At 60.4% G+C, this 57,671-nt stretch carries 42 protein-coding genes and 1 pseudogene (1 of these 43 running past the window's edge); 32 read left to right on the top strand and 11 right to left on the bottom strand.

Annotated features, from left to right (window positions below):
* Positions 1-733: the 3' portion of a hypothetical protein gene (locus PLJ71_10365; GenBank protein ID HQM49084.1), read on the top strand. The gene continues 1,202 nt to the left of window position 1, outside the view; only the last 733 of its 1,935 coding nucleotides appear in the window; its start codon lies beyond the left edge, outside the window; the stop codon is at positions 731-733.
* 142 nt (positions 734-875) lie between these two features.
* Positions 876-1,760, top strand: coding sequence for a twin-arginine translocation signal domain-containing protein (locus tag PLJ71_10360; protein ID HQM49083.1), 885 nt, complete (start codon positions 876-878; stop codon positions 1,758-1,760).
* 42 nt (positions 1,761-1,802) lie between these two features.
* On the opposite strand, the gene PLJ71_10355 is transcribed toward PLJ71_10360, so the two are convergent.
* A complete protein-coding gene (locus tag PLJ71_10355) occupies positions 1,803-2,936 on the bottom strand; it encodes a hypothetical protein (protein HQM49082.1) in 1,134 nt (377 codons plus the stop codon).
* A 57-nt stretch (positions 2,937-2,993) separates the two neighbouring features.
* A complete protein-coding gene (locus PLJ71_10350) occupies positions 2,994-3,617 on the bottom strand; it encodes a helix-turn-helix domain-containing protein (protein ID HQM49081.1) in 624 nt (207 codons plus the stop codon).
* A 189-nt stretch (positions 3,618-3,806) separates the two neighbouring features.
* Here PLJ71_10350 and PLJ71_10345 point away from each other — a divergent pair, with 189 nt between their 5' ends.
* The 5 genes from PLJ71_10345 (at position 3,807) to PLJ71_10325 (ending at position 12,135) form a co-directional block, all read left to right on the top strand.
* Positions 3,807-7,457 (top strand): NPCBM/NEW2 domain-containing protein, encoded by a 3,651-nt coding sequence (locus PLJ71_10345; protein ID HQM49080.1) that lies wholly within the window; start codon positions 3,807-3,809, stop codon positions 7,455-7,457.
* A 46-nt stretch (positions 7,458-7,503) separates the two neighbouring features.
* Complete coding sequence (locus tag PLJ71_10340) at positions 7,504-8,826, top strand: DegT/DnrJ/EryC1/StrS family aminotransferase (GenBank protein HQM49079.1); 1,323 nt, start codon at positions 7,504-7,506, stop codon at positions 8,824-8,826.
* A gap of 67 nt (positions 8,827-8,893) precedes the next feature.
* Positions 8,894-9,739: a TIM barrel protein gene (locus PLJ71_10335; GenBank protein HQM49078.1), complete on the top strand. Its 846-nt coding sequence runs from the start codon at positions 8,894-8,896 to the stop codon at positions 9,737-9,739.
* Positions 9,740-9,760: 21 nt separating this feature from the next.
* Entirely contained in the window at positions 9,761-11,365 is a 1,605-nt protein-coding gene (locus PLJ71_10330; protein ID HQM49077.1) for a sodium/solute symporter, read from the top strand.
* A gap of 50 nt (positions 11,366-11,415) precedes the next feature.
* The gene (locus PLJ71_10325) at positions 11,416-12,135 is read left to right on the top strand and encodes a PIG-L family deacetylase (GenBank protein ID HQM49076.1); all 720 of its coding nucleotides are present in this window, start codon (positions 11,416-11,418) and stop codon (positions 12,133-12,135) included.
* A gap of 94 nt (positions 12,136-12,229) precedes the next feature.
* Here the strand turns inward: PLJ71_10325 and PLJ71_10320 are convergent, their stop codons facing one another.
* Positions 12,230-15,091 (bottom strand): hypothetical protein, encoded by a 2,862-nt coding sequence (locus PLJ71_10320; GenBank protein HQM49075.1) that lies wholly within the window; start codon positions 15,089-15,091, stop codon positions 12,230-12,232.
* A 210-nt stretch (positions 15,092-15,301) separates the two neighbouring features.
* Between PLJ71_10320 and PLJ71_10315 the strand changes: the two genes are divergently transcribed.
* The 3 genes from PLJ71_10315 to PLJ71_10305 all read left to right on the top strand — a co-directional run bounded on the left by PLJ71_10315 (position 15,302) and on the right by PLJ71_10305 (position 19,887).
* Positions 15,302-17,728: a hypothetical protein gene (locus PLJ71_10315; GenBank protein HQM49074.1), complete on the top strand. Its 2,427-nt coding sequence runs from the start codon at positions 15,302-15,304 to the stop codon at positions 17,726-17,728.
* Positions 17,729-17,928: 200 nt separating this feature from the next.
* A complete protein-coding gene (locus tag PLJ71_10310) occupies positions 17,929-18,828 on the top strand; it encodes a sugar phosphate isomerase/epimerase family protein (GenBank protein HQM49073.1) in 900 nt (299 codons plus the stop codon).
* Positions 18,829-18,885: 57 nt separating this feature from the next.
* Positions 18,886-19,887, top strand: a complete 1,002-nt coding sequence (locus tag PLJ71_10305; GenBank protein HQM49072.1) for a carbon-nitrogen hydrolase family protein — start codon at positions 18,886-18,888, stop codon at positions 19,885-19,887.
* 73 nt (positions 19,888-19,960) lie between these two features.
* Here the strand turns inward: PLJ71_10305 and PLJ71_10300 are convergent, their stop codons facing one another.
* Positions 19,961-21,226 (bottom strand): hypothetical protein, encoded by a 1,266-nt coding sequence (locus PLJ71_10300; protein ID HQM49071.1) that lies wholly within the window; start codon positions 21,224-21,226, stop codon positions 19,961-19,963.
* Positions 21,227-21,752: 526 nt separating this feature from the next.
* Between PLJ71_10300 and PLJ71_10295 the strand changes: the two genes are divergently transcribed.
* The 3 genes from PLJ71_10295 (at position 21,753) to PLJ71_10285 (ending at position 27,471) form a co-directional block, all read left to right on the top strand.
* Positions 21,753-23,825: a DUF4838 domain-containing protein gene (locus PLJ71_10295; GenBank protein HQM49070.1), complete on the top strand. Its 2,073-nt coding sequence runs from the start codon at positions 21,753-21,755 to the stop codon at positions 23,823-23,825.
* A gap of 596 nt (positions 23,826-24,421) precedes the next feature.
* Positions 24,422-25,468, top strand: a complete 1,047-nt coding sequence (locus PLJ71_10290) for a hypothetical protein (GenBank protein ID HQM49069.1) — start codon at positions 24,422-24,424, stop codon at positions 25,466-25,468.
* Positions 25,469-25,671: 203 nt separating this feature from the next.
* Positions 25,672-27,471: a sodium:solute symporter family protein gene (locus tag PLJ71_10285; protein HQM49068.1), complete on the top strand. Its 1,800-nt coding sequence runs from the start codon at positions 25,672-25,674 to the stop codon at positions 27,469-27,471.
* Between the two features lie 111 nt (positions 27,472-27,582).
* Here the strand turns inward: PLJ71_10285 and PLJ71_10280 are convergent, their stop codons facing one another.
* From PLJ71_10280 to PLJ71_10265, 4 genes are all read right to left on the bottom strand, one after another.
* The gene (locus PLJ71_10280; GenBank protein HQM49067.1) at positions 27,583-30,084 is read right to left on the bottom strand and encodes a glycogen/starch/alpha-glucan phosphorylase; all 2,502 of its coding nucleotides are present in this window, start codon (positions 30,082-30,084) and stop codon (positions 27,583-27,585) included.
* 96 nt (positions 30,085-30,180) lie between these two features.
* Positions 30,181-30,414, bottom strand: coding sequence for an SUMF1/EgtB/PvdO family nonheme iron enzyme (locus PLJ71_10275; protein HQM49066.1), 234 nt, complete (start codon positions 30,412-30,414; stop codon positions 30,181-30,183).
* The gene (locus PLJ71_10270) at positions 30,407-30,589 is read right to left on the bottom strand and encodes a hypothetical protein (GenBank protein ID HQM49065.1); all 183 of its coding nucleotides are present in this window, start codon (positions 30,587-30,589) and stop codon (positions 30,407-30,409) included. Before PLJ71_10270 ends, PLJ71_10275 begins: the two co-directional genes overlap by 8 nt.
* Positions 30,590-30,734: 145 nt before the next feature.
* A complete protein-coding gene (locus PLJ71_10265) occupies positions 30,735-31,724 on the bottom strand; it encodes an aldo/keto reductase (GenBank protein ID HQM49064.1) in 990 nt (329 codons plus the stop codon).
* Between the two features lie 402 nt (positions 31,725-32,126).
* Between PLJ71_10265 and PLJ71_10260 the strand changes: the two genes are divergently transcribed.
* The 13 genes from PLJ71_10260 (at position 32,127) to PLJ71_10200 (ending at position 50,548) form a co-directional block, all read left to right on the top strand.
* Entirely contained in the window at positions 32,127-32,939 is an 813-nt protein-coding gene (locus PLJ71_10260) for a hypothetical protein (GenBank protein ID HQM49063.1), read from the top strand.
* Between the two features lie 2 nt (positions 32,940-32,941).
* Entirely contained in the window at positions 32,942-34,135 is a 1,194-nt protein-coding gene (locus tag PLJ71_10255; GenBank protein HQM49062.1) for a glutathionylspermidine synthase family protein, read from the top strand.
* Positions 34,107-34,991, top strand: a complete 885-nt coding sequence (locus PLJ71_10250; GenBank protein HQM49061.1) for a hypothetical protein — start codon at positions 34,107-34,109, stop codon at positions 34,989-34,991. Before PLJ71_10255 ends, PLJ71_10250 begins: the two co-directional genes overlap by 29 nt.
* 210 nt (positions 34,992-35,201) lie before the next feature.
* Positions 35,202-35,390 carry a hypothetical protein gene (locus PLJ71_10245; GenBank protein HQM49060.1) on the top strand — a complete coding sequence of 63 codons (189 nt, stop codon included), beginning with the start codon at positions 35,202-35,204 and terminating at the stop codon, positions 35,388-35,390.
* Positions 35,391-35,561: 171 nt separating this feature from the next.
* Positions 35,562-37,424 (top strand): phosphotransferase, encoded by a 1,863-nt coding sequence (locus PLJ71_10240; GenBank protein ID HQM49059.1) that lies wholly within the window; start codon positions 35,562-35,564, stop codon positions 37,422-37,424.
* A gap of 309 nt (positions 37,425-37,733) precedes the next feature.
* Positions 37,734-39,197: a hypothetical protein gene (locus PLJ71_10235; protein ID HQM49058.1), complete on the top strand. Its 1,464-nt coding sequence runs from the start codon at positions 37,734-37,736 to the stop codon at positions 39,195-39,197.
* Between the two features lie 55 nt (positions 39,198-39,252).
* Positions 39,253-40,908 (top strand): glycosyl hydrolase family 28 protein, encoded by a 1,656-nt coding sequence (locus PLJ71_10230; GenBank protein ID HQM49057.1) that lies wholly within the window; start codon positions 39,253-39,255, stop codon positions 40,906-40,908.
* A 135-nt stretch (positions 40,909-41,043) separates the two neighbouring features.
* Positions 41,044-41,673 (top strand): LysE family translocator, encoded by a 630-nt coding sequence (locus PLJ71_10225; GenBank protein ID HQM49056.1) that lies wholly within the window; start codon positions 41,044-41,046, stop codon positions 41,671-41,673.
* Between the two features lie 78 nt (positions 41,674-41,751).
* A complete protein-coding gene (locus PLJ71_10220) occupies positions 41,752-43,836 on the top strand; it encodes a hypothetical protein (GenBank protein ID HQM49055.1) in 2,085 nt (694 codons plus the stop codon).
* Between the two features lie 71 nt (positions 43,837-43,907).
* Complete coding sequence (locus PLJ71_10215) at positions 43,908-46,391, top strand: hypothetical protein (GenBank protein ID HQM49054.1); 2,484 nt, start codon at positions 43,908-43,910, stop codon at positions 46,389-46,391.
* Positions 46,392-46,588: 197 nt separating this feature from the next.
* On the top strand, positions 46,589-47,950 hold the full coding sequence (locus PLJ71_10210; protein ID HQM49053.1) for a DUF2961 domain-containing protein: 1,362 nt from the start codon (positions 46,589-46,591) through the stop codon (positions 47,948-47,950).
* A 29-nt stretch (positions 47,951-47,979) separates the two neighbouring features.
* Positions 47,980-49,752, top strand: coding sequence for a glycosyl hydrolase family 28-related protein (locus tag PLJ71_10205; GenBank protein HQM49052.1), 1,773 nt, complete (start codon positions 47,980-47,982; stop codon positions 49,750-49,752).
* Positions 49,753-49,777: 25 nt separating this feature from the next.
* Positions 49,778-50,548: an isochorismatase family protein gene (locus tag PLJ71_10200; protein HQM49051.1), complete on the top strand. Its 771-nt coding sequence runs from the start codon at positions 49,778-49,780 to the stop codon at positions 50,546-50,548.
* 66 nt (positions 50,549-50,614) lie between these two features.
* On the opposite strand, the pseudogene PLJ71_10195 reads toward PLJ71_10200, so the two are convergent.
* The 3 genes and pseudogenes from PLJ71_10195 to PLJ71_10185 all read right to left on the bottom strand — a co-directional run bounded on the left by PLJ71_10195 (position 50,615) and on the right by PLJ71_10185 (position 51,573).
* Positions 50,615-50,779 (bottom strand): annotated as a pseudogene (locus tag PLJ71_10195) (neutral zinc metallopeptidase).
* 127 nt (positions 50,780-50,906) lie between these two features.
* Positions 50,907-51,206: a hypothetical protein gene (locus PLJ71_10190; protein HQM49050.1), complete on the bottom strand. Its 300-nt coding sequence runs from the start codon at positions 51,204-51,206 to the stop codon at positions 50,907-50,909.
* Positions 51,207-51,210: 4 nt separating this feature from the next.
* Positions 51,211-51,573, bottom strand: a complete 363-nt coding sequence (locus PLJ71_10185; GenBank protein ID HQM49049.1) for a hypothetical protein — start codon at positions 51,571-51,573, stop codon at positions 51,211-51,213.
* 514 nt (positions 51,574-52,087) lie between these two features.
* Here PLJ71_10185 and PLJ71_10180 point away from each other — a divergent pair.
* From PLJ71_10180 to PLJ71_10155, 6 genes are all read left to right on the top strand, one after another.
* Positions 52,088-53,080 (top strand): sugar ABC transporter permease, encoded by a 993-nt coding sequence (locus PLJ71_10180; GenBank protein ID HQM49048.1) that lies wholly within the window; start codon positions 52,088-52,090, stop codon positions 53,078-53,080.
* The gene (locus tag PLJ71_10175; GenBank protein ID HQM49047.1) at positions 53,077-54,192 is read left to right on the top strand and encodes a carbohydrate ABC transporter permease; all 1,116 of its coding nucleotides are present in this window, start codon (positions 53,077-53,079) and stop codon (positions 54,190-54,192) included. Before PLJ71_10180 ends, PLJ71_10175 begins: the two co-directional genes overlap by 4 nt.
* Positions 54,189-55,547 carry a sugar ABC transporter substrate-binding protein gene (locus PLJ71_10170; protein HQM49046.1) on the top strand — a complete coding sequence of 453 codons (1,359 nt, stop codon included), beginning with the start codon at positions 54,189-54,191 and terminating at the stop codon, positions 55,545-55,547. Before PLJ71_10175 ends, PLJ71_10170 begins: the two co-directional genes overlap by 4 nt.
* A 2-nt stretch (positions 55,548-55,549) precedes the next feature.
* Positions 55,550-56,545 carry a phosphotransferase gene (locus tag PLJ71_10165; protein HQM49045.1) on the top strand — a complete coding sequence of 332 codons (996 nt, stop codon included), beginning with the start codon at positions 55,550-55,552 and terminating at the stop codon, positions 56,543-56,545.
* A 50-nt stretch (positions 56,546-56,595) separates the two neighbouring features.
* The gene (locus tag PLJ71_10160; protein ID HQM49044.1) at positions 56,596-57,441 is read left to right on the top strand and encodes a carbon-nitrogen hydrolase family protein; all 846 of its coding nucleotides are present in this window, start codon (positions 56,596-56,598) and stop codon (positions 57,439-57,441) included.
* A 2-nt stretch (positions 57,442-57,443) separates the two neighbouring features.
* Positions 57,444-57,671: hypothetical protein (locus tag PLJ71_10155; GenBank protein HQM49043.1), on the top strand; the 228-nt coding region annotated here is incomplete at its 3' end.

The following is a 57,671-nucleotide window of genomic DNA, read 5'->3' as shown; positions in this document are numbered from 1 at the left end:
CATCGTCAGGGATTGCGAGTTCAGCTACATCGGAGGAGGCGAGTTGGGATTGGGCGAACGCATTGTGCGATTCGGCAATGCCGTAGAGTTCTGGGGCCCCGCCCACGACAATCTGGTGGAAAGATGCCGGATTTGGCAAATCTACGATACCGGGCTGAGCAATCAGAGCGGCATTCCGAACACCGAGCAGTACAACATCGCTTACCGCAACAACGTCGTCTGGAACTGCGAGTGGCTCTATGAGTACTGGAGCCGTCCCGAGAACTCCTCGACCCACGACATCTACTTCGAGAACAATATCTGCGCGTTCGCCGGCTTTGGCTGGGGACACGCGCAGCGGTCGGACCCCCATGGCAGAAACGTTGGCATGCGCCGCACACAGGCCAAGTTGACCAACGTCTTCATCCGCAACAACATCTTCTACGAGTCCACCCAGTTCTTGCTGGATATGGCGGGATGGCGCCCCGAGGAAGTCTCGACCGTCATCCTCGACAACAACTGCTGGTATCAGAGCAAGGGCACGTCGTTCCTCTTCGGAGACAAGACGTATGACTGCACGCAATTTGCCGAATACCAGGCGGAAAGCGGAAAGGATGCGCACTCGATCTGGGCCGACCCCCTGTTTGAAGATCCCGCCAACGGCGATTTCCGGCTCACGAAAGACTCCCCCTGCCTCAATAAGGGAATGGGCATAGCGCCTTCGGAATACGCCTCGCCGGCGACAACCAAGTAAAGGCGCGCCTCAAATCCCATCCTCCTTGCAGTATGGAGAGGCACCTGCTTATCATCTTTCGGATTCGTAACATGCTATCTTGGATTGTCGGACCCCTGCGTTTTTCAGAGGCGATTTGGCGTTGAGCGCCGGGAGCTACAAGATGGGTTCATTTCCATCAAGCCGGAGGGAATTCCTCCAAATGAGCGCCGTTGCGGCAGCCACGACGGCAGCCGGCCCCGAGAATTCCCCGCCCACTGCCGCCGCGAACGATGGAACGGTGCGGGACAGACTCTGGATCTGGGCGCATGCACCGGGCGCCCATAACAAGGAGTGGAACCTCCCGAGTCCATCCCGCATGACGCCCGCGGAAGGCGCGTTCTATCTCGGCGTACCCAACCTCCTCATGATCCGATACCAAGGCGAGCCGTCCATGCCCTTCGAGCCCTACGCCATATCTTTCCGGCCATTGAAACGCGTGGTTTGGTCGCTGACGGGCGCAAGTGCCGAAACCAGTGAAGAGGAACGAAAGCATGTGCTCGATTTGGCGCGCCGGTTTCCCAACATCGTTGGGTTCGTCATGGACGACTTCTTCCAGAGCAATGGCCGAGGCGCCCTCGCCCCTGAACAGCTTCGCGAACTCCGTTCCCAGCTCACCATCGATTCCGTCAGGCGCGACCTCTATGTGGTGGTCTATCAACAGCAGATAGAGCTTCCAATCCAGTCGCACCTGGAGTATTGCGACAAGATAACCTTCTGGACATGGAAATCGGAAGAGCTTCAATCACTCGAGCGCAGTTTCGAACGGCTCGAGCGCGTTGCGCCGAAACAGGGCAAGCTTCTCGGCTGTTATCTTTGGGATTACGGCAATCGTGCGCCGATGCCGCTCGACTCGATGAAGAAGCAATGCACACTCGGACGAGAATGGATGCGCCAGGGCCGCATCGAGGGCATGATCTTTCTCGCAAGCAACGTGTGCGATATCGAGCTGGAAACGGTCGAGTTCACACGGCAGTGGATTGCGGCCGTGGGAGACAAGACCGTGTAGACACGCAAACGACGGCGCCCGGATGTCAACTCGTCGCTGTCGCTACAGAGACTGGGCCTGTCTTCGCGGATGCGTACGGTAGTAATTCAGAGCCTCGATGAGCGCGCGGAGGTTCTCGTGGGGGACGCCGGGCGTGATCGAACTGCTCGCGCCGAGAAACATCCCCACTCGCGGCCCGTTTTCCGCGAGCCACCGGATCTCGTTGCGGACGTCGTCGGGGCTCCCGAAGGGCAGAGTGCGCGTAACGGACGCGCCGGCCCAGATCATCAGCGGCTCCGCGTCACGCGTGGTCATACGGCAGAGCCGTAAATAGTCCATGCCGTCTTCGTACTGAAAGCCCTGAAAGCCGCCGATTCCCGCTTCAAGCAGGCGCGGCACCATCTCCATGAGGTTTCCGTCGCAATGCCATAGGAGACGAATGCCCCCTTCGAGATAGGGCTGAATGGCATGCGCGAAATGAGGAAACCAGATGCGGTCGAGCGTACGCACGTCGATCAGGGTGCCTTTTGAGTCAGCCATGTCGTGGTCGAGGCGTACTACCCCCGGCAATGCGCCCTGGAGCATGGCGCGGGCGGCTAAACGGTTCCTGTGATAAGCGAGTTCTCCCTGGAGAGCGAAGTCGCGCTCCATAATCTCCGGATACACGGTATACGCCATGAAATAGTTGACGTAACCGTAAATGCCATACCGCAGTTCAGGCATATGGCCGAAACTACTTCCGTGCGGCACTTTGAGGATCTCTGGTCCAAAGAAAGCCTGCATCTCCCGCTCGCTTTGAATGACGCCATCGACTTCGCGCGCACCAGCAGCGGCTACACGACCGGTCTCGGACTGCATAGCCGGAAATACCTGCTGTTCGAGGTGTTGAACTACGGCCTCCGGCGAGTCGATGCAGATCCCATCGAGCATCACCTGCTCCGCGCCGGTCGTGGCGGTTCGCGGCGCCGTATCCTCGAACCCGTAGTCCGACATCGTGAGCGGGTTGGTGCCCAGATACTGATCGATCATGCAGACGCCTGCCGCGCGCTGAAAGTCCATATAAACGCCATCCGGGTCCGCACGGTACGCCCCTTGAGAGTGCCCCGAAAACGATTCGAGAAAGCCGGTGTCCATCACGTTGAGCATCCACACCGGAACGCCCGGCGTCGGCTTCATCTCAAGCGCGTCAGCTGCCATTGTGGCGTTACTGGATAGGGCGATCGACATCATATCCACGTTCTGTCCAGAACCAAATTACCGCCGTTTTCGACCCGGCTTCCCTGAGCTTGCCGGTGACACGCCGGAACGCGCCCACCGGGTCGGTTTCGCAACGACGAGGCGCAACACCTTGCCGCTCTCGTTGCGCGAGATGTGCGGCGTGCCTGCCTTGAGATAGAAGCCGTCCCCCTTCCTCGCGCGGTAGGTCGCGTGTCCGGGAATCTCTATGGTCAATTCTCCCTCTAGCACAAGGCCGCACACGTCCATGGGATGGCGCTCCAGTTCCTCGAGTCCCGTATGCGGTTGGTACTCCTCATAACTCAAATCGATCTCGACCGACGGATGACTCGGAAACGCATACACCCAGGTCCGGTCTTCCTCCTCGAGCACATGCATTTTCTCCCTCGGAAAAAGGATCGCGTCCGCCGAAACCTCGCTGGACTCGTCGCGGAAAAATTCCGTTACTTCCGCGTTCAGCGCCTCGAGAATCCGCTGCAGGCTCATAATCGTCGGGGATGCTTTCCCCGTTTCGACCTTCGACAGGAAACTCACCGCGATCCCCGAGCGTGCTGACAGTTCACGCAAGGAATAGCCCGAAGATTCGCGCAACTTGCGCAACTTCGCGCCCAACGTCTTGACATCCAATGCGCTGTTCTTCATAATGGTTTCCTTGTTGCTCTATATACTAACACCACTGGCCGGGGCGAGTAAAGACGGAGCGCCGAAAAGGCACAAAGCGTACCTGTTTCCCGGTCCGGGCATCTCACGTGCGGAGCTGGAGCAGCCATTGTTCCGTACTCTCGCGCAGAACCGGAGCGGCTTGGGGTACGCGTGAGAGAAAGGACTTCAATGAGAATCATTCTGGTCACCTCGATTTGCCTGGCGGTCGTGTTTGCGATGTCGAGTCCGGCAACTGCACAATCCGAGCAACAGGAGGCGGCAGCGGATATGAAACCCTTGATGGATTACATGGTGTACCACACGCAGGGCTGGGGGGTTCTGGGAATCGATTGTGCCGCGCACGCGCCAGACAAGGAAGCCGAGCCGCTGCGTATCGGGGACCAGACCTACAACAGGGGCCTGGGCGACCACGCCCCTTCTGAGACGGTCTTCTTTCTTGCGGGACAATTCCTGACCTTCGAGGTGCAGTGCGGCGTACAACTCCAAACGCAGGATCTCGGCACAGTTGTCTTCAAGGTTTTTGTGGATGACCAGGAGGTGTTCAACAGCGGCGTGATGCGCCAGACCAACCCTCCCCAACAGGTGCGCGTGCCGGTCAAAGACGCCTCGGAATTGCGTCTGGTAACCGAGAACGCGGGCGACGGCATCGTCTGCGACATGGCGAATTGGGTTAATCCGGCGCTCGCGCCCAACCCGGACGCGCGCGCGTATGCCAAGACGGCCGCGGTTGACGTCGCGCCCTTTGCGTGCGTCGCGGCATGGGACCCGGCCCGCGTCGAGGGAACCAAGGCCGCCCGCGTCCAGCCGATCCCCCAGGACGACCTGTTTGTGCGAACCGAACTCGCGCGTGATCCGCAAGGTGCGTACGAAGCCAAGGTCTATCCGGACGGCCGGGCGTGCATCGGGCTCGAGTGGCTCGAGCGCCGCCACATCAAGCGTCTCGCGCTCGAGTTCGCCGAAGCTGCCGTAACCATCGACGGGGCGGAGGTCCAGTACTGGTCGATGACCCGCCGTGGCGGCTCGCCCGGAGGATCGCGCTGGCAGGGCCAATGGAAGCCCCTCGCGGGGGCGCAAACCCTTGAGGGCAACCTCTGGATTGCCGACCCCGACTGGAGCGGCACTCCCGAGGCGCAATCCGGTACGCTTAAGGTGCGGTGGATATTGCCGTCCGGCGGCAGACCGGTCCGCGTACAAGCCCTGCATGCCTATACCGCTTCGCGATGGCTCGAGAAAGGGCTCATCATCGAGACGCGAGGCGCGCAGACACAAAACGGCGCCCTCGAAATGTACAACGGCGAGCTCGTCGGACAGGGCGACCCTCACCGCATCGCGTTTAGCCTTGGCGAGGTGTTCCCGCTTGAAGTCCGCTGTTCGGCCGCGCGGCGCTGGCAGTTGGCCGACCGCACGGTCCTGCGATTCAGCCTGCCTGCCGGCGCGTTCGGCGTCGCCGTGGACGATGTGCTTGACAAGGGCGCCGTGTACGTCGAGCATGCGGGCCTTCTCGTGTGCGATGCGGCCAAACCCCAGACCATCGACGCTTACCTGGCGTCCATCGCCGGTAAGCAAACCCTTCTCGAACGCGTCCGCGAGTTTCCCGACCAGACATCCGCCCAAGCCATGCGTTATGTCCACCGTCTCGACGCCGACCTCGGCCCGACGATGCTGTCCCTGGCATGCGATAATCGGAAGTTCATCGTCGAACGCGAGGGCGGCATCCAGTTCGATGACCGCCCCGAGGTCTACAATCATATCGAGACCATGTACAACAAGCCTTACGCTTGCCGCATGACGCCGGCTTTCGGTACCGGACAGTCACAGAACGTAAGCCGCCAGCCCGAGCGCGATTGGATGCCGGTTCCCGTGCTGACAGTTACCCAGGGCGCGCTCCTGTACCGCCAGCGCACGTTCGTCGCGCCTTTCGGCAAGGCCGAGGCCCCCGCCGAAGCGCCTTGGTATCTACAGTATCGTCCCCTTGGAGTGGCCGACTTCACCGCGACCAATCACGGTGCTGCCTCTGCCGAGGCGGCCCTCAGCCTCCAATTCACGGCGGACGCCGAATCCGGAACGCCCGCCGAAGTGCGCATCGAGGGCAAAACTGCATTGGTCGAGAAGAACGGCAAACTGCTGGCGGTCATTCAATTCAGCGATGTGGAAGGACTCGATGCCCAGCCCGGAAATGGTGTGCTGCGGGTGACCGGCCCCATCCCTGCTAAAGAACAGCGCGGTTTCACGGTCTATTTTCCCCGTTGGGAAGGCGCTCAGGCGGCGGACCTCGATGATGCGCCCAATCCTGACCTGCTTGTCGCCGGTACGGAAGCGTACTGGAAACGCATCATGGACGAGGCCATGCCGGTCAATGTGCCCGATAACCTGTTCGACAAGCTCATCCCCGCGTCGCAGATGCATTGTCTGCTCGCGGCGCGCAATGAGGACGGCGTGCGAATCGCCCCGTGGGTCTCGTCCTGGTACTACGGCCCGCTCGAAAGCGAGGGCAACTCGGTGGTCCGCGGCATGATGGCCATGGGCCATCTCGACTTTGCGCGACGAGCCCTCGAGTACTATATCGCCCGTTACAACGAAGCTGGGTTTCTCACCACCGGATACACGGTCATGGGAACGGGCTGGCATCTGTGGACCCTTGGCGAGTACTACCAGCTTACCCGCGACCCCGAGTGGATGCGGGCCCAGGCCCCCAGGGTCGAGAAAGTCTGCCGCTGGATCATGAGCGAGCGGCGGAAGACCATGCACACGGATGCTCAGGGTAACAAAGTGCCCGAATATGGATTGATGCCCCCCGGCGTAGGCGCCGACTGGGAAGTCTACGCCTATTACTTCTATCTGAACGGGTACTACTGCGCAGGACTGCGTTCTGCGGCAGCGGCCATGGCGGATGCCGGCTGGCCCGGCGCGCAGGAAATGCTCGAGGACGCCGCCGCCTACGAAGAGGATATCCGCCGGGCATACGCCTGGGTGCAGAGCAAGGCGCCGGTATTCCCATTGCGCGACGGAACGTGGGTCCCTGAATATCCGACGCAAGTCTATGCGCCGTGCCCCGTCGAGAACCTCTACGTGGGCGAAGACGGCGGCCGAAGCTGGTGCTACGACATCGAGCTTGGCGCGCACCACATGGTTCCGTTCGGGATCATCGACCCGGAAAGTCCACAGGCGGACTGGATGATCAACCACATGGAAGACGTACAATTCCTGCGGCCCGGCTGGTTTTACTACGAAGATGAGCAGGCCAACGAGGCGGACTGGTTCAACCTCGGCGGCTTTGCCAAGGTTCAGCCGTATTATGCCCGCACCGGCGAAGTCCACGCCTTGCGCGATGACGTCAAGCCATTCATCCGCACCTACTTCAACAGCGTCATGACCCTGCTTAATCGCGAAGACCTGTCGTTGTGGGAGCATTTCATGAACGGGGCATACAACAAGACTCATGAAACAGGGTATTTCGTGCACCAGACGCGTCTGATGTTCGTGCAGGAGCGCGGAGAGGAGTTATGGCTGGCGCCGTTCGTCACGAACAACTGGTTGCGCGAAGGCATGCAGGTAGCCGTGCGACACGCGCCAACCGTATTCGGCCCCGTCGATTACACCATCATCTCGCATGTGGCGGACGGACATGTCGACGCAGAAATCGTGCCGCCGCAACGACAGATACCCAGCGCCGTGGTAATACGGCTGCGCCATCCCGAGGGCAAGGCGATTCAATCGGCCGACGTGAGCGGCGCAAAAGAGTACACTATTGATCCTGCCAGGGAATGCATCCGCATCGTGCCTGACACGGGCCCCATTCGTGTTCGTGCACACTATTGACGGCAAGGGCCCCCAAAGGACTGTAAGCTACGAAAGGGAGGAAAGAATGAGCAGCGGAAAACTTGCTATACACGGCGGCCCCAAGGCGGTGCCCTCGCTGGGGCCGTACCCTGCCAAGATAGGCGCCCGGGAACTCTGGGAAATCGTTGATATGTGGGAATTCAGCGGGGACCGCAAGGAGAAGCTCCGGGAACTTATCCTGGGCGATGAAAACGTCTCCGGCCCGCATCTGTTCCGGTACTATAACCCCAAGCCAAGCCGCGTGGCCGCCGCTGAAACCGCCATGGCCGAACTCATCGGCGTGAAACACTGCCTCGCCGTCAATTCATGCACCTCCGCGCTTGTGGCGAGTTATCGCGCTCTCGGAATCGGCGCCGGCGACGAAGTCATTGTGCCCGGATACACCTTCTTCGCCACGGCCGCCACCGTGGGCGCCTGCAACGCCATCCCGGTCATCACCGACATCGACGAAACCCTCTGCCTCGACCCGGCCGCCGTCGAGAAGGCGATCTCCGCGCGAACAAAAGCCATCGCGCCCGTGCATATGCGCGGCGCTTCTGCACAGATGGACGCGATCATGGATGTCGCCAATCGCCATGGCATTCCCGTGGTCGAAGACGTGGCCCAGGCTGGCGGGGGCTCCTTCCAGGGTCAAAAACTGGGTTCTATTGGCGCCATCGGCTGTTTCAGCTTCGACTATTACAAGATTATCGTGAGCGGGGAAGGAGGGTTCGTTACAACCGACGACGAGTGGCTTTACACGCGTGCTCAGAGCTGGCACGATTGCGCGGCCTGCTGGCGGCCCGACCGGTTCGCGCGCGAACGGCGCGAGGGCGAACTTTTCTGCGGCGAAAACTACCGCATGAGCGAACTCGAGGGCGCGGTGGCGCTCGCCCAGATTCGCCGGGCCGGCGAAATGCTCGAAGGATACCGCCGCGCCAAGAAGCGCATCAAAGACGCCATCGAGCCTCTCCCGGGGCTTTCGTTCCGGCGCCTTGCCGACCCCGAGGGCGACACCGGCATCTGCCTCGTCATGTTTCTGCCGGATGCGGACACTACACGGAAGGTCCTGGAGGCCCTGAAAGCCGAAGGCGTGACTGCCGGCGGGATCTACGATACCACGGTCCGTGATTGGCATGTCTATACCTATTGGGAGCATATCCTCGGACAGAAATCGGTCGCCCCGGATAATCTCCCCTGGAGCGGCGTGCCACCCGAGGCGTTGCCTGAGTACAGCGCCACCATGTGCCCGCGGACGAACGACCTCCTCGCACGCGCGATACTTCTCGATATCAACTGCCACTTTTCAAACAGCGATTGCGATGCCATCGCCGCCGGTATTAACAAGGTAATGCGGGCTTTTCTATAGGATTTCATGGGGCGAGGACCACACATACTGGCCATAGACCACGATTCCAATCACAGGAGACACTGCCATGCTGCAACTGGATGTTTGCCTCGAAACCGTGTTCCCCGGCACGCCGGCCGAGGAGCGCATTACCCGCATCGCCGAATGCGGATACAACTGCGTCGAGTTCTGGATGCACGACTCGACCCAGGACGCCCCCGACGGCGCGCAGCGCAAAGACCCCAAAGCGCTCCGGCAGGCCTGTGCCGCCGCCGGAGTGGCCATTAACAACTTCGTAGTTAATCCGCCCGACGATGGTTCGACGGGGGGAGCGCCGGTCATGTCCGAAACCCACAAACGCTACCTCGAGCGCGTCGCTGAATGCATCGAGTTCGGCAAGGCAGCCGGATGCTCGAAGGCCATCACCTGCGCTGGCAACGAAACGCCCGGGCGTTCCTGGGAACAGATGAGGGCAACCATCGAGAAGGCCCTCGGAGAAGCCGCTGCTCTGGCGGAAAAACACCAGTTCACGCTGCTTCTCGAACCGCTCAACACCCTCGTGGACCACAAGGGGTATTGCCTCAGCTCTTCCGATGTCGGCGCCGGCATCGTGCGCGACATTGGCAGTCCCGCCTTGCGCCTGCTTTACGATGTCTACCACATGCAGATCATGGAAGGAAACGTCATAGACCACATTCGCCGGAACATGGATGCCATCGGGCATTTTCATTCCGCCGGCGTTCCCGGGCGAGGCGAGCATTATGAGGGCGAATTGAACTACCCCGGTATCCTTCACGCGATCGAGAAAACCGGATACAAGGGCGCATTCGGTCTCGAGTACTTCCCGAAACTGCGCGACCACGCCCAATCGCTGCGTAACGTGCGCCAATACTTGCTGCAACCCGCGTCCGGCTCCGGACCGTGCTGCTGCTAACCGCGGGTGGAGTGATACAGCATGACTTTTACTCTCAGCGCGCTTGATATCGCGGTAATTCTGGTTTCCCTTTTCCTGGTCCTGGCCGTTGGGCTGTGGGCCTCCCGAAAACAGGGCCGGACCGCGCGAGACTACTTCCTGGCCTCAGGAAAACTGCCCTGGTGGATCATCGGCGCCGCGTTCGTCTCGACCAGCGTGTCGAGCGAACAGATCGTCGGAACCATCGGGCAGGCCTACAAACACGGCATGGGCATCGCGAACTGGGAATGGTGGCTCCTCCCCGTCTATAGCGTGCTCATTATCGTGTTCATCCCCATCTACCTCCGCAACAGGATTTCGACGGTCCCCGAACTGCTCTCCCGCCGGTTCAGCTCGGTCTGCGGCGACATCTACAGCTATATCATGCTTTTCGCCTACATCTTCGTCTTTCTGGTGCCGGTGCTGTACGGCGGCAGCCTGACCTTCGCCAGCCTGACGGGATGGAACTTCTACTACATTCTCTGGGCCATGATAATTCTTGTGGCCGCATACACCGTCAAGGGCGGGCTCATGTCGGTTGTGTGGACGGATGCCCTTCAGTGCCTCATGCTCGTCGGGGGCGGTTTGCTTCTCTTTTTCGTGTCCCTGCATCAGGTGCCTGGCGGCTGGCATGCCATGGTTGAGGCCAATCCCGAACGCTTCCACTTGTACTGCCCGCCGGACCACGAGGTCTCGCCGTTCCTCGGCGTCCTCGCCGGCACAATCGGGTTGTTTGTCTTCTACTCCGCGGCCAACCAGGTCATGGTCCAGCGGGTACTCGGGGCGCGCTCGAGGTGGGATGGCATCATGGGTATCGTCTTTGCCGGGTTCATCAATTTCTTGCGGCCCCTTGTCACCTGTTTTCTCGGGTTCATCGTGTACCATTGGATCCATGAAATGCACCAGGCGGAGCCGCTTGACTCCGTAGACCAGGCCTTCGCCTTCTCGCTCCGCTATCTTGCGCCGGAATGGGGGCTGCGAGGCATCGTCCTCGCCGGCTTTATTGCCGCCGTGATGTCCACAGTCAGCGCCTTGGCCAATTCGACCGCGACGATCTTCTCGCTGGACGTCTACAAGAAACTTCTCCGGCCCGGCGCCCCTGAGCGGGACGTTGTGACCGTCGGCCGCATGGCCTCGCTGTCGGCCCTGGTGATTGCGGGAATACTGGCGCCGCAGGTCGAGCGCTTCGGCGGCATCTTCCTCTACTTCCAACAGGGTATCACGTTTATCGCCACGCCCATCATCACGGTCATCCTGGCGGGCCTTTTCTCGCGCCGCGTCAATGCCACCGGCGCGCTTGCCGGACTGATAGCGGGCATCATTAGCACGGCGGTGCTTCTTGGTCTGCTTATCGCTGGCATCCACATGCCGTTTCACTGGCTCTATGTGGGCTTCTTCCAACAGTTGCTCGTGCTTGCCGTTGTTATCGCAGGCTCCCTCGCGACCTCCGCGCCGCCATCAGAAAACACCGAACCCTTCTTGTGGCGGCCGAGCCTGCTGACCGAACACGTCCGGCTGGAACCCGCGAGACCCTGGTACGCGAGCGCCGCTCTCTGGTACGCTCTTTTCGCGGCCATCTGGTTCTACTTGTATTGGCGATTCTGGTAAGCGGAATCCGTTTTCAGCGCCACACGCTGCAACGTCAAGGAGGAATGGACATGCGCATCATGGCTTTCGGGGCACACCCCGACGATGTCGAGATATTCTGTTCGGGCACGCTTGCAAAATACGCCGCACAGGGCCACCCCGTCGGTATCGCCGTCATGACCCGCGGAGACGTCGGCTCTCCCACGCTCTCGCGAAACGAGATAGCAGCCGTCCGCGAACGCGAGGCACGCAACGCCGCCGCCCTGATCAAGGCCGATTTCTTCTGGATGGGCTACGATGACGAATTCCTGTATGATTCGCCCGACGTACGCCGTCACGTCGTCGACGTCATCCGGCAGTTTCGCCCTGACATCATCGTCTGCCCGGACAAGGACCGTGACTACCATCCTGACCATACGCGCACCGGCCAAATCGTCTGGGATACCCACGTCATGGCCACCGTAGCAAATATTCCAACCGGCCACCCGCCTGCCGGACACATCCACGAAATCTGGTTCTACGACACCATGGCAGGCATCGATTTTCAGCCCGAGTTCTACGTGGACATCTCCGGCCACTGGGAAACCAAGGCGCGCATGATCGCCTGCCACGAAAGCCAGGCCGCGTGGCTCATCAGCCAGTACGGCAAAACTCCCACACACTACGCCGAAATTCAGACCCGGTTTCGCGGATATCAGGCCGGATGCGAGTTTGCCGAGGCATTCCGCCGTTCACACACGTTCCCATCCGCCGCGGCGCGCGATATCGTGCCCGTGGAACCAAATACCTAGCCCGCTTATCACGTCAGGCAGATGGCCCCGCTGAGATCGCCGAGCGCCAGCTCGGCACTCTTGCGCTGTCCACCGAACGAGCCCACGGGAAAGGTCATTCCAGCCGCAGCCAGCCCATTTTCGCCGGGTCGTCCGCGCCATACCCGAGCCGCGGCTGCACCGGCTTCTCAGAGGGATGCGCCCAACTCTCCACCACATGGTTCTTGTTGTCAGGGGATAGCGCGGCGATTTCCACGTTGATCCGCATCGGACGAGACGCATCCGCCTCGCCGCGGAACGCGTCCATGGGAATGCGTAACCGGAATATCTGCCGTCCATCAACGTTGGACGTGACGAGTTCCCAGGGAGTGTCCGGAACCAGCCAGCCCAGTCGGGCGGTGCGATTCCCGTGCACGTCCCCGCGGAACGTGCGGCGCGGATATATGTGAGTCGGCTCGAGCGCGACGCTCACCGAAACAGGCCGCCATTGCTCCGTCGGCGGGCACTCCGCGCTGACATATAAGAATTTCCCGTCGTGCGCGGCCCGCCACAACCAGGCGAACCTCGCCGCGGGCGCGGACGCAACCGGCAGAGACTCCCATGCCTCGTCATCCTGCCATGTGGCAGCAAAGGTGTCCGGCACCCGCTGGCACCGGTAAATGAGCGGACCCTCCGCCAGGCCGGATTCCTCCGGAAACACATTCTGGCCAGCGGCAATGGCTTGGGCGGCCTCGGCGAATTCGGTCTGCAACATATCGCGTAACCGCTCGGCGCGCCAGCGGAGTTCAGCGGGGAAATAGGTGTAGCCTTCCGCCTCGGCCTGAAATCCAAGGAAAGGGTTTATCTCGCATAGAGCAGCCATCCTTGCGGAGTTCTCGATCTCTTCCTCAGCGATGGCGCGCAACTCTTCCAGAAGCCCCGCTTTGGGCGCCGCTGAATCGTAAAGAAGACGTTCGCGCAGGTCATAGAAGTGCAGGATGTTGTACCCCGTGCGGAATTGGACCCCCAGCGCCTGGGCTACCGTAATGTCGCGCTGGCGCTCAATGTCGTTCGCGCACAGCGGTTGAAGTTCAAGAAGGTCATCGAGCCCGGCCTGCCACGTGTCCGACATGTGTTTGCAGAGTTCCAGCATCTCTTCCAGTGTGTGGTTCCCGGAGAAACACTCGCCAATCCGGTCGCCGCTGGGGGGAAACTCCTGTATCCACACCGGCGAGAGATTCTTGTGAACGGGCCTCAAATGAAGCGGCCACACGACCCCGTCGGTGATCGGACCGTAGTACTGGAAGGCGTTCGTGATGGGATAGTTGTCGTACGCTTCGGCAAACCGCCGCCAGGCGCGCACCACGCGTTCAGCATGCGCGGGTCCCCAGTCCCGGCGCGCCAGCTCCATCAGAAATTCATCCTCGGTGATTCCTTCAGGCGCGAAGGGCAATACGCTCGCGGCCGCGCGGTGCATCACCGACGGCATGTTCCCCATATACCAGCATTGCATGACGCTCGTCACCCCCAGCCGCCGCATCTCCCGGTACTTCTGGTAGAGATTGCCAGGAACGGGGATGTACGGCACGGTCGAGGCCTCAAAAGAGTTGCATGCCTGCAATTTTGCGCCCAGCGCGACGCCTGCCTCGCCTGCCGCGGCGGCGATGCTCTTGAAGATGTCGCTTGGTCCTATATACGAGAGCCAATAGTCGCCCGCGTGACGCTCTTTGCCCAGTTGCATCTTCATTCCATCCGACTCAAAGTTGTACTGGCAAATCACGCCGGAAGGCGTGCGCCGGGCGATATCCACCAGCGGCTCCGTGCTTCGTTGCAGTCCCGTACCGTTTCCAGGGACGTAGAGCCAGGAGACTAGCTTTGCGTCGGGATTGGCCGCGTGCATGCCCCGTTCCATGGCCGAAAGCGAGGCGTGCAGAATCTCCCCCGGCGCCTTTTCCGCACAGACCGGACACGCCACTCGCCAATTCTCGTCCGCGGCGCTCAAACACGTGGTCGAACGTTCGCCGAAACTGATGTTTATCAGCCCGCCAAGATTGGGTACCTGAGTGAAAATGTCATGGACGGCCTCATACAAATACGTCTGCGCAGCGTCAGAGAAAGGACAAAACAGCAGACTGCTTCCCGAAAAGGCCTTGCTTCCCAGCTCGGGGTGGTCCTTGAGCAGCGGGTTATCAGGAGACATTACGCGCGGCTCGATGCAGAAAACGAAGACCTTGATTCCGTAACGCCGGCATTTGGCAACCGTCTTGCGCAGCTTCTCCAGGCGCCTGTCCCTGTCCGGGTCGATCACGGAAGTCAGCGAGGTCTTGCAGATGTCCTTGAACTCGATCGTGAGCCAAAGCCCGTTCACGCCATCGTGGGCGATGCGGTTCAGGTATCCGTCCGGATAGTAATCCACATCGTCCAGTAGCTCATCTTTGTTCTTGGGAGGCCGCTTGATCGGCCCGAAAAAACAGCGCGAGATGCGCGTATGGATGAAGGGCGCGCGTTCAATCTGCCCCAGCGGCAGAAACGGTCCTTCGGCGCCCATGAGCTGGTCTTCGAGGAAGAAAATGCCGCGCCGGATACCTTCGGTATCGCCCGCCTGAATGCGGCATTCGTTCTCTGAAACGGCCAGTCGAAAGGTCTCGAACCTCTGTGTTGAGACCTGTTCCGTAGTGATCCGGTACGGGCCGTTGATGGGCAGGCCCACGCTCTCGAAGAAGGCGCGCAGGTCCTGATACGCGGTCTCCAACACACTGTCCGGATCGGGAAACCCCGGCTCAATGCGCACTCCCTCGAGCAGACTGGCCTCGCCGGCCTTCTTCTCGGTCCTTTCCCAGTGCGGGTTCCATGTGAGGGGGGCAGCCAACGCATCAACAAACGCCCACTCGCTCTGCGGAGGGCTTGGCGGTGGTTCGGGACTCACAACTCCGGCGGGCGCGCCAATTCCCCCCGTAAGAAAGCAAAGCGGAAGCATGCAACTGATCGATACAACCATTGGGCCTCCTCAAATCACTTCCTGGCAAGCAGGGAAGGGCGCCTGCGGTGGCGTAATTGTGGCCTGCAGAGCGTCTCTCGCCGTCATCGCCAATTTTCGCGCGTGAAAAGCTAGCCTAGTGGAAGAAGTGCCCGGATTCAAGACAACGAATCGCGCGTATGCCGCGTCGTTGTATAATCGCCGGGTTATCCTGTTGGGAGGACGCCAAACATGGCAGGCCGGTATGCTGAGCGATTCGCCATCCTGTCGCTGCTGCTTGTTGCGGCAGCGCTTGTCTCGTCCATGCGCGAGACCCGCGCTTGGGCCGCCGCGAACGGTCCGGCCGTGATCCCGACGCCGAGGTCTATTCAAATGCTGCCCGCTCCGGCACGGTTCTTCCCTTCCGATAAGGGGCTTCGCATCCTGCTATGCGGGGAGGAGAATCCCACCGCGCGACTCGCCGTCGACGCTCTGTCCCACGCCTTTGAAGACAATGGAAACCTTGCCCCCGCAAACGTCTTCGCGAACCGCGGCGTTCACGACCCTCATTCGTATGACGTGGTAATGTGCGGAGAACGGAGCGATGGTGTTGAAGCCATGCTTCCCCCGGAATTGGCACAGTCAAAATCGCTCGATCATGACCAAGGCTACGTTATTTACTCGGTGGCAGACGCGCCCGTGCTCCTATACAGCCGCACCTCGCTCGGCCTCCTGTATGCCGCATCAACCTTGGGGCAAGTCCTGGAACCCGCGGAGAAAGGGCTCGCGCTGAGACACCTGATCGTCGAGGACTTCCCTTCTTTTCCATTCCGGGGAAACAACTGGAACCTCTTTGCCGAGATTGGCGGCTGGTCGTATGAACGTGGCGACGGTCTCGTAGAGTATGAAAAGCGCCTGATGCGCAAATTGGACCTTTGCGCCCGTTACAAGATCAACGTCGTCATTGTAGACGGAGTCGGCTGGAACGCCGACCGTTTTCCGGGCTACGCCGACATGATGCGCCGCCTCAACCGCGCTGCCCGCACGCGCGGAATCCACCTCTGCTACACGGGATACAGCGCCGGATACGGACCTCCACCGTACCACGCGCCGGTGTTCCAGAACCGCCGGGAATACCCCGATGGCGAGGTATACGCCTGTTGCGGAAACCCTTCGTCCGAGAGCGTCGAGACAACGCGCACGATGGGCACGTGTCTAAGCAATCGCCAACTTCTCGCGGAGAAGCAAGAGAACCTTGTGGACTTCGTGCGGCGTGTCGAACCAGGCATGCTGTATCTCCACGGGCTCGACATCAATTCCATCAAAGAATGCGAGGAGTCCTGGGCGATGCGTTGCCCCGATTGCCGCGCCCAATGGCCCAATGACTCGATCTTCACCGCGGACGGCATGGCAGGAGCCTACGGCTGGTACTACAACGCCCTCGCTGGCAGCATCAACGAAGTGAAATCTGATGAAACAGACTACGACGCCGCACGCGACTGTATTCTCTATATGATCAGCCCCAACTATACTCAGGCCTCCGAACCCGACGCGGAGTGGAACGCCCATCTCGAATACTTCGCCACTTTGAGCCGCGAGCTGCATTACAAGAACATCATGATTGGCTTGCGTGAGCAGTTCTGCAACCAGGATACCCGCACATTCCGGTGCCGCGAGATGCGCGCCGCCCTCGACCGCGAAGGCAGCGGCGTGCCCTTCGGCGTCATTCACTTTTACGGCGGCGACCTCTACGACAACAATGTGCCGTTCTTGCCCGTGCCTCTGTTCAATAAATGCTTCGAGGGGGTAGGCCTTGTCCTGAACGGAAACGGGAATGCGTACCAGGAGCCGCAGCAACTGCTCAATGCCGAGTACGGGTGGAACCCGGACGGCAGCGCCTTTCTACACATGGCCCCGCCGTCCTTGTTTGACGAGTTCAGAAGCCGGCTCTTGCGCCTGAGTTCCGGCGAGGAAAAGCCCGCGGAGCTGTTTGGCGAAGGCGCATTCCTCGACGCGGCCTGCCGCTCCCTCTATGGCAAAGAAGCCGGAAAATGGGTTGCCCAGATGTACCGGCTTGAAGGCATACAGCCGCTTAACGAGTTGAGCAGGACCATGTACCGCCCGAGCGTTCTCTTGCCCGTCTGGAACACGCTGATGCCGGTAGGGCGCTTTTCAACGTTTAGACGTCACGGGATCCAGTGGCAGCGCGAACTCGGCCCATCTCAATGGAACGCGGTTCGGCTCCTCCGCGACGCCAATGCCGAGATGGTTGAACTGAACCGCAAGGCCGCTGAACTCATCGCGCGCGCCCGCGCTGAGTGCCGTGACCCGGAAGCAGTACGCGATCTGGCATGGCTGGAATCGACGTTGACGGCGGGAGGAGAACTGGCCAGCGCCACGGCCCAATACCTCAAGCTGTTTGAACGAGCACATGCGGCGGCCGCCGCCGGAAGCAGCGAGCCGGACTTGGAGCAGGAAATCGAGACGCTCGAACGCCATCTCGCCGCCCAGCTTGCGGCGAGCGAAAATGACCGCACGCAGCCGCTCCTCGACCATCTCGGCGGCGACGTGGGCTATCGCTGCGCCGTGCTCGGGCGGCTCAGGGATGAACTGAACAACATGCTCGAGACCCTTCGTTCGGGCGTCTGGCCGGCTACGCCCATCTCGGTCTGGTGGTAGGTTCCAGCCATTTTTCGAACGGCTGTTACTGCAAATGGCTCGTTACCAGTCGAGAGGTGCTTCAGTATGAGCCATTAAACAGAACCTTGTAACTATAGGACCTGGCAAAGTAATCTCTATTCATTGGCCAAGTTCTCGCGAGTGCCGTATCCTGACAGCGGCCTCGGAACGCTTATCAGAACTCTGGAAGGGGAAACGGGATGCTGTCTCGCAGGCGGTTTCTGCAAGCGGCACTGGCCATGGCTGCTGGCGCGGGCGGGACGCCTGTATGGTCTGAAGCGAGAAATAAGGGGCTGGAATGTCTGAATCTCGCCTTCATGTGCTGGCGTATCGGCGACATCCTTGACTTCGATGCGCAGGTGCAGTGGGTGAAGGAAGCGGGCTTCGAGTCCATTGCCTTCCATGCCTCGCCCGGCCACCCCGGAAAGTGGCGGGGCGTCGACCCGGCCCAGGCCGATGCGCAAGAGCGCCAGCGCCTGCGGGATTTGCTCGCTCCGTTCAAACGTCGCGAGATTCATGCGCCGTTCTCCGCCGAACTTGCCCATGAAACGCCCGCAGCCGTCCTGAGACAGCTGGAGACAACATTCGCCTTTGCCGGAGACGTTGGCGCAAACGTGGTCACCGTTCACCCCAATCCGCCGAAACTCGATGTCCCGGACACCGCAACGTGGCAGAATGCCCTGGACCAGCTAGAGCGTGCGGCCGAGGCTGCAGGAATCCAAGTGGGCATCGAGTTCATGCAAGGGTTTGAATGGCTGCGGAATCCTCCGCGCAAACATATCGGGGTCACGCTCGACATCGGCCACATGTACTTGAACGACGGCGCGGGCCACAAACCTTACGATGGGATCGGCAACTTGATCAGCTTCCTGGACGATCTGCTCGTCCACGTACACATTCACGACTACGACGGCGAACACGATCACATCGAGATCGGGACGGGGCACATCGATTTCGACGCGGTACTGGCCGCTCTTGCGGGTATTGGTTACCGCGGCATGCTCTGCCTCGAACTGAATCCTGAACGGGTTACGCCCGAAGGGATCAAGCGCAGCGCCGAGTTTCTCCGCCGTCGAGCGCGTGAACTCGGTCTTGTGTAGAGAATGGCACGGATACAGCGATCCCTCAGAACACCGATCGCGAAAAGGAAGGACACCATGAAGGCCACGTTCATCTTGGCGTCGGTAGCCCTCAGTACATTGTTCCCAGTCGTTTCAGTAGCGGCAGAGGCGTCCCATTCAGACCCCAACCTGCCCGGACGTCACGTCAAGGTGGCGGCAATTGCCATCGGTTTTGGCGGGGACCGCGACGCCAAACTCAAACTTGCACTGAACTGCCTGAAGACCGCCGGAGAGCATCATGTAGACATCGCGTGCTTGCCGGAGGAGTTTTGCGGGGTGACGCCAGAACCCGTTACAGGGCCTGTTGTCACTGCAGTCGCAAAGCTGGCCGCTGAATACAGAATGTACGTGATCTGTCCGATATGTGAGCAGGCGGGCGAGGAACAGTACAACACCGCCGTGCTCGTTGACCGCGAAGGACACGTCGCGGGCCATTATCGCAAGGTCTTCGTATTCTGGAATGAAAACCTCCATGCCAGCCGCGAGGGCGTAAAGATCTTTGATACCGACTTTGGCCGGATCAGCATTCTGACCTGCTTCGATATCAACTTCCCCGAACTCTGGCACGCCGCATCCATGCAGGGAGCCGAGGTCATGTTCTGGGCAAGCGCCTACGCCGGAGGTATGACCCTTAACGCGTATGCGACGGTTCACAACTACTACGTGGTGGGCGTGGGGGAGGGCACCATCGTCGACTGCACCGGCGTTACGCTGGCGCCAGCCGAAACGCCTCGCGAAAACCTGTTCATTACTACGCTGGACCTCGACCGTACGTTTGTTCATGAAGACTTCACCAGGCGCAAGCTGGATCGGCTGTTAGCGGAACACACATCCGAGATCGAGGTCGAACAGAAATATGAGAAGGAAGGATGGACCCTGCTCCGATCGATCAAACCGGGTGTCCGCGTTCGTGACCTGTGCGCACAGTACGAAATCGAGTCTCTGCAGCAGTACCGCAACCGTAGCAGAGAGCAGATCGACCAGCGCCGCGAAGCAGGCCAGCGGATTGCCGCAGATGAGGCCGGAAAACCCCTGTGAGATGGGTGGGCCGAACATCATCTGTAGACGTCGAAAACCAGCATGCCTTTCCGCGGGTCCCGTTTGCCTCCCCCTATTTTGAGACGAGCCACTCGATCGTGCCTATCTGAAGAACGTTCTCAGTGTTCGCATTGTAGCTATGCGCCGGCTCGCCTCCAAAACCGTATAACGTATCCCCGCACGCCACCCACGGCGCGGTGGCGACGCCGTAGGGCATCACGCCCACGTTTGAGTAATTGTCCTGCTCGACGTCGTAACACAGAATACGATCCCCGTATCCTGTCCAAAAGGGGTCTTGCCTTCCCGTTGTCTTGCCCACGCGAAGTGTTCGCACATCGGTACTGCCCATCAGCAGAATGTATCGGTCCTGTAACGCGACGGCGCACCCCGACACGACCGGGAAAGGCGCGGAACGAATGGGCTTCCATGAGTTGGCGCCGGGCTCGTACTGGTACGCATCCCGGTAGTTCGGCACCCCGCCCCATGGAGCCGTGAGACCGTATTTCTTTGCCAGTTCCAGGTGGTTTTTCCGCATCGTTGGTTCCGGATGAGAACCGCCGAACACGTACAACTTGCCGCGAGCCGTGCCCGCAATCATCAGCGCCCTTGGTCCTCCGGGGTATGGGGCCATGAGTTCCCAGTTTGCCCCGGCCACGTCGAGGCGAAGCCGGTAATCCGGAAGCGCTGGCGCATCGCGTGTCTCGGTCGGAGTGCCCGTCGGATGGCCCCCGACCAGGAAAAGCCATTGACCGGGGACCAGAGCGACCGAGGCCACCCAGCGTCCTGCGCCCTCAGCTTCAGGCAGCAGCGGCAATTCCTCATACTGCCACGCATCCTCTCCGCTGCGCCCCAGTCTGTACACCGTGCGTCCCGCGCCACGGCCCCCGACGAGGTACACGTACGAACCATCACATGCGCCCTGGGTATACTCCGTAGAGACCGGCGGCGGTGGCAACTCGCGATACGTCTGCGTCGGGAGGTTGAATGCATATGCCAGATTCGCTCGCGACGGCATCCAAAGTCCGCCCGCAAGGCAGATGTCGTCACCGATTAACCCAGCAACCCCGCCCTTCCACGCCACAGGTACATTAGGCCCGATCTGCCACGTGATACGTAGGGGCGGCTGGTCGAGCACGCCTTCAAACTCGCGGCTGAAGGGCGTTTTCGCGTAGGCTTCATTGATAAGCCGCACAGCATCCAGGTTCGCGCCGTCGTTCCGCCACTCGGTCGACGTATCCGAGACGGCGGGCGCCGGGCCAGCGCGTTGCTCTTCCTCGAGAACAGCGGCTGCCGACGGAATGGCCAACCCCAGACAAATGCAGAACGCGGTGACTCTCATATTGCGATTCCTTTGCCCGCTATGCGCCCCATTCACAGGCGGCTCGTACGTATCTCCTGACTAAGAATACACCATTCGTTGGAGTCCGGCAGAAGGTAGGACGGCCTCCTTCAGGACGTCCCCGTAAGACACCCTCTGCAACGCGACTATGCCCCGGCAATCAGTGGAATGTCCGCCCACGGATGGATTCTCACAGCGCATCCGAATATGTTAATATCGATCGACTTCCCCTCAGAACGTTGGGGAATCATGTTATGCGCACACGATGCGGCAGTACCTGGATCTTGGGGGCTTTCTTCTGGACAATGACCGCCGGAACAAGGGTGCACCAGCCCTCCGGCAACGTGCGCGCGCCGTCCGCTCTGCTCCGCTATAGCTAGAGATTGTTCTGTGCAGTCTTGACCGGCATCAGTGCAAACGACCCGCCCAGTTGGGCGATCACCATTTAAGAGAGGGATTTTTCAATTTGCACGCCGACGAGGGAGAAATAAATACGTACGGCCAAAGCGTCAACCATCGGCCAAATTTGCGTAACCGCGCGGCCAAACTCTTCAAAATGATGGCCCTTTGCGTCTCGCTGCTCCTTCTTAAGGGAAACCATGTTGCGCTCGCTCAGGAGGTTCTCTGCCTGGCAAAAGACCGGCAGGCTCAAACTGCGATCATCATCCCCGACGAAGCTATCCCGCCGGAACGGTTCGCTGCGGAAGAACTCCAACATCATGTCGAGAAGGCGACGGGGGCGACGCTGTCCATTTATCCCGAGAGGGAAGCGGCCCTCGGTTATGAAGGCCTGATCTATCTCGGCAACTGCCGCAAGACGTCTGAGGTTGGCATCGACGTGACTTCAATCGAGCCCTCGGGATATATCGTGAGAACCGTGGGCGGCAGTCTCTTTCTCGCCGGCCGGGATCGATTCCGGGGCGGCGAGGTCGACTCGGCATGGTGCGCCAACTGGCAGGGAACCCTGTTCGCCGTCTACGACCTCCTCGAGAACGACCTGGGAGTTCGATGGCTCTGGCCGGGGGAACTGGGCGAAATCGTTCCCGCCGCCAAAACCATCGAATTGGGTCCCGTGAACCGCAGCGGCGCTCCCCGCTATCTCGAGGCCAGACTCTGCGTACCAGGTTATCCTTCGGATGCGCTGGGATGGGCCTCGGAAGAGAACAAGAAGAACTTCCTGGAAGCCCAAAGGGTGTTCCTGTTGCGTCACCGCCTCGTGACTGTCCAAAACATGGCCTACGGGCATCATTTCCAGGAGTACTGGAAAAAGTTCGGCCAAACCCGCCCCGAGTTCTTCAACATGCTTCCGAACGGCGAGCGCGAACCTTTGCCAGGCGACGACGGCTCCAACATCACCCTTTGCGTTTCACAACCAGCCCTTTGGGCCCAGATCGTCTCCGAATGGAGCCAGCATCCGGAAAGAAATCCGGACAACATCCCGTACCGCCCGTTTGTGAATGCCTGCGAGAACGACACGCCCGGCATGTGTGCCTGCCCGACATGCCGGTCCTGGGACGCGCCGGATCCTCTCTTCAAAGACCATGACTATTGGGGCAAGGGAATCATTCCCGACCGTGCTCACAGGTTTTCCGTGGGGGTCGCCCCCTGGAGCCAGAGCCGGTTCACCGCGTCCAAAGAAGGGCCGTCCTTGGCCGACCGGTACGCCCTTTTCTACCTCTCCGTGTTAGAGGAAGCCAAGAAGGTCGACAAAGACGCCAAGGTCATTGGATACGCTTACGCCAATTACTGGAAAGCGCCCAAAGCGGTCGAACTCAACGAGGATGTCATCATCTCGTACGTTCCGCCTCTGTGGTTTCCCTACACGGAGGAGCAGAGCCGGGAATTCCGCGAGAACTGGGACGGCTGGAGAAATGCGGGCGTGAAACACCTCGTGTTGCGGCCTAACCTTACCCACGCCGGAACCAACCTGCCGGTGTTCTACGCCCGGAAACTGGCGGCTGATTTCACCTATGCCGCGGAAAGGGGCATGATTGCCACGGCGTTCGATTCCCTGCTCGGCGCCTACAGTGCCCAAGGACCAACGCTCTACACCCTGGCCAGAATCCACGAACACCCCGATTGGTCCGCCGACAGAATCCTTGATGAGTATTATTCCGGTTTCGGCCCGGCCCAAGTGCCCGTACAACGCTATTTCGAGTATTGGGAGAAGCACTCCGATTCACTTGACCCGAGCGCGGTCGAGAGAATCTGCCGGGAAGAGCAGGATTCACAAGGCCGCCCCGGAGGCGGTTTCAAGAACTATGTGCGCATTGCACACCGCATCTTCCCGCCGGAGACCTTTGTCGAGGCGCGCGGGCTTCTCAGTGCCGCTATCGAGGGGGCCAGCGGCGACGAACTGGCCGAGCGCCGAGTCGCCTATCTGGAAAAAGGTCTTACGGATGCCGAGATGACAGCCGCCGTCCGGGCCGCCCAATCCAACGCGGAAAAAAAGCCCAGCGACGAGAATAGCCGCTTATTTGAAGACGCTTTACGCAATCTTGTCGCGTACCGGGCCAGCGTTGAGGCCGACTACGTCTGCAATTTCGGCCACGCGGCATACCGAGAGAAGAACGGCTCAGGCTGGAACCACGCATTGTGAACGTGTCGCGGCGGATGGCCTCGTTCGCCCGAAGCCCCCGCGCTCGTAATCCACGGGATTCGAACCCGCCCGGGAAATTCGTCCGCCGAAACACGTCCGGGCCTCAAACATACCGCACTCGGACGCCCTTCGCGGGCAGGGCATTAAGTCACCAGTGATGGCGGGCCTCGATGCCCAACTGCGCGAGAGGCGTTCCCTGACTTTGTTGAGAAGGGGACAGGCGCGATAGGTCACGAACGTGTGAATCTCGGCATGTTCGCCCCCGCACATCAAGACCAAGGCACGTGCTCCGTGCGTCGCCGCTGTCCGAAGACCTTCATTAAGGCACTGCAGGTACACGGGATTCCTGTACCACGAACTGCTGTTTCCCTGGGGCCCGCACCAAGGCCGTCGACCTGGTTTCCCACCCGGGAAAAGGAAAGAACCATTTGACATCCGCTTGTTGTCACCCCTGTCAGAAAAATCGAGTGCCCATCGGCAATGCTGCAATTCCAACAGAGTGGTCCCCGCCAGAGCCAGGCGGGCTTTTCGGGAAAGCAGTTACCCGCTATAATGCCGGGATGTGAATATCTCGGTCTGAATCAAGGAGCGAGCCGGTGAAATCGCCTGACAAACTCGAAAGACGAACGCTGCTTCAAACGACTGTTACGGCAGCCGCGATGTGGCCAATCGCAAATGCCATGGGAGCAGAGCCGGCGTCTCCACCGGCGCTCCCGGAATCGAATAACGAGACTGCCCCGTTCAGATCGCCATGGCGTTGCGCGGTGGAACTCGATTCACAACGCAACGTGACCGCCGGCAGCAACGCTGCCCTGGCGGACGCCATCCGGCGGGGCGCTGACCTCCAGGTGCAGACCGAGTTCATCCACAACGAGCATATCGACACGTCATCCGACAGCAAGGAACTTATCCGCGAGGTCGCGGAGTTTCGCACAACCTACCTGCTCGAGGACCGCGCCGTCGCAGGGATTATGACGCTCCGACAGCCCATAAGCTTGCCAGATGGTTTCGGGCCGCGTCCCTCGATGTCCTTTTTCATGTACAACCAGGGTGGTCAGCAGGCTGTCGCAAGGCCCTTCCTCGACGGTCCTCCCGCCAAGGGCACACCAGGGCCGTCGCCCCTGGACGATCACTCGGACATGCCCAAGTACCATCAGCAGGACGGTTTTGACTCAGATACCAACGCGCCCAGCAGCAATTTCATTTACGATTTCAACGTGTTTCGTTACCTCGTTCGCGATGACTGGAAAGAGCTGCTGTCCCACCGCGCCGACGGCTCTGTCGTGTCCGGCTCCGTAGACACTCTGGCAGATGCCTTTACCCGGGGCTGCGAATTGAAGGTCGCAATCCGGGGACTCTGCGCCGATCTGTCGGGAGACGCAGGACCGCCCGTCGACCATGAATTGTACGTGCACATTGGCTCGGCCTACTACTACTCCGCGCAGAAGCTCTTTATCGCCGGAACCCATCCTACTGTCCGGGTCAGGCCTGCCGTGCCGCTCCGCTACGTCAGCAAAGGCTGGGACTTCGGCTGGCTGATGCCTCGGAGCGATGGCTATTGTGCACAGTTGCTCAACGATCCCTACACACTGCAATTCCGCCGCGGCAACGGCTACTATGCTATTCGGTGGTTCGCCCGCTAGGAGCCAGCCTGCTCAGGGCGTTAGTCCGCAGTACGTGACGACTGCTGTATCGAGTTTGGTCAGCGTATCCGGTACCGTTGAAACTTGCCCATGAATTGTGGTCAAATCCCATTCAATGACGGTCTGTATCACACAAGGGACGCTGGCGCCCGCATTTGCATCCCTGCCTGTCTCGGACTCGTAACCTTGGGGAAACACAGGTCATGAATGAACCGGCCCAATTCACCCGGCTTGACGGAATCGTTCTTGTCGGCTACTTCGTTGGCGTCATGCTTTTCGGTTTGTGGGTCGCCCGCCGGGTTCGCAGCAGCAACCGCTACTTTCTGGGGGACCGCAACCTGCGCTGGTGGATCATGGTCGGACAGGCCTTTGGCACCGGCACCCATGCGGAGCATCCCGTTGCGCAGGCTGGAGCGACCTGCGAGTTCGGGTTCGCAACCATCTGGTACCAATGGAAGAATATGCTCATCACGCCGTTCTACTGGCTGCTCGCCCCCTGGTACCGGCGAAGCGAGCGCACGACAATCGGCGAAATCGTCGAGGACCGGTACGGCCGCCGCCTTGCCATGGTCTACACGATCTTTGCCATCGCCTACTTCGTGTTCAACCAGGGCGCGATGCTGAAAGGAGCGGGAAAAGCAATTTCAGTAGCGACGGGCGGCGAGGCCATCTCGCCGAACGAGGTCGTCTTCGCCATGACGGCCGCCTTCATCATCTACAGTTTCTTTGGAGGGCTCATCGCTTCCGCCTATACCGATTTCGTCCAGTCCTTCCTCATCATCGTGCTGTCAGTTATGCTTATCCCCTCCGGTTTGTCCAGGGTCGGCGGGTTCGTCGGCCTCCACGACAGCCTCCCACCCGAGTTCTTCACGCTCTACAGCGAAGTCAGCGGCCTCACCGTGTTCACGATAGCCATGCTGGCGCTCAACGGTATTGTCGGAATCGTCGCTCAACCGCATATGCTCTCATTGTCCGCGACCGGAAACACGGAACGCGCCGGACGCGTCGGCCAAACATACGGCACGTTCGTCAAACGCCTGTGCACCATCGGATGGGCCTTGACGGGACTCATCGTGGCGGCGCTGCTCGTCCAGCGCGGCATGGAACTGCCCGAGGGCGAAGCCGCCTTCGGGTTTGCATGCCGTGAGTTTCTCGCCCCGGGACTGACCGGCTTGATGATCGCCTGCATCCTCGCCGCCAACATGTCCACCTGCTCGAACTTTATGGTCAACACCGGAGCGCTGTTCACCCGGAATCTCTACAAAGAGTATGTCAATCCCAACGCGAGCGACAGGCAACTCCTGTGGATGGGCCGCCTTTCGGGCCTTGGCCTCACGTTGGTGGGCATTCTCTTTGCCGTCGCCGTCGAACGCGTTTTGGACGCCTTCCTCTTTACCGAAACCATCGCCGCGCTCATGGGCGTCATGTTCCTGGGAGGCATGTTGTGGAAACGCGCGAACCGGTACGGTGCGTGGGCCGCAACCATTGGCGCATTCCTCAGCTACTACATGCTCAACTATTTGATGTCCTGCCAGCCCGGAGGCGGACAGGAGACCTTCTCAACCCTGTCCCAGGCGGTTCGCGAGTTAGTTTTTCGCGCTCAAAACGGAGAGGCTTCAGCCTTCCTCAACACGGGCGTTTACAAACTTGTATACGCATGGAAGCCGGGCCCGTTTGGCTGGGCGATGGTAGTAGGATTTGCGGCCTTGATCCTGGGCAGTCTGCTCACGCGCCCCGAAGACAAAGAGAGAATTGACCGCTTCTTCGATAACCAGCGCCGAACAACCGACGAAGAGGCCGCTCCCGAAAGCGGCGTGCGTCCACTGGCGGCCGGGCGCGGAGAGGAACTGCTCCTTCTGGATCTTCCCGGCTGGTTCACGGCCGAACGGTGGCAAGGGTTCTTCAAACGGTATCGGGAAGATCTCGTCGGCTTCGTGCTCGCGTGGTTGACCGTGGGACTCCTCATCGCTGCCGCATGGGGCATGCTCCAGATCGGGAAATAGTCTCAGGGTTTCTCGTCGGGCAGGGCCTTCGACTCAAAGATGCTCCTGCGCGGGTGGAAGGGCTGGTCCAGGGCTCCGCAAACACTCCCGCGGGCAAAGGCTCGCCCGCGCTCAATCAACAGGGACCGGTCCTGCGTGCCAGATCTCGCGCGCATACTCAGAAATAGTGCGATCGCTCGAGAATCTGCCCGAAGCGGCAATGTTCAGCACCACCCGGCGCGTCCACCCGTCCGGGTCGGTGTACAGGCCTCCCAGGCGGTGCTGCGCCTCGCTGTAGCTTCCCAGATCGGCCAGGTGCCGGTAGTGATCGCCATGACGCAACAGCGTGTCAATGATGGGCGAGAAGGCGCCGGGTTCATGACGGCTGAAGTGATCCCCGGCGATGAGATCAAGTGCCGACCGCGTTTCGGGTTCATTGTCGTAATGCCACTGCGGGGTATACCACCCGGCGCTGGCGGAGACCTGTTCGGCGGTGAGGCCGAAAAGGAAGAAATTCTCCTCGCCGGCTTCCCTGGCCATTTCGATGGTCGCGCCATCGCGCGTGCCGATGGTCAAGGCGCCGTTCATCATGAACTTCATGTTGCTGGTGCCGCTGGCCTCGAACCCCGCCGTCGAGATTTGCTCTGAAACGTCGCTCGCCGGTATCAAACGCTCGGCGGCCGACACCCGGTAATCCGGTACGAAGACCACCTTGAGCCGCCCGGTCACGGCGGGATCGCCGTCGATCGTCGCCGCAAGATTGTTGATAAACTTGATCACAAGCTTGGCCAGATGATACGCGGGTGCGGCCTTGCCGCCGAAAATGAATGTGCGAGGCACAACGTTAAGGTTCGGATTTGCCCGTAGACGCTGGTACAGCACGACGATGTGCAGGGCGTTCAAGAGCTGGCGCTTGTATTCATGAATGCGTTTGACCTGCGTGTCGAAGAGCGTGTCGGGGTCCACAGCAGGCCCGCCATCTCGCCTGAGCCAGTCGGCAAAGCGTATCTTGGCCTCTTGCTTGGCTTTGCGGACCGCTTCGCGGAAACCCTTGTCGGCGGCCAGCGGTTTCAGGTTTTCCAACTGCTCGAGGTCGGTGATCCACCCGTCGCCGATGGCCTCGCTGATGACCGCGGACAGGGGCGGATTCGCCAGCAACAGCCAGCGCCGCGGCGTGACACCGTTGGTCTTGTTGTTGAACCGCTCCGGATACATCGCGGCGAAATCGGGCACGACGCGCCGTTTCAGCAACTCCGTGTGCAGTGCCGCCACGCCGTTGGTGCTATGTGACCCGACAATGGCGAGATGGGCCATCCGGACCTGGCGGGGCGCGCCTTCTTCGATGAGGCTGACGCGCGCCACCCGGCCTTCGTCGCCAGGGAAACGTTTGCGGACTTCGTCCAGGAAGCGCCGGTTGATTTCGTAAATGATCTCGAGCTGGCGCGGCAGAAGGTTCTCGAACCATCCCACCGGCCATTTCTCGAGTGCTTCGGGCAACAGCGTATGGTTGGTGTAGGCAAGCGTGCGCTGCGTCAGACTCCAGGCGTCGTCCCAGCCCAGTTTCGCCTCGTCCAACAGCAGGCGCATCAGTTCCGGCACCGCCATGGTCGGATGCGTATCGTTGAGTTGAATGGCAGCCTTGTCGGCAAGGGCGGACCAGTCGTTGCCCGCCCCGCGAAAACGCCGCACCAGATCGCCCAGCGAACACGCGACGAGAAAGTATTCCTGGAGAAAACGCAGGCCCTTCCCGACGATGGTGGTGTCGTCGGGATACAAGACCCGGGTCAAGGTTTCCGCTGTAAGAGTTTCCGCGAGCGCGCCAACGAAATCCCCGCTGCTGAACTGATTAAAATCGAAGAAGTCCGGCGTGCTTGCGGCCCACAGGCGAAGCGTATTGATCGTCTTGCCGCCGTAGCCGACCACGGGCCGGTCGTAGGGAATGCCGATAAGATTCAATGGCCTTCCTTGCACTACCCGCAGCGCGCCCTCCCGAATTTCGAACGAACAGTTGAGTTTCACCTCGACCGCTTCCTCCGGCCGGGCCACTTCCCACGGATCGGGCCGGGCAAGCCAGTGGTCGGGTTGCTCGGTTTGCCAGCCGTCGCGGAGCGCCTGGCGGAAAATGCCGTACTCATAGCGCAGCCCGTAACCCATGCCGGGCAGCGCCTGCGTCGCCATGGAATCGAGAAAGCATGCAGCCAACCTTCCAAGCCCGCCATTGCCTAGCCCCGCGTCGGGTTCCTGCTCGATGATCTCGCGCATTTCGTTCTCATGTTGTTCAATAAAGGGCTTGAGGATGGGAGCCAGTAGCAGGTTCACGCAATTATTCGCGAGCGCCCGGCCCGTGAGGTATTCCATCGAGAGATAATAGATCCGCTTCGCATTGCACTGCTGGTAGGTCTGCTCCGTTTTGAGCCAGCGTTGCGAAAATACGTCGCGCACGGCGCGCGCGGCCGCTTCAAACTTGTCCCGCGGCGAAGCCTTCTCCCGGGTCACGACCCGATCGAAGATCAAATGGCGGTCGTACAGCGCATCGTCCCGGCCCGAAAACCTTACCGGCCCGCAACTATATTGTTCGCGCAGAGCCGCAGCCGTCACAGTAGGGGAAGCAGTAGTCTTTTCCGGCGTCTTCATCTGTTCAACTCCGTCTGGCGATTCCCGCCCTTGTTTCAAGCGCCACCCATGACCGATATCACCTGGTCCGGCGCCCGTATGATCATCCCACGTGGCCTATTCCCAGTGGTCGCGGACAATACGGAATCCGCATTCGGTAGAACCAAATGTCCCTTTGTGCATCTCCCGGTCGGCAACGCGGGAGTAAGTGGACGGAAATGCGTGACTTCCCCCGCGAATTACGCGCCGGGAAAACTCGTCGCAAGTGTTGTGGAACGGGTTTGTAACGGGCTCTTCCGGATACTCCCGCAATCCCTGATCGATGCACCATTCGGAGACCTTGTTACTCATCGTCATCGCCTTCCGCATACGGCGCGCCCGCCTGAAAGTCTCTGCCCGAAACGGCAATCATCTCCCCCGGATCCAGTTCCTCGCGGCCGGCGCACGACGTCGATACACTCACATGCGCGGCCAATGCGGGAATCGCCGGGCAGCGGAACAGAATCCCGCTCTTTTCAGGTTTCATCCTCCATCCTCGTTCTCGGGCACGAACGGTTCCGCCCGCTTGTCTGCCTCTGCCATGCAAGCCTAGCACAATATTCGCCGAGAGTATAGGGGATAAGGGGGACGCGTAACTCATCCCCGTTTGGAGCTTTATTCTTTGCTTTGCACTATGCAGGCCCGGGACCCCAGTAGTCGGGGTCGCCGAGCAGGCACAGGGCTGGCTCGTCATAGGGCCGGAATGGCACCATTGACGCAATCTCGTCGAGCCGCCGGATAACCTCGGCAGGCAGCGGGCCCTGTTCGACAGCCTGGAAGTTCTGTTCAAGCTGTGTCACAGTGCGCGGACCCGTCAGTACGCTCGAAATGCCCGGCACACCAAGGGCCCACCGAAGACACAGCACCGGTATCTCTATGCGGCAGTCGTCACACAGCTCGTACAGCGCTTTGAGCTGAGCCCGGCGCGGCGGGCTCAAAAACAGCGCGCCCTCTTCGAGCTCTTTGTCAAAGCGCCGCGCCAACCATCCCTGTTGCGTCGGCGAACCGAGCAGGACGCCCATGTTCTGTTTCCGCGCTTCCGGCAGTACCGCAATCATGGCCTCCCGCCACAAAGGACTGCTGTTGAAAGCAGTCAGAACAACATCGTACTCGCCCGTTGCCATGATCCGTGCCAGTGCATAGGCGGTTGTTCCGCCAAGTCCCGTGTATTTGATCAAACCTTCCTGCTTGAGTTCCTGCAACAGTTCAACGACTGGGCCCTCGAAACGGATGCCGTCGTTGTACCAATCCAGCTCGCCTGGCCGGTCAGGCTCGTGAATCATCAAAATGTCGATAACATCCCTGTGAAGAAGCTCGAGGCTCTCTTCAAAGACGCGGCGCAAACACGCCTTGTCCTTCGGGTTGAACGAACGCCCCGGCCGCGGGCCGAGCTTTGTGGAGACGATACAGGGCTCTCCCAGCGTACGCAGCGCGAGCCCCAGGGCCTTCTCGCTGTCGCCGTAATCGGCGGACGTGTCAGCAAGGTTAATACCCAGTTCGAACGCGCGCCTGACGATTGGCAAAGCGCCGTCAAAGCCCGCTTCTCCTCCCGTTATGAACGCCGCCCCCAACGAAAGCTCGCCAACTTCCAAGCCCGTCTTGCCAAGGGTTCGTTTTTTCATGTGCATGGCCTCTTCCCTGTTATCGTATGCGAAGGATATCAAGGTCTTTCCCCTCGCACATTGAAGTTCCCTGCCAGTTCCAAAAGCCATTCTAGAAGCTTCGCACGGCGCCGGCAAATTCCAGCGGCAATCGCTTCCACGGTTCAGAATGATGAGGCCCTCCATATTGGAATCACATGTCATGAGGGTCCAAATCACTTCGAGCCCATGGATAACAGTACGCATCTCGCTGGCTCTCCCGAAAACCTGCCGCGGTATTGACATCAAGCCGGAATGTCTCGCATACTCTCGCCGTTTGCGGCGTAGGAACGGATTTGGATTCGCGCGCGAAGCACGGTTCCTTGTGTAAGGCAGGCGGAGCATAAACGAGGGGTCAGCCATGCTGGCATCGGGTCTTGCACCATGAGCGGCGACGAAGCATTCGTGTTTCTAATATCGGGAGTGGCCGGGCTCGCGGGCGCGTTTGCGGTGCGGGTTTCGTCGCTCCCGCGCGTCTACACGCGAGGCAATCCTGGCATAGGTCTCATCAGGCTGGCCATAGCGGCATCGGTCATATGGACCGCCTATGTGATCCAGTACCACGGAGATCCCAGCATTAAGGGCGTCTACGTTGCTTTCTATCTCGTGATGGCGTATGCCGCCACAAAGGTCTTTGGCCAGATTGGCGCCCAGATCTTCGGACTTCGCCTCCGCAGCGATATCTACGAGCGCAAAAATCTGGCCGGCGCACAGTTTGTCGCCGCGTTTGCTCTGTCAACGGGGATTGTGTTTGGCGGCAGTCTCTGGGGCGAGGCGGACCCCTTGAGCGAGGCCGAGGGCGGCTGGTGGATTCCGGTGGGCTTCTTCCTGATGGGCTACGCCACGTTGGTATTGGCTACGGCCCTGTATCTCTGGCGTGAGCCGGGCCGGTTCCGGCGCCAGATTTGCCAGGAACGCGATGAAACCATGGCGTGGAGCGCCGCGGTGTACACTGTGTCTGCGTCTACCCTTATCCTCAGAGGGGTCGCCGGCGATTTCTGGGGCTGGCGGCATGGCATCCTCGGCATGGGCACGATAGTCCTCATGCTCGTGTGGCACGAATTCATCGTCTACGGCGGCAGCAAGATGGCGCCGACAAGAATGATGCGCGCCCTGGAACAGAGCATGTACATCGGTCTTACGGTAGTCGTGTGGCTGCTGAGTCAAATGATCGACAGAGTCTACGGAGGAGGGTAACCGTGCGTATCGAAGCCCTCGCCATCGAACCCGCTCAATTCACGGCCCTGATCGAGGAACTCCGCTTTCGTTATCACAAGTGGGATGCCTATGTCAGTGGCACGTTGCGCGTTCTATCCGAAGCCCTCCTGATCAGCCCCAAAGAACACGAGGATGCCGTCGCCTGCTGCGTCCGCATCCATGACGCTCTCGGAAGAGCGGCCTCCCGTGTGCTTGAGGAGCCCCGGTGGTTGGGACGTTTGGGCATACCCCCCGCGGCCCTGGAAATCATCCGCGCCGAGAAGCCTCACCCCCACAGTATCGTCCGCTACGACCTTATAGCAACGGCGTCCGGATGGATGATTCCCGAGTTCAACGAAGACGCACCAGGCGGTTTCAACGAGTCCATCGCGGCCAATGATTTGTTCGCCAGGCTGCTGTCGCAGGCTTCGGTTCGCGGGGATTTCGCCCGCAGCTTTCTGGACTCTTTGCCCCCGGGCGGGCGGGCCGGTCTCGTTTACGCCACCGGCTACGCGGAAGACCTTCAACACATGCTGATAATGGCGGAACTGCTCCGGCAACGCGGCGTCGAAACCGTCTTGGCCGCGCCCAGCCACCTCACCTGCGGCCGCTTTGGCCCTCCGCATCTGCTCGGTCAGCAGGTCGATTGGATTCTCCGCTTTTTCCCGGGAGAATGGTACGGCTACCTGGACAATATCCGAGACTGGCGCCGGGCCGCCGCCAAGATCCCGGTGCTTAACCCACTCTCACGGCTGGTACGGCAGAGCAAGGGCCTCTACGCTCTGTGGCGCGAAGTGCCGTTGCTCGACGCCCCCGACACCGCGTTGCTCAATCAATACACGCCGTACACAGAGTTCTTTCGCAAGGACCGGGCGCCTGTCTATCTGGCCGAACGGGAAACCTGGGTCCTGAAGAAGATATTCGGCCGAATGGGCGATGCCGTGACCATCGGCCGCACCTGCCCGCCCCCTATCTGGGAGAAAGCGGTCGCCGAGGCGTCCAATACCCCGCAAGCATACATAGCTCAACACGCTTTTGTGCCGTTGCCGGTTCCAGACGGGACCCGCGCGCTGTTTCCGGCCCTGGGCGTGTACCTCATAGACGGCGCGTTCGCCGGCTACTATTCGCGCGCTGACGAAGTCGGATTCACAACCAACGAGGCTTATTATGTGGTCACCGCTGTCGAAACTGCTTGAGTTTATCGGGGCAATCCGCTTCCCCTTCTTGCGTCGCCGAGCCAAGTTGGCCGTCGGCCGCACCGATGTCCCTGACGCCCGGGGCACCGCCGATTGGAAAGAGTTCCTCGACGCTCGCGCCCTCTCCCGCGTATGGGGGCCGCATCCGCACGGACCTTGGACTCCGTTTCACTGTCTCACGCTGTTTATAGCCATTGACTACCTCAAACGCGAATTCGTGGGCCCTTGCGAAGCCGATCCGTGGCCCGTACGCGAATTCCGCGCCCCGGGATGGATTGCCCCCGATGCGCTGCTCGTGGTCGATTTGCCCGGACCCAGAACAGTGGCCCTTGGCGCCGCGCTGGCTGCGTCTGGCTGCGACCTCGTCTGCACCTTTAACAACTGGCCTCACCCCCAAGGGGTGCTTAAAGCCGAGCAGAACCTCGCCGCCATGCTGCGCTACGCCTCGTGGCTCGAGGAAAAGCGAGTCGCCTATCCCACCGCCGGCCCCGTCGCATGGTTGTGCGATGCCGAACGGCTGGGGACACGCAAAGGCAGGCCCGGCGAATTCGATAACCGTTACTATATCGAAGACGGGGTCCTGCCCGGCCCGAACCTCCTTCGGGCACAGGGTATCTCCAAGATATTCTATCTTTGGAGCCAGCCCGGCGCTGTAAGAGCCGACCTCGGTGTTCAGCTTTACGCATACCAGAAAGACGGCTTCCAAGTCTCCCAGGTATTCGTGTCCGACGATGGCGTCCTGCACGACCCCGAGCCGGTGTCGCTTCCAACGCCCTCGTTCAGCACAATGGGCTTCTTCCGGTCATCAGCGGGCGGCTTCGGGGCGCCTGTCCCGCATCCGTCTTCGGGAGGTTGAAGGGAAGGCCTTCCCATTTGCGCGTCGGGGCCGGCGCGGCCATGTCAGTTCCTTCTTGCCTCCAGGGACAGAAGAATCGTGTCCCCCCCTTTTGTGGCGAAACAATGAACACTTCGCGTATCGGACAGTGAATCTATGGCCGGCAAACGTGACATCTCTGTCGATGTGCCCTGCGCTCCGCTTCAGGCATTGGGGGAGGCCCCGCTTTTCATGTATGTTCTGCACCTCGCCATCGGTGAGTACGTCATACTGCCGCTCTTCGGCGCAAGACCCTTGCTCCAGTTCCTCGCCATCCAGGTCGTGCTGATGGTCCTGATGATTGCGGCGGCGTATGGACTGCGGCGCGTACGTGCCCGCTGGACCTCGCGGCCTTTCCTGGTTCGCTTCATCATAGGATAGAGTTTCGGCCAGTCCGTACGGCGAAATTACCGGCTCGATGCCAGATGAATCCGGGCGTTCGCACCTCCCATCATTTGTCTTCAAAGAGCGGCATTTTCGAAAAGAATGCAAATTTCAATCTCGCCTGCGATTGTGCGATGATCTATCGAAGTTTGAGGAGGATTACCTTTCGTGTCGCGAAAGTTAAATGCGTTCATACCGGCGGCCGGTATCGGGCAACGCTTACGGCCAATTACCCGACAAATCCCCAAGCCTCTGCTGCCGGTCCTGGGGCGTTCGCTCCTGTCCCGGGCACTCGAGCGCGTCTCCGCTCTTCCCGTGCGCCGTATCGCCCTCAACCTGCACCACAAATCTGACGCCATCGCCTCATGGCTCGAAGCCTCTCACTATCGGGATCGCGTCTCGTCTTTTCGCGAGAATTCATTGCTCGGCACCGGCGGCGCTCTCAAGAACGCGCAGCCGCTCCTGAAAGACAGCACGTTCGTTGTTCATAATTCGGACATCTTGACGGATATCGACCTCGGCGCCCTCCTCAAGGCACACGAGGCATCCGACAACATCGTTACACTGGCCCTCCACGACTGTCCCGCGTTCAACAAGGTCGCTGTTAACAGTGCTGGCGGCGTTGTGGGCGTGGGCGGTGTTACAGTGGGCCCGGGCACAACGCGCATCCTCGCCTTCACCGGCATCGCAATGTATAACCCCGAGTTTCTCGCCTACTTGCCCGACGGCGCATCCAACGTGGTGGACGCCTGGCTGGCCGCCGTCTCGGCGGGCAGGAGCGTCGGCAGTATCGACCTTACGGGCTGTCTCTGGCACGACATCGGTACTCCCGCCTCCTATGCAGCCGCGGTCGTTGACGCCTTGCGCCGTGACGGAGAATGGCTTTACGCCGCCGCCGGCGTCCGCGGACGGAACGTGGACCTCGATGGCTACATCGTCATCGAGGAAGGCGCCATGCTCGACGACGGCGCCGCCCTGCGCAACTGTATCGTCCTCCCGGGGGCGCACGTCGCGGCCGGCGTCCGGTACGAGAACTGCATCGTGGGCGATGGCTTCCGCATCGCACTCGCTGAACCCGAGTTCCTCGGCCTCCCCGTCACCGAGCACGGGGTTCCAATTGGCGTTGGCGGCTCTGGGCGGCGCTACTACCGTTCCTGGGATAGCCAGGGAACGGTCGTCCGTATGGTGTGTCCGCCCGACGAAACGGACTACGACCGGCACATCGCCTATTCGCGGTTCTTCGCCCGATACAACGTCCCCGTGCCGAAGCTGCTCTTCTTCGACCCCGCGGCCAGGCGAGCCGAATTCGAAGACCTCGGCGACCTCTCCCTGTACAACTATCTCCGCTTCCCGCGTCCCGCCGAAGAAACAGAAGACATGTACCGGCGCATCCTGGACAGTCTCATCGCCCTCCACGTCGACGCCTCGGCCCACGTCAATGAGTGCGGGCTTCTCGCCAGCAGGCTCTTCGACTATGACTACTTCCGCTGGGAGACCAGCTACTTTCTTGAACGCTTCGTCCAGGGCGTGTGCGGCCGGCATCCGGCCTCGGCCGAAGCGCTCGACCACGACTTCGAGCGCCTCGCCCGTCAGGCCGACGCCCTCCCCAAAGCCATTATCCACCGCGATTTCCAGTCCCAGAACATCATGATCACGCGCGGTGTACCCCGCTTCATCGACTACCAGGGTGCGCGCATGGCGCCTCCCGCGTATGATGTCGCCGCCGTGCTGTGGGACCCCTACCACAGGCTCGACGACGCCATGCGCGACCGCCTGCTTGCGCACTACATCAATTTGCGAACCCAGCGCTTGCGGGAGGATTTTTCCGAGCAGCCGTTTCTCGAATCGCTCGCGATTTGCCGGTTACAGCGCCACATGCAGGCTCTCGGCGCCTACGGCTTCCTGTCCACTGTCCGGCGCAAAGACTATTTTCGCAAGCATATCCCGGAAGGTGTACGCCTGTTGAAGGAAGATGTCGCCAACACCGCCGGCGCGTATCCCGCTATCGCCGAACTCGTAGCGAAGCTATAAAAAGCCTGCGCTTCACGAAGACCATCCTTTGTCCAAATGCAGGCGTGTCGAGCATCGCTGCCTGTTCTTGACAGTACAAGGCCATTATGCGGTACGCTAACCGTGTCCTCCACAGACATTCGGGTGTTTGTGCCCGCCTCGTGGTCCCGTAGCAGGAGGTGTCGCTTGAATCACAGCGGACTCGGTTTGACTCTCGGCGTTCTTGCCATTCCCTTGATTTGTGCCGCGCGCGGATTGTCCGCCGAGCCTGAGAGTTGCGCTTCGCCCGAACCTATTGGCCTGAATGGTGTCCTCCTTCGCGGTGCACCCATGACAGAAGAAACCCCCGGGCTGCGTCCTGAAGAGCAGGCGAAGAAACACGTGGCCGAACGCCTCGATCGGGCGGGGCTCTTGTACTCCGGGAAAGTGGTCACGGACCATAGCAAGCGCATGCTCAAGCCGCCGCCTGCTGTATCGAAGTATGCGGGTACCGAGTATGTGCTTGCCAGCGAGCCGCCACGCGTCGACTTCGGCATTATCCCCGTCCAGCCGGTCTTCTTCAGCAGATCTCCCGTCGACTCCCAATCCACGAACTCGAATGAGGCAGGCCCCTGGGCATGTTGGTCACAGGCCAACTATGACACGCGCACTGGAAAGTTCTACTCCTGCATCGGAGACCATGGAAAGTACGGCGGACATATCTTCCCGGTCGAGTATGATCCCGCTGCCAGGACGGCGAGGTGTCTTCCTGAAATCAACAGGACTCTCGGCCGCGGCGTTTCGATCTTCACGGACGGCAAGGTCCACGGATGGCTTGACTTCTACCAGAGCAAGCACCTTGAAAACCAGCATCTCTGGTTCTGCACCTATTGGGCTAAGTACCCCGAACCCGACGAAGAAGACTACGCCAGCGGCTATACCGGCGGCCACATCATGAGTTGCGACCCTCTGACGGGCAATTACATTGACTACGGTGTTCCCCTGAAACGCGCCTCGTGGCCCTATCACCGCATGGACACAACGCGCGGCATCATGTACGCCGTAGGCATGTTCTCCGAATTCCTCGCGTGGGACGTGAACGAGCAAAGGACCCTTTGGGCCGGATACCTCCCTGACGGCATGGCCTGGTACGTGCGGGCCCTCCTCATCGAAGAAGAAACCGGCATGGTATACTGCTCGAACGCCCACCAGCGCGACCCCGAGCGGCACTTCCTCAAATACGACCCGTTCAAGAATCGCTTCTCAATCCTCGAGTGCCATGTCCCGGCAACGTCGAGCCCTCCCTCGGAATTGGACCGTGACATGGGAACGTATGCGCCCATGCGCGCGCACACCGCACACCGCGGGCCGGATGGACTGTTTTGGTGCGCGACCCTGAGCGGGCAGCTCTTCACCTTTGACCCCGTAAAAGAGGAGATCGTCGACAGAGGCCCGAACTGGTGTGGGCAGCAGCGCTACACAGCATCAATGGCGCGAAGTCCCAGCGGACGGTATGTCTATTATGCCCCCGGCGCTCACGGGCACGGCTATTCTGACGGTTCCCCGCTGATTCAGTACGATACCCGAACGGGAACCAGGAAAGTCCTTGTGTTCTTTTTCCCGTACTACTTCGAAAAATACGGCTACACTGCGGGAGGAACGTTCTCGATCAAGCTCGATGAGAAGGGTGAACGGCTATTCATGGTTTGGAACGGCGCGTTTGTCGAGCACGAGGGAGACGTCTTGCGCGGAGACGTTTTTGGCCAGTGCTCGGTGATGCTGGTGCACATTCCCGAGAACGAGCGCCCGGAGTAAGACCCCGGCAAACGCAAACAGGTAACGAGCGGAGATTTCCGTTACAGGAGGCGCGATGAACATGACAAGAGCCACCGGTCCATTACAGATTATGGCCCTGCTGCTTACTATGGCTGGGCTGGCAGCAAGTGCCGCGGAACAGATTCCGCCTCCATGGGCTGTTTTCGAAGTGAAAACGTTTGGGGCTGTCGGGGACGGCCTCGCGAAAGATACCGCTGCCATCCAGAATGCGCTGGACGCATGCGCGGCCGCCGGCGGAGGAACCGTATATATCGCTCCCGGGACGTATCTTTGCGGCAGCCTCCACCTCCGCACAGGGGTAACGTTATGGCTTGATGCCGGCGCAACCATCAAAGGCAGCGAGGACAACAATGACTACGACCCCTACGAGGAATTGGGGTTCAAGAACGACTCCGACAGCGAGACCTCCTTTTTCCACTATGCGCTTATCTGGGGCGAAGACGTTGAGCGCATCGCCATCATTGGCCAGGGAACCATAGACGGCAACCGTACGAAACGCCGCGGGCCCAAACCCATTGCGCTCAAACGCTGCCGCTACGTCGACATCAAGGGAATCACCATCCTGAACGCGCCCAATTACTGCATCAGCATGCTCGGCACGGACTATGTCAACATCGACGGCGTCACGATCCGCAACGCCTATTGCGACGGCATTGACCCGGACTCCTGCCGGAACGTCCGTATCTCCAACTGCGATATCGCCTCCGTTGACGATGCCATTGTGCCCAAAGCCAGCTTCACCTTGGGCGAAAGACGGGCTACGGAGAATCTGGTCGTGACAAACTGCCTGCTGGCCACGGAATGCAACGGATTCAAGCTCGGCACGGAATCAAGCGGCGATTTCAAAAGAATTGCCGTAAGCAACTGCGTCATCACGGGGCTTAATGGGGATCCCGCGACGGGCGGTGTCTGCCTCGAAAGCGTGGACGGTTCCAACATCGATGGCGTGGTCGTATCCAACATCACCATGGTCGGTGTCCGCGCGCCGATCTTCATTCGACTGGGAAATCGCGGAAGGGATATGGAAACACCCGTTCCCGGGTCCCTCAAGAACGTCAGCATCTCGAATATCGTCGCCACTGGGGCTTCCCTGACTTCAACCATTACGGGCATCCCGGGACACGACGTGCACAACGTGGCCCTGTCCAACATCCAGCTCAATCATGCGGGCGGAGTGCCCTATTGCCCTCCCGGCGAGGCCATTCCCGAGTTGGAGGGCGAATACCCGAGCGCCGACATGTTCAAGTCAATGCCCACCTACGGCATGTATTGCCGCCATGTAAATGGATTGACCATATCGGACATGAGTCTCGCCTATGACGATGGTTTCTATCGGCTCAAAGCTGTCAAGAACCGGGACATCCAGTGGACGACTGACACCGGAGTTCCCCAACCGTCGGACCCCGGCCGTCCGGGGATCGCGCTCCTGTGCGACGATGTGAAGGTTCTTAGCCTCAACGGCTTGCGTGCGCGTCCCTCTTCCGGGGATGACCCCGTTCTGCGCTTGGTTGATTGCTGCAGCGCACTCATCAGCGGTTGCATGGCCGCTGACGGCACAAAAACATTTGCCGAGATCACCGGCGATAAGACCCATCGTATCCAATTCAGCGGAAACCATCTTGCCGCCTCCGGAAGAGCCGTTTCCATTGTCAAGGCGAACCGGAAGGAGGTCTTTCGAGAAACCGAGTAACCGGAAAGATTTGCGGGCGCATGCACAGCGGTTCCGCGCACAAGGGGCGGGCTCGACTGGACTTGTTTTCTGCTCGGATGTCCTTATTGTTGTGGTTGATTCCCCCCGTTTTGCTCTTGTCTAATGGGGACCGTCATGGTTACTTCCTTGATCGCAGGCGTCGTTCTTGGGCTGTCTTCGGGCTTTTCACCAGGCCCGTTCTTGACGCTTGTCATTTCCCAATCGCTCAAACATGGCCCCCGGGAAGGCATCAAGGTGGCCATGGCCCCGCTGATTACGGATGCGCCCATCATCTTGATATCCACGCTTGTGCTGACACGGCTGGCCGATTCCCGAGTACTTCTCGGCGGGATCACGCTGGCCGGCAGCCTGTTTCTATCGTATTTGGCATACGAGAGCTTCCGAACCAGCGCTTTCGAACCCAACGTGCAACAACCCGAGCCGCGCTCCCTGCGCAAGGGCGTACTCGTAAACTTCCTGAATCCGCACCCATACCTTTTCTGGCTCACAGTAGGTTCTCCAATCATGATAAAGGGATGGGCTGAAAGCCCCTTCATCGCGATGGCCTTTCTACTGGGTTTCTATGCATGCCTCATAGGCTCAAAGGTTCTAATCGCGGCGTCGATCGGCAAATCGAGGCATTTCTTCTCGGGCAAACCGTACGCCTGGGTAATGCGGATCCTTGGCGTGCTGCTCTCGGTGTTCGCCGTCTTGCTGTTCTGGAACGCGCTGGAATTCTTCGGCGCAGTGGGTTCCCAAACCTGAAAGTGCGGTGCGGCGACCCGGGGTCCTTGACTCGCGCTCTGACGGCTTCTATCCTTGCTGAGGAAGAGGGGGCGCCATATGCAAGATGCTGCATGCCGTATCAGGAGACTCTTACGCCACGGACTGCCTTGGGCCACGTTTATTCTCGGCTTTGCGCTTCTCGTGCCATGCGCCACAGCGGCGGACAATCCCCCAGACGATGTGAGCCGGTTGATCTCGCTTGCAGGAAACGCCGGCGATGATCCGGCCTGCCGTGACTACCTCAAACAGTTGCGCGACCTGCCCGGCTTGGACCCGAAACTCCAGGCCGAAGCGGACCGCCTCATTTCCGAGATCGGCCGGTGGATGACAAGCCCGTACCTCCCGTACTTCGGCAACGAGGTCCTTAAGAAGGAGGATTTTGATTTCGGTGTGCCCAAGGACTCCCCGCTCTATCCCATAACCGATATTTACCGCGGCCGAATGTTGTGTTGGGTCATGTTGGGCGTGGGTGGGATTATTGATGACCGGCGCGGGTGGTTTGACAACGCCCGAGAGGCGTTTGAGCGCGCCAGGGCCGCTTTTCCGGAAAACCCCACCGTTCGGATGTACCTGGGCGAGCCCGTTCCCCCAGCCAAACGCTTCCCAGAAATCCCTGGTGCGCCGGGATGGGCTGTCTATCAGCGTGAAGGCCTCGAACGCCTGGCCGATATCATCACTTGGTGGATTGACCATCGAATGCAGGAAAACAACGAGTACGGGGGCGGCTGGGGCGATGACTGCGAGATGTGGCGGTTCTGGGTGCCGGTCTTGATTGGATTCGACGATCCCAAGATCACGGCCGCTCAGGCGCGGTTCTCGAACGCACTGATGAGTCAAGACCACATGCAAGGCGGCTACACGGCTCACATCTACGACGTCGAGCACACGGCCGAGGATTCTGCCGACGTCATCACGCCCATGATGCACCTGGAACCCGGCAACCCCGAATGGGCCAGACGCGCATTGCGCCTCGCCGATCTCATGGAAACGCTCTGGACCGGCCAAAACGAGCGCGGGTTCCTCCAGTTCAAGAGCACCTATTTCAGCGTCGACCGGGTAAGCGCCGATCCCCGCCAGGCCTGCGATACGGTCTATCATCCCCGGGCCGTCCAGCCCACGCTGCTCTATTGGCAACGCACGAACGACGAACGCCTCGGCCGCCTGTTCACGGCATGGATGGACACGTGGGTCGACGCGGCCGCTCGAAATGAACGCGGCAAGGCCGCTGGCATCATTCCGAGCGCTATTCACTGGCCCGATGGCGCTATTGGCGGCCTCGGCGAGAATTGGTGGAAACCCGAGAACCACGAGGAAAGCGGTTTGTACACTTGGCCGAGCGCCATGGACCAAATGCTCCAGACCCTCCTTCTCACGTACCACATGACGCAGAATCCCAAGTACCTCGACCCCATCAAATCCATGGCCCGAATCCGCCTCGAATACCTCAAGCATCCTCCAGAGACTTCCCCCGCCCCAGGGACTGAAGCATGGTGCGCAGCCCGCATGGAATACCTCGAAAGCGTGGTGGCGAAATACCGGCTTTTGACGGGCCAGACTGACCTGGACCAGTTGCTGGCCCGTGACGCCAGCCCGTACACGGCCTTCCGGATAACCGGAGAGCGCGGACCCCTCGACGCCGCCCTCAAGGCCAATTCCGAGGCGCTCCGCATCAACTTCGAGGGATACACCAGCGAGGTTCGCTACACAGATCGTGTACTCCGCTTCCCGTCGTTGCTGGGGAAAAATTCCATGTATCCCGACGCGGTTCCCGGTATCGCCTTACCCGACACGAACCTGTTGTACTCCACTGCCACCGGCGACCCGGGCTCGGCGGGCTATTTCCCGCTCAACGCCGTTCGCTGGCTCACCCCGCCGCGCGGCCTGGCTGTTGTCGTTACGGATTCCGGAACAGCTGGGTTCGAAGCAGAGCTCTTCCATTTCGGCCAAGAGTCCCGGCCCATGGCAGCAGAATTGTACCTGCTTGCGCCCGGCGCCTATGCGTTTTCCGTCGAGCCGGGAAATGTCTCACAACCGTTCACGGTTTCCGGCTCCAGGACCCGGCTCGCGTTTGAGCTCCCGCCCCGGCAGCTCTGCATCCTTCGCGTGGCGCGGATGGGAGGCCTATTCCCCGGCAGTCCGTGAGCCGTTTAAGGGGATCTGCCCGTTTGTCAGGGCTGTTCTTTGAATATGCACAGCGTTTTCTGGAGGACGTGATGCTTTGGAGGTGGAGGTTCTCAGTAACGGCGAATCGCGCCGTCTTGTTCTGTTTGCTGGCAGTCTTGGCATTCGCGCCGGCAGCCGCGAAGCCCGAAGTGCGTGTTTCAGACGCACCCGCATACCGGTTCGAGGGCGACACGTACGCGGTGGCGTTTTATCTCGACGGACGCGTTGACCTGTATGCGCGTCAGAGCGGCCAGGACCTTCTTCTTGGAACAATCGGCGCGTTCGAGATGCCTGCCTGCGAGCTACGGAGCGGACCCTTGCTTTCCCTGAGCCGCTTCCGCAAAACCATTCCCCCTTCCGAAATGGTTCACGTGGAGAATGTCGCCACTGCGCTGCAGTCGCCCGATTCGGGATTTCCCGAAATCTACGTAGACTATCGCTGCGAAAAAGGCGCGTTGGCGGTTCTCTGGACGCTCATGCCACAAACGCTCCATCTGTGTTTCTGCATCTCCCCGGCAGAGGGCATGCCACGTTCCGAGGGACCTGCGATGTTAGCCTTCTCGCTCGCCGAGGGCGCGCAACCTGCCGAGCAGATCAAGCCGGCACGCTGGCATCAACATCCCCAGGGTGGCGTCCCATTTCAACTCACTGCCGGGATGGCCGACCGGTTCACTTGGGACAAGGTTTCTCTTGTGATGGCCAACGACCACGGCTTTCCGGCGCTGTATGACTCGCAAACGCAGCAGATTTACCTCTTCACACGGGACCGGGCTCGTCCTTGGCTGGACAATGCGCTCCAGGCGAATGTGGCATTTGCAATCGGCGAGGCATCGCCCGTGATGACGCCGCTGACTGTAGCGATAGCAGGCCGGGACCCACTGATGATGCGCGTCGTCAGCCAGGAGCCGTTCTATCTTGGAGAATCATGCGATGAACCGCTGGTGGCGGAGGCTCAGATGGTCCAAACCACCACGGGGCCTCAACGTATCGATCTGCAATATGTCGCCCGGGATTTCGACGGCCGCGTCATCGGCCAGGAAAGCCGGAGGTATGAGTGCTGTTCCATGGAAGTTGTGCGGGCACCGATCGAACTCAAGACGGATCGGGTCGGACCCGTCTATCTGGAGACGGTGGCCCGTACCGATTGCGCCACGGTTGTCGACTACGTGTGCTTGGGCGTTCTGCCCGCCCGGGAATTCACGGACGGCAAGGAATCCCGATTCGGCATTTCCGCGTATCGGGGAGGTGTCGGTGCGCATACCGAGTTGCGCACGGAGGAGCAACTCCTCACGCTCATGGCCCGCCTTGGCATCCGATGGCTGCGTGCCAGCGGCGACCACGCCCTCGCGCAACGGATGGGCTTCTTTACGTGGTATCAGAACAGTGTAGCGGGCCCGGAGGCTGAGGCCTACAAGCGGGGCGAGCCTTCCTGGATCAACGAATCCGCCAACCGCGAAGATTACCTGGCTGGTAACCTGCGGTTTGTCCTCGACCACGGAGACCTCGTTTTCGAGTTCACCAATGAGTGGAATCTATGGGGCGGGGAAGGGCAGGGGCTTCTGGCGGAAAAGTATACGAGGGATTGGCTCGTGCCCATCCGGCGTCTGCGCGACAAAATGGCCCCCCACGTGAAACTGGCCGGTTGCGTGCTCGCCAACGGCGACCTCGCGTTTCTCGACAAAGTATACGAAGCCGGCGGATGGGATCAGTTCGAGCTCCTGTCATTTCATGCCGCGGGCGAACCGCGTGCCCCTGACTTCGACGACGGAATAACCTACTGGAGCTACCTTGCAACGCTTCGGCGGATTCATGAGGCTATGTTGAAGTACGGGCGCAAAGAACTGTGGATGACCGAATTCTACGCCCCCTGCGCTCCCAACAGCACTGTCTCGAACAATGAACGCGTCGCCGCCGAGAACATTCCGTTGATGTGCGCCATGGCGATTGCGGCCGATGTCCGCGGGTTCATGCTCTATTGCCTCGACGACTTCGACGGGCCCGAGGAAATCAAGACAGCCAGCCAGGTAGGGGAGCCCGCGGAACGAGAGTCCTACTTTGGCATCGTACGCCGTGACTGGTGTCCAAAGGCAGGGCTCTGGGCATACCAGGCTGCTGCCTGGTACCTCGAAGGCGCGAGGTTCCTCGGCGATGTCCAATTGCCCGAACCTTGGCTGCACGGGCTGCTGTTCCAAAGCCGTCAAGGACGCGTTGCCTTGCTATGGAGCCGGAAAGATGGTTATCTCTCGCAGCGCCCGCCCCATCCGAGAGCCACCCATCGCCCGCCCTGGGAGGAGTTCTGGACAAGCCGGACGCTTATCGAGCTGCCGGCTTCGGATTCTGTGGTGACTGTCGTGGACTGCGTGGGTCACGCGCGCTACTTGACGCCTGGCCCCAACGGTAGCGTGACCATTGAACTCACCGGAGCGCCGATCTACGTGCTTGGCGCCGCCATTGAACCATGCGCGGGGCAGTTCTCGGAAATGTTCAAACCCACTGTGGCCATAGGGAGCTCAGAGCCGGTGCAAACGCCCTGAGAGCTGTACAACGCCGGGGAAACGGCTAAACCCAGGCAGGGCAATTGGCAAGAACCTGCTCCGTGCGGCGAACGGGGTGTAGGCCTGCTTGAAAGGCGACCATGCGCGTTGTTTCCGTACCGCCGCTTGACACATTATAGACCACAAACCCGGGCGGAAAGGGCTGTTTGGCCGACATCGCGCGAAAGGAGCGAAACATGCGTAAAACCAGCCGGTCTCTTATGGGAATGCTGTGCTTGACGGTGTTCGTGCTTCCAGGATGTGTTCATACCGGGTCATCCGGCAGCCTGTCCCGCTCCTGGTTCTCGAACATGATGTACCTGGAGCCTTCACACAGCGCACGCGCCTCCAGTTTTGATCAATCAGGCGCCAATGTCGATTTTCGCGCCATCCAGCCGGGGGAAACCCGCGATCTCGCGATTCTCGAAGGCGCCGGATGCATACGCCATCTCTACTTCACAATCTGGCCCACGGAACACTACCTTCGCGATTTGGTTCTGAGAATGTACTGGGATGGGGAGGCCACGCCCAGCGTCGAGGTTCCTCTCGGCGACTTCTTCGGCGCGGGCCAGGAACGCGTGCGGTTCTTCCGCTCGCTGATGGTTACCGTGAATCCCGGCGCCGGCGGCGTCGCGGGCACCATTGGCTTCAACTCGTACTTCCCGATGCCGTTCGAAAAGGGCGCCCGCCTCACCCTGACCAACGAGGGCAAGGATACGGTCGGCGCCGTCTGGTATCACGTGGACTATGAACAACTTCGCCGCCTGGAGCCGAATGTGGGCCGGTTCCACGCACAATGGCGCCGCGAAAATCCAACTACTCCCGTGGGAGACGCCCCAAACGTCACCATTCATGATGCCAAGAACACAGATGGCCAGGAGAATTTCCTCATTCTCGAAGCCGAAGGACAAGGCAATCTCGCGGGCTATTTCCTCAACATCGACAATATCGCCGGCGGATGGTACGGTGAAGGCGACGATATGATCTTCATCGATGGAGAACCGTGGCCGCCATCCTTTCACGGGACCGGAACCGAGGAGATATTCGGCGGCGGCGCATGCCCAAACACCGAATATGCGGGACCCTACACCGGATTCTATCTCGTGGGCAATCGCGACTTCTCGGGCAAAATCGGCATGTATCGCTTCTTTGTGACCGACCCCATCCGATTCTCGAAGTCCATCCGGGTCACCATCGAACACGGCCATGCCAACAACTTCGCCAATGATTACACCAGCACCGCCTTCTGGTACCAGGCCGAACCGCACAAGGCATTCCCTTCGTTGCCGCCGGCTTCCGAACGCCTGCCGCGCGCCGGCGCCGACACGCACGATCAGGCCTTCCTCAAGTTCGCGGAGGCAAGAAACAAGCTGGCCCGGATGACGGGCATTATCCAGGAACGGAAACAGACCTCCCTCGACGACGACATGAAAGCCGCCCAGAACGGTGTACAAGAAGCGGCAGCCGCGTTCGAGATACAGGATTTCCCCGCCGCCGTGGCCGCCTCCGATCAGGCTTTAGCGGTGCTCAACCGCCTCCTCGAACAATATGGCAAATAGGACATCGAACAGGCAGAAAGGGTGAACAGATGATTCCGTATCTGCTCGTAGTGTCTGCACTATTTTCCGCCACGCAGGCCGGTCAATGGAACGTCATGGATTATGGCGCGGTGGCCGGCCCCGAAACCGACAACACCGCCGCTTTCCAGCGAGCGCTGGACGCCGCCGGGGCTTCCGGAGGAGGCCTCGTGGCGGTTCCCGCCGGGCATTACCGGCTCGATGGCACAATCTCAATACCCATCGCAGTCACGCTGCAAGGGACATTTCACGCGCCCCCCACCGACCGGCAGGGCGAGGACCCAAAGCTTGACGGCTCGGTGTTGCTGGCATACGCGGGACGCGGCGACCCCGCCGCCGCTCCCTTTATTCGTCTTACTGGCAGCATGGCCACGCTTTCGGGTTTCATTGTCGCTTACCCCGAATGGAAAGAATCGGACGTGCCGCCCGTCCCGTACCCGCCCACCGTATATGCATCCGGCAGCATCAATGTTGCCGTTCTCGATTGCTGCTTTCTCAATTCATACGAAGCGCTTCACTTCCAGGATTCCCACCGGTTTCTAGTGCGCAATGTTTACGGTTACCCAAGCTGCCGGGGGCTGTACGTCGACAACTGCCTCGACATTGGCCGCGTCGAAAACTGCCATTTCTGGCCATTCGGTATTAACTACGGGGCCAGCGCATACACACAGTGGATTAACGAAAACGGCGTGGCGTTCGAGTTCGCAAGAACCGACTGGCAGTATGTCACGAACACGTTCTGCTTCGGCTACGGCATAGGCTACAAATTCTCGACGACCAAGAACGGAAGCTGCAACGGCAACTTCCTGGGGATCGGCGCGGATTGCTGTCGGCGCGCGGTCCTCGTCGACACGGTGCCAAACACCATTGATCTCTTGATCACAAACGGCGAATTCGTCGGCCGCTGGGGAAGCGTCGACTCCGTCGGCGTCGAGATTATCGGCCAATCCGACGCCCGGGTCAGCCTCAATAATTGCGCATTCTGGGGACCCTTGGACCGCGCCATCTGGTCTCGCCCGCTTAACGCCAACCTTACCGTAAACGCATGCGGGTTCAAAGACTGGGACCTCGGAGCGCAGGACTCCCCGGCCATACAGATCGATGGCGGGAAGGCCATCATACAAGGCAACACCTTCTTCCTCGAGGGCCTCCATGCCCGTGTCGGCGAAAAGGCTGCGTCGGCAATCTTCACCGCCAACCAGGCGCCCGCAGGCCTGCGCGTCATCAATGAAGCGGGTTCGCGCACGCTGATGACCGCAAACGAGGTCGACACGCTCGAATGGCCGCGCGGCGCCGCCCGCAACTATGGTGTCTGGCTGGGCGACTTGGGCGACGGCCGTTATGTTCGGGGATTCCACAGCAAGGAGCGGGCGCGTCCATGGCACGAAGAAGGGACGATGCGATGGGGCGGCGCCAAACCCCGTCTCGTACTGCCCGTCGACCCCGGCAAGGAATATAGCCTGACGGTTGACGTATTTGTGCCCGAGCAGGCGCTCGACGCGCAAAACGGCCTGTATCTGGGCCCGAAACGCATTGCCGAGCTCCCGGCGAAAGAAGGCGCGGCACTCATTAGCGCCACTATTCCGCCGCAAGAACACACGTCCGTAGAGATAGCTGTTCGCGCGAAAGCATGGTTCGAGACTTCCCAAGGCGTTACGCCCAACAGTGCGCGGCCGCTCTCCGTGGCCGTGCGCCGCTTCACCATGAAGGCAAGGCGCGCTCCGGCCCGCATGTTCGATGCAAACCGCGGCGGCTGGATCGAGACGGCTGACCGCGTCGAGTGACGGTCAGGGAAAGTGAGAGGGATCAATGTCGCTTTTGAGAATCCTGAGCGGATGTAGCGCGGCACTCGCCTTGGCTGGTTGCGCCGCATGGACGGCCCAAACGCCTGCCCGCGAAGGTTCCCTGCCCGCTCCGTCGTTCTTCGACCACTGCGCCTTTGTGTCGGTAGATATTCAGGAAGGAACCCGCCCGGCCCCTATCAACGATGACCAAGTGCCTCGCCAGTGGAAAAGAATGGGATTCACCGCCGAGGACGTCAATGCCGCGAACACCTTCGCGTGGGACATAGCCCTGCCTAACGCCGTCAAGGTCGCCGATGCCTGCCGCAAACGCGGCCTGCCGCTGATCTTCATCCATTGGGGATATTCTTTCGAGGACGGCATGGACCTTGATCCCGATATCAGGAACGCCATGCTGGAAGAACACGGCACGGATTACGCCAAATGGAGCGGGCACATCGCCCAGCCGGGTTCACAAGTGGCTGAAGTATTGGGGAAGGGCGATTATGTCCTGGCCAAGACCGCGCAGGACGCTTTTCGCTCGTGCAGTCTCGAGTTCGTGTTGCGCAACCTCGGGATCAAGCGCATCGTTTTCGTCGGCGGCCATACCGGCGCCTGCCTGGGCAAGACGGCCAAATCCGCCGAACGCCTCGGTTACACCACCCTTTGCGTCAAAGACGCCACCAACAATGCCCGTGAATCGTCGCGCGAAAAGGACATTCAAGAAACCGGTTACGACTACGTACTGACCACCGCGGAATTCCTCGAGTTGGCCGGGCGTACTGTACCCTCACATTAGACGAAAAAACGCGGACCCGCCACGCGGCCACAATCTGCCACCATGAACTCCTCGGTCATGCCTGGCTTACAATGTCTTCGCATTGAACGTATCCCCCTGGGTCGGATCTCCCGATGCAAACCCTTTGTGGAACCAGCGCTGTCTCTGTTCGGAAGTCCCATGCGTAAAGCTGTCCGGAACGACGTAACCCTGAACCGACTTCTGGATACGGTCATCTCCCACCGCGCTCGCCCCATACGTCCCATTCCCGCAATGAGAGCCACGCCCAGGCTCCCGTCTCGCGAAAGCCACGCAACTGTTCACGCCGAAAACTGCGAGAGCTTAATCGCAAACGCGTCTTTCGCGAGCAAGACTCGTATCAGTCAAGCGTGTTGTTAAAGTATTCGCGGTGTGCGTCGCACCGGCATTTCTTGTCCCACGGCTCCGCGCATCCTCCAATCAGCGCCACCCGCGCGTCGCCTTCTTCTCTCGAGAGCGGCCCGGCGATGGTGCAGGTTTCAACTCCAGCGAAGTCGTCCCACCATTGCGCGACGGTATAATGGCTGCACGCTGGACACAAGAAGTAAACGTCGGTGTGCTCATCGCCCATGATGCTGCCCGAAATCGAGGCAACGCGGTCTTCGTCCTGAAACGTCCGGTTACATTGCGTGCACTCCATACGCTCACATAAGATCTTTCATGATCTCATCTTTGGAGAGGACAAAGATGATAATGAGGCCCAGAATAAACAGTCCCCAAAGGGAAAACACGACCGTATTCTCATGCTCCCGCAGCCACTTGATCACGACGACTTCGCCGTTCCCGATCTTGACATGGCCAGCGATGAAGAATCGTATGGCAAGAGGCACAATCGTGAAGCAGAGCAGACAGAATAAACCGAAGTAGACGCCAGTAATCGCAGCAATCCCGCGCGGGCCAAGCCTCTCACGGGTCACGATCCCTTTTGACTCCAGAACGTTCCCCACTATGGCGGCGGCAATCGTCAGGCCCAATGCCGCGAGAAATGCCACCAAGCGAACCCACATCTTCCCGTGTTCCTTTATATTCGCGGCAAACGCCGGGCCACCCGAAGTCATCGCCCTCACCCCTCAATTCTGTTGGCCCCGGACCGAATTGTCAAGGCATTGACCACAAGGCCCCAGTAGTCTTCGCTCCCTCGGGCGGGCATTTCTCGCCAGAACCGCGCATCTGCCTGCCGCGGATTCCGTTGACGTGTCCGGGGCATCGAATGCTATCATGCCCATGCACCTCGTTCGTCTCCGCATGCCCGTGCATCGTTCCCGGCAGCGACTGCGCACGAGACGGTGAGCGGAGGAGCCGTCGGGCATGAACTGCGGCGACGTGCGGCTGGAGTGTAGCGGGGCGAAGGGCGACGCTATCGCTTCGCTGAATCACGCCCATGAATGCAGGGGACAAGCGCACTGTCGTGAACGCTTCGGCGTCATTTTGCGAGTGGCAAAAGCATACACAGCGTGCCACCGGGACGCGGAAGACTCTTGATTGACCCGCATAGTGCCTGCGGAAACACAGGAGAGCGAAGTGACCAAGCGGGTGAGCAAGAAACGTGTACGGGAAGCCGCGTCCGGCTATCTCTTCATTACACCCTGGCTCACGGGCTTCATGGTGTTCATTCTCGGCCCAATGGCCGCGTCCGCCATCCTCAGTTTCTGCCGGTACGACCCCTCGGAGGTGCAAGGGACCATCGAGTGGATAGGTTTCGCGAACTACGCCAGGATGTTTACCGAAGACCCCTTGTTCTGGAAATCGCTGTTTATCACGCTCAAGTACTCGTTCATCAGCATTCCGCTGCAGCTTTCCGGCGGCCTGGCGCTGGCGCTGCTGCTCAACCGGCACGTACGCGGCATTGCGTTCTACCGCACCGCCTTCTATCTGCCCATGGTGCTCGGCGGCGTCGCCATCTCCTTGTTGTGGTTGTGGCTGTTCAGCCCCAGCCAAGGCCTGATCAACATCGGCCTTGCCAAGGTCTTTGATTTCTTCGGACAGGACAGCGTCGTGTCGCATGCCCTCGCTTGGCCGCTGCAGATCTTGTTCGGAAAGGCGGGTGCAGACAGCCTCCTGCCGGGATGGATATCAAGTGAACGCGGCGCGCTAAGCTCCCTTATCCTCATGAGCTGCTGGACCCTGGGCGGCTCGATGATTATCAATCTGGCGGGGCTTCAGGCCATTCCCAAAACCTATTACGAAGCGGCCGAGATTGACGGCGCCGGCCGTTGGACCCAGTTCTCGCGCATCACGATCCCTTTGCTCTCGCCGACCATCTTCTTCAACCTCGTGATGGGCGTCATCGGGTCGTTCCAGGTCTTTACACAGGGCCTCATCATGACCGGCGGCGGTCCCAACAACAGCACCTGCTTCTACGTCCTCAACACGTACCGAAACGCATTTGAATTCTTCAAGATGGGATACGCCTCCGCCCTCGCGTGGTTCCTGTTTCTTATCATCCTGGCTCTCACGCTCCTGGTTGTACGAAGTTCGTCGTGGTGGGTGTTCTACGAGGCCCAGAAACGATGACCCCGCACGCCGCAACCCCCAAACAATGCCTGCGCCGTCTGGCCTCGGGTCTGCTCACGCATACCGTACTCGTCACGGCCGCAATCATCATGCTGTTGCCCCTCGCGTGGATGGTGTCCACCTCCCTCAAGCAGAGCGGCATCGGCTTGTCGCGCGGTATCGAGTGGCTGCCCTGGCGCGATGCCTGGGCGCGCGGCGGCCAAACCATCGACGTGATCGTTCTCGGCGCGCGGGTCCTTCCCGACGGCGCGCAGGAGGCCGCCGAAGTCGGTATCAAAAGCCTGGCGTCGCGGCGCCGCCAAACCAGGGTATACGTGCCCGACGGCGCGTATGACGCCGAAATACTGGCTTGGCGGGTGAGGCCGATGACAGGCGAGGACGAAACAGCCGAGGCCCAATGGGCGCCGTTTGATTCCGTCCGCCGCAGGGTCGCGCCAGAGTGGGGGAACTATCGCGAAGCGCTCGAGAAAATGCGTTTCTGGGTCTGCCTCGCCAACACCCTCGCCATAACATTCCTTGGCACCGCCGGCACCATCCTCTCGTGTTCGTTGGTGGCGTACGGGTTTGCCAGGTTCCGGTTTCCGGGAAACAACTTCCTGTTCCTCGTCCTCTTGTCGTCCATGATGTTGCCGTCCGTGGTCACCATGATCCCCGTCTACCTGCTCTTCCGCGAACTCCACTGGATAGATACGCTGCTGCCCCTGTTTGCCCCTGCGTGGTTCTCCGTGAACGCGTTTGCCGTGTTCTTGTTTCGCCAGTACTACATGACCTTGCCTTTCGACCTCGACGACGCAGCTCAGATCGACGGATGCAGCGCGTTGGGCACGTACTGGCGCGTATTACTCCCGCTGTCCAAGCCGGTCATGGCCACGGTGGGGATCTTCTGTTTCACGCACTACTGGCTCGATTTCATGGGACCGCTCATCTACCTCAATACCAGCGACAAATTCACGCTTGCGCTCGGCCTTTACACGTTCAAAGGCGCATACACCACTCAATGGCACTACCTGATGGCGGCCACACTGGCAGTATCCTTGCCGTGCATCGTGTTGTTCTTCGCCGGTCAACGCTTTTTCGTGCGCGGCGTAGTCATGTCAGGGCTCAAGGGATGAACCGGGCCATCAAAAAGCTCTCAAAAACCATTGAAGCCCTGGCCCCGGTTCTGTTTTGCGCAGCTCTGGCCGCGGGCTTCGTCCTTGCGGGGTACCAGGTGTGGCGCACCGCGCGAAACGAGACGCCCGGCAGGAGAATCACCCTCGATTTCCTCTGGCCCACGTACACGCCCCAGAAGGTGCGCTACGGCGAATACCTCGCGCATCAGTACATGGAAGAAAATCCCGGCGTCCACGTCAACCTCATTCTAACGCCTGACCCCTACCGCAAATTGCAGGTCATGATCGCCGGACGGACTACCCCGGATGTCGCCTGGATGGGCGTCGGCTGGCAGCAGTTTGCCGACGCGTTCATGCCCCTCGACGAGCGCGTGGCGGCCGAAGCCGCGGTGCAGCCCGAAGACTACTTCCCGCGCCTGTGGGAATCCGTTCATTGGCGAGGCAAACTTCTTGCGCTACCCTCCAGCGGGCAGGTCGGCGTCATCTATTACAGCAAAGACCTCTTCGACGAGGCGGGGCTTGACTATCCAACGGACGATTGGACCTGGGACGACATGGTGCGCATGGCCCGGGCGCTTACCCGCGACTTCGATGGCGACGGCGCCATCGACCAGTATGGGCTGCAGCTCGGCCAGGTGTATCTGGTGCCGTTCATGCTGTACAACGGCCAGATCGCCGACCCCCGATGGCGAACAGCCCGCGTGGACACGCCGGTGACCCGGGCGCTGCTCGACAGGTACCAGGCATTGATATACGAGGACAAGGTCATGCCCACGCCCACGACCTCCCAGGAACTCGGCATGCTGCCCATGTTCGAGGCCGGCCGCGTAGCCATGCACGCCGCGTCCGGATACGCCATCGAGTCCTTCCGCAAAGTCCAATTCGACTGGGATGTCGCCCCATTTCCAGCCTTCGAGTTCCAAGGTCAGCGCTACCATGCCACCGGACTCTGGGAAGAGGAATTCGCGATTCTCTGGAATACCGACGCGCCGGACGAAGCCTGGCGGTTTGCACGCTGGTGCGCGGGGCCCGAGATGGTGCGGTGGGCGGCATTGAACGGGCATATCGTTCCGGGACGAATCGACGTGGCCCAATCCGGCGACTATCTGCGTTCCGGACGCCGTCCCGAGAACATGCGCGTCTTTACCGACTCGCTGTCGTTCGCGGTGCCCATTTACCCGCATCCGTGGCTCAAACGCATCGGAATTGAATTCGAACCCGTGCTCGACCAGTATCTTGTCGGTACCGAAGGCCAACGCATCGCCGCGGGCGAGGCCCTCGCCCGGTTGCAGGCGATTCTCCAGAAGATACTTGATGAATATAACGCGGAACACTACGAACAACCGGTGAACTAACCATGCTGAGATCCGCGCAACTTGCAGGAACGCTCGAGAGCCTCGCAGCCGCATATGGCCTCGGCTTAGTGCTTTCCGCCGCGCAACTGGGCGGTACGCGGAACAGCAACTTTCGCATCGACACAACATCCGGAACGTGGCTGGCCAGAAAACGTTACCCCGCGTACGCGTCTCAAGACCAGATCCGGTTCGACCACGCCGTGGCTGAGTATCTGAAGGAGAGGGGAGTGGCCACAGTCTGCCCCAAGCCGCTCCCCTCGGGCGGGACAGCCTGGAGCGATGGCGCCGGCACTTGGGAAGTCCATCCGTTCATTGTGGGCCATCAATTGCGCGAAGGTCACCGCGAGGATACAACCGCGCTGGCCGAGGAATTGGCGCGGCTCCACCTCGCCGGAGAGACATTTACCAACCGTTTGTCCAAGCTTGCTCCGCGCGGCGAAACCGACCCCGCCCAGATGCGCGCCGTAGGCCGGGAACTGGCCTCTGCGTCGCGCGAATGTGCTGACGCACTCCTGCAATATACCAAGTGGTTGGACTGGGCTGAATCGGTGTTGCCGGATGACCGTTTCGCGGAGTTGCCGTCCACCATTGTCCACGGAGACATTCAGCCCGCGAATATCCTGATACGCGACGGGCGCGTAGCGGCGTTTCTCGACTTCGACTGGTCCGCGTGGCGGCCCCGCATCTACGATCTGGGGTTCGCCATCCTGTTCTGTTGCGCCTCCCGTGAGCACCCCATCGATGGGGGCGATATCTGGTCGCTCACCCAGGCGCCCCGCTTGGACAGGGCCTCGAGCCGGCTCTTTCTCGACACCTACCAAGCGCACACGCACCCGCTCACGCCCGGCGAAAACGGCGCGATGCCCGCGCAAATTGTGTTGAGCTGGTGCCACACCCGCATCATGGGGGCGCTTAAAGTGCCCGAGGCCGAGCGGGCGGCGTTTCTTGCACGCCCGCCCCACGACAGAACCGAGTTGCTTTCCGGGATGGCCCCGTAACAGGATTATCGCCGTGAGTTCTGAATCGTATTGCTCGAAAGGACGTAAACATGCCAAAGCTGTTTCGGCTCGCCGTGGCCGCCATCGACAAGCCTGAATCTGCAAAGAACGCGGACAACCCCGTCATCGCCAACTGCGTCGCCGCCATACGCGAAGCCGCGGACCGGGGGGCCGACCTCGTACTCCTCCCCGAGGAACCCGATATCATCGCCGGCGGAACGTACGGCGTGTATCCACTCGAGGAACACCCGGTTTTCAAGGCCTTCCGCGACCAGGCCGCCGCTTGCGGCATCGGGCTTATATCAACCGTCTCCGCGAAAGCCGGCGAGCGCCATGCCAACACCGCATTTCTTCTCGACCGCACGGGAGCCGTCCTCGGCCTCTACCGGAAAAAGCATCCCGCCCCAACCGAAGAAACCATCTTGACCGAGCCTGTACAACCCGGCGAACCGTTCCCCGTGTACGACTTCGAAGGGGTGACTATCGGCATGGCAATCTGCATGGACATTCATTTCCCGGAGATGTTTCGCATTTACGGCCTCAAAGGCGCTGACCTCGTTTGCCTCCCCACCATGTATCTTGACTACACCGGCGACATGCTGGAATCCCTCGAAAAGGCCCGCGCTATCGACAGCGGCTACTACCTTGCACTCTCCCGTTATATCACCCAGCCGTTCCTGGCCGGCAAGAACATGGGCTACGCCAAAGTCATCGGACCCGACGGACGCGTGATCGTGTCAACGGGACACCACAGCGGCGTCGCCATCGCCGAGTTTGACCCGAAATGGCGAATGGCTTTCTGGGGCGAGGGGTATGGAGGCAATATGCGCACCATGTATGATACGATTCGCCGCCCGGACCTGTACGGCGAGCTCGTGAAACCCAAGGAAACTTGATCATGCCCTGGAAAGACGGAAAAACGTGGGTCTACTCGATTACCTACGACGAAGGCTGCGAAGACCTGCTGCGGTATGCTCTCCCTATCCACCATACATACGGCGTGCCCGGGCACGTTGCCTTGGTCGCGAGCCAGGTAGGCGTGCCGCGAAACCTCCCCGGCAGCAGCTATCACGGCATGATGATCCTGTCGAAAGAACAAATCCACGGCCTCGCTCGCGAAGGCTGG

It is taken from the genome of Candidatus Hydrogenedentota bacterium (assembly GCA_035416745.1).
Lineage (GTDB): Bacteria > Hydrogenedentota > Hydrogenedentia > Hydrogenedentales > SLHB01 > UBA2224.
Note: the sequence above shows the minus strand (reverse complement) of the source record. Positions and strands in the feature narration are given on the sequence as shown.

Excerpts from the sequence above, each read along its gene's own strand:
- PLJ71_10165 (HQM49045.1), top strand. The coding sequence starts at position 55,550 with ATGCTGAGATCCGCGCAACTTGCAGGAACGCTCGAGAGCCTCGCAGCC.
- PLJ71_10310 (HQM49073.1), top strand. The coding sequence starts at position 17,929 with ATGCTGTCTCGCAGGCGGTTTCTGCAAGCGGCACTGGCCATGGCTGCT.
- PLJ71_10230 (HQM49057.1), top strand. The coding sequence starts at position 39,253 with ATGAACATGACAAGAGCCACCGGTCCATTACAGATTATGGCCCTGCTG.
- PLJ71_10190 (HQM49050.1), bottom strand. The coding sequence starts at position 51,206 with ATGGAGTGCACGCAATGTAACCGGACGTTTCAGGACGAAGACCGCGTT.
- PLJ71_10235 (HQM49058.1), top strand. The coding sequence starts at position 37,734 with ATGACAGAAGAAACCCCCGGGCTGCGTCCTGAAGAGCAGGCGAAGAAA.
- PLJ71_10270 (HQM49065.1), bottom strand. The coding sequence starts at position 30,589 with ATGAAACCTGAAAAGAGCGGGATTCTGTTCCGCTGCCCGGCGATTCCC.
- PLJ71_10340 (HQM49079.1), top strand. The coding sequence starts at position 7,504 with ATGAGCAGCGGAAAACTTGCTATACACGGCGGCCCCAAGGCGGTGCCC.
- PLJ71_10360 (HQM49083.1), top strand. The coding sequence starts at position 876 with ATGGGTTCATTTCCATCAAGCCGGAGGGAATTCCTCCAAATGAGCGCC.
- PLJ71_10305 (HQM49072.1), top strand. The coding sequence starts at position 18,886 with ATGAAGGCCACGTTCATCTTGGCGTCGGTAGCCCTCAGTACATTGTTC.
- PLJ71_10185 (HQM49049.1), bottom strand. The coding sequence starts at position 51,573 with ATGTGGGTTCGCTTGGTGGCATTTCTCGCGGCATTGGGCCTGACGATT.
- PLJ71_10205 (HQM49052.1), top strand. The coding sequence starts at position 47,980 with ATGATTCCGTATCTGCTCGTAGTGTCTGCACTATTTTCCGCCACGCAG.
- PLJ71_10280 (HQM49067.1), bottom strand. The coding sequence starts at position 30,084 with ATGAAGACGCCGGAAAAGACTACTGCTTCCCCTACTGTGACGGCTGCG.
- PLJ71_10265 (HQM49064.1), bottom strand. The coding sequence starts at position 31,724 with ATGAAAAAACGAACCCTTGGCAAGACGGGCTTGGAAGTTGGCGAGCTT.
- PLJ71_10260 (HQM49063.1), top strand. The coding sequence starts at position 32,127 with ATGAGCGGCGACGAAGCATTCGTGTTTCTAATATCGGGAGTGGCCGGG.
- PLJ71_10325 (HQM49076.1), top strand. The coding sequence starts at position 11,416 with ATGCGCATCATGGCTTTCGGGGCACACCCCGACGATGTCGAGATATTC.
- PLJ71_10335 (HQM49078.1), top strand. The coding sequence starts at position 8,894 with ATGCTGCAACTGGATGTTTGCCTCGAAACCGTGTTCCCCGGCACGCCG.
- PLJ71_10225 (HQM49056.1), top strand. The coding sequence starts at position 41,044 with ATGGTTACTTCCTTGATCGCAGGCGTCGTTCTTGGGCTGTCTTCGGGC.
- PLJ71_10315 (HQM49074.1), top strand. The coding sequence starts at position 15,302 with ATGGCAGGCCGGTATGCTGAGCGATTCGCCATCCTGTCGCTGCTGCTT.
- PLJ71_10355 (HQM49082.1), bottom strand. The coding sequence starts at position 2,936 with ATGGCAGCTGACGCGCTTGAGATGAAGCCGACGCCGGGCGTTCCGGTG.
- PLJ71_10350 (HQM49081.1), bottom strand. The coding sequence starts at position 3,617 with ATGAAGAACAGCGCATTGGATGTCAAGACGTTGGGCGCGAAGTTGCGC.
- PLJ71_10320 (HQM49075.1), bottom strand. The coding sequence starts at position 15,091 with ATGGTTGTATCGATCAGTTGCATGCTTCCGCTTTGCTTTCTTACGGGG.
- PLJ71_10160 (HQM49044.1), top strand. The coding sequence starts at position 56,596 with ATGCCAAAGCTGTTTCGGCTCGCCGTGGCCGCCATCGACAAGCCTGAA.
- PLJ71_10175 (HQM49047.1), top strand. The coding sequence starts at position 53,077 with ATGACCCCGCACGCCGCAACCCCCAAACAATGCCTGCGCCGTCTGGCC.
- PLJ71_10220 (HQM49055.1), top strand. The coding sequence starts at position 41,752 with ATGCAAGATGCTGCATGCCGTATCAGGAGACTCTTACGCCACGGACTG.
- PLJ71_10245 (HQM49060.1), top strand. The coding sequence starts at position 35,202 with ATGTATGTTCTGCACCTCGCCATCGGTGAGTACGTCATACTGCCGCTC.
- PLJ71_10275 (HQM49066.1), bottom strand. The coding sequence starts at position 30,414 with ATGAGTAACAAGGTCTCCGAATGGTGCATCGATCAGGGATTGCGGGAG.
- PLJ71_10215 (HQM49054.1), top strand. The coding sequence starts at position 43,908 with ATGCTTTGGAGGTGGAGGTTCTCAGTAACGGCGAATCGCGCCGTCTTG.
- PLJ71_10300 (HQM49071.1), bottom strand. The coding sequence starts at position 21,226 with ATGAGAGTCACCGCGTTCTGCATTTGTCTGGGGTTGGCCATTCCGTCG.
- PLJ71_10330 (HQM49077.1), top strand. The coding sequence starts at position 9,761 with ATGACTTTTACTCTCAGCGCGCTTGATATCGCGGTAATTCTGGTTTCC.
- PLJ71_10285 (HQM49068.1), top strand. The coding sequence starts at position 25,672 with ATGAATGAACCGGCCCAATTCACCCGGCTTGACGGAATCGTTCTTGTC.
- PLJ71_10210 (HQM49053.1), top strand. The coding sequence starts at position 46,589 with ATGCGTAAAACCAGCCGGTCTCTTATGGGAATGCTGTGCTTGACGGTG.
- PLJ71_10170 (HQM49046.1), top strand. The coding sequence starts at position 54,189 with ATGAACCGGGCCATCAAAAAGCTCTCAAAAACCATTGAAGCCCTGGCC.
- PLJ71_10345 (HQM49080.1), top strand. The coding sequence starts at position 3,807 with ATGAGAATCATTCTGGTCACCTCGATTTGCCTGGCGGTCGTGTTTGCG.
- PLJ71_10250 (HQM49061.1), top strand. The coding sequence starts at position 34,107 with ATGTGGTCACCGCTGTCGAAACTGCTTGAGTTTATCGGGGCAATCCGC.
- PLJ71_10200 (HQM49051.1), top strand. The coding sequence starts at position 49,778 with ATGTCGCTTTTGAGAATCCTGAGCGGATGTAGCGCGGCACTCGCCTTG.